Here is a 57671-nt window from a genome sequence, read left to right on the forward strand (position 1 = left end):
CTCAGATCGGGCACAACTGGCCAATATGGCCAAGCAGGCGAAGGCTGTTCTAAAGACCGAGACGCTGGAAGCTGTGGCCGACCGTGGCTACTTCAACAGCCCAGAAATCCTCGCGTGTCACGAAGCAGGCATCACGGTAACCCTGCCCAAACCGCTGACATCAGGTGCCAAGGCAGATGGGCGCTTCGGTAAGCAGGACTTTGCCTATTTGCCAGAGGAGGACGCCTATCGATGCCCGGCTGGGGAGCGATTGCCGTATCGCTATACGAGTGAAGAAGACGGCAAGATGCTGCGGCGCTACTGGACCACAGCCTGTCAAAATTGTGCGCTCAAATCGCAATGCACAACCGGGCCGGAGCGGCGAATTGCGCGGTGGGAGCATGAGCATCTGCTCGAGGCCGTGCAGCAGCGCCTTGATGCAAACCCAGAAGCGATGCGCCAGCGTCGCGAGACAGTCGAGCATCCGTTCGGCACGATGAAGGCCCGCATGGGAGCGACGCACTTCCTGACCAAAACGCTTCCAAAAGTAGCTACCGAGATGGCTCTCTCGGTTCTGGCCTATAATCTGACACGGGTCATGAACATCGTCGGGGTCAAGCCGCTTATCGTCGCGATCGTGGCCTGAGATTCGCCAGGCTCTGGCTGCCAGGCCGGACATCCCTAAGGGCCGTTTTTACACGGCCAAGACCCAAAAGAGACATTTGGGGCGTCTGCCGCTTAAACCAATACGACCGACGCGCAAGCGCGCCGAATGTTCCTACAAACGTCTTAGGTCGACGATTTCGCATCTGGTCGCCCGCGCAAGGAGGACCGTGTTGATGCATTGCAATACTATTTCGCGTTTTTGATTGCGCAGGTAGATCTGGTTGCTGACAATACCCCTATCGGAGTTCGATTTCGACTCGCGCTTCTCTAAAACGGTGACTTCAAGATAAAGCCCATCTCCCGGACGCACAGCGGTCGGCAACCTGAGTTAATCCAGCCGAGTGCCGCAAGAATACGGAGCGAAGGTTCCGTCTTGGTCAACAATAAAATAAGTATCGAGAATGTGTGGGCACTCGATGCTGTTAGTCCCCCGAAAACTGAACGCGCAGCAGCTTGCTCATCGATATGGAAGGGTTGCGGATTGTACTTCGTGGCGAATTCAACGATTTCGTCCTTCGAGACGAAGTAAGGGCCAGCCGTACGTCTGTTGCCAACTTCAATCTCTTCAAAAAACAAGCTGGTCATCGCCGCACCCTTCAAACGGATCAAGCTGAGCTGCCTGTGACGTAACTAACTATAGTTTTCCTGCCGCTCAATGTCAGTGTGTCGGCTTCTGGCCCGTGTCGACATTCTTGCCGCTAGCCCGTCGGTTATCGGCCTGCTAGTTTTTCAGGATTGTTCAGCAAGCGCAGCCCGCATGAGCGAAGCGATATGCGGGGTCACGAACTCCCGCATATCGCTTTGCTCATGCGGTCCACTGGCTACCGATGTCCGCTTGCAACCCGAAACGGACATGTGGAAGCGGCTGGCCGCGCTCGCCCTTGGTTCACTTGGGCGGTGGCGGCAACGCTCCGATCTGGTGAAGAAGCGCAAACCTGTCGGGCACTCCCCAATGCTCCACGAGTTTTCCGCCAGCGAAACGACAGATGTCCATGACGTCGATTGTCACCGATTTTCCTGAGCGTGGATCGAGGCCTGTTGCCGTGCAGCGCGCCCAAACGGTATCCTCGGTTTCTACTGAAGCACTCAGTGTGAGCTTCAGGTCGTTGATGCTCTTGCGAGCATTCTCGATCTGGGATTTCAGAATCTCTGGACCGGGAAGATCGCTGTTCGTCAGATATTGGTGCTCTAGCAGTCGCTCCGCGCAAACTTCGTCTGCCACCGATAGATCACCACGCGAAAAACCACGCTCGATAATTGACCTGAAAACTTCAAGGTTCGATTGCGACAAGACGTTGTCTCCAAATGATTGAATTATTGTCGGCAATCGTAGCACAGTTCCGCGACTTTCCGAGTCGGCTGCTGGCCCGTAGCCGAAACTTCGCTCGGCGTTTGCCACGTCGGCTAATTCGGGTCGAGCAGGACGTCGCCCGGTCGTCCCTTCGCGCGCTTATGATCCACCTACTCAAGGACGCGGTCTGCTCGCTGCAAGATGCTGGCGGGTACCGTGATTCCAACAGCTCTTGCTGCCCGCTGATTTACTATCAACGTTCGCTTTGTCATGATTTCAATTGGCAGCTCGGCGGGCTTTGCCCCCTTCAGAACTTTATCCGCAATGATTGACATTCTGGGAAATGTGTCGATCACGCTGGTACCATAGGCGAACAGCCCGCCCGCGGCTCCCTGGCTACCGGGAAATACGGTCAGCAACCTTCTCTCAGCGGCCATCTCCGCGATGCGCTTTGCATGCGGGAAAACAAGCGGCGCTTCGACGATCACGATCGCCTGCACATCGTGCTTCATGATCTCCGCAAAGGCCTCATCCAATTTTGCTTCGACAGTCGGGCCCCTGACCCTCACGACGAAGGGCTCGAACCCAACGGCAATTGCTGCTGCGCGATTTTCCCTCTCGATCGGGACGAACCCACTCGCATCGGCTCCGGGCAGTGTGTCGTCGCTCAGAATCGCTACCCGCGAGATGCTCGGCAATACCTCCTTGAGGAGTTCGAACTGCTTCGCGGCTTGCTGCGTGTCGAGGCTGGTAATTCCCGTGGCATTGCCGCCCGGACGAATCAAATCACGAGCAAGGCCAAGCGCGATCGGATCAGTAACAATAGTAAACACGATTGGGGTCTTGCTGGTTGCCTTTTGCGCAGCAGCGGTTGCCACCCCGCCGTAGGTCATGATCAGGTCGAGTTCAAGGCGAGCAAGCTCGTCGGCAAAACCGGGATGACGGTCCAACTGCCCCTCAGCCCATCTCGCCTCGAAAGCAATGTCGCGACCTTCGACATATCCCAGATTTGCAAAATCTTTGCGGAGTTGATCAAAGATGACGGCAGCAGTCGCATTCGACATGATTCCAACCCGGAACTGCCGGTTCGGTTGCTGCGCGCTTGCATCTCCGCATGCGACCAAAACAAAGATTGACGCGATTATCCTCCAGCGCAATTTCATGAATGCATCCCTGGCTGATATTCCCTCCACCACCATAGGAATATCGGCCCCCGAGAGCAACTCCATCGGATGAATCTGACCTTCCGTTCTGGCTCCTAGCTAGTTGAAAGTCCACTTAGCCATCGTAAGGTCGGCTCATTGGCGAAGAGCGGACGGTGTTCGGCTCGGCCATCAAGGGCAGCTTTTGACCCGGATGGGACATCGGCCAGCATTGCGGCGGCGAAGCCGCAGACAGCGCTGCCCCATGGAATGCTCTTCATTTTAGCTTCGATTGAGCAGTCGTTGACCTGCTGAAGCCGTAGCAATCAAACGACCAGCGCCGCGTCGTGCTGGTAGAGCCAGCCGATATTGGCGAGCGACCGGTCGCCGCTGTGGGCCATCAGTTCGTCGCGCTTTTGCTGTTCCGGCCCGTCGGGCAAATGAAAGCGCGTGCGATTGGCGGCGCTCGTCTCCTGCAGCCGAGTGGCGCGCGGCTTGCGTACCGTCTCGTAACGCCGAAGCGCGCCCGGCACGTCATCAGGCATCGCATTCAGAAGCGACGCCAATGCCGCGCCGTCCTCGATCGATTGCGCGGCGCCCTGCGCCATCATTGGCAGCATGGGGTGGCAAGCGTCGCCCAGCAGGGTGACGCGACCTTCCGTCCACCGCGGCAGCTCGGCGCGATCGTGCAGAGCCCAAATGAAGGTTTCGGGGAATGCTTCGATGAGGCCGCGTACGATCGGATGCCAGCCCTCGTAGCGCTGAAGCAATTCAGCGACGTCGCCGCGGTCGGTCCAAAACTCGGCGGTCCAGTTGCCGTGTTCGACAACGCAGACCACGTTCATCAACCGGCCGGCGGAAACCCAGTAATGGACGCAGTGACCGCCGGGCCCCATCCAATTGTGCGTGGCGACCTCGATGTCGAGATGAGCGATGCGTCCAGCCGGCACCAGCCCGCGCCACGCCACGCAGCCGGTGAAGCGCGGCTTTTCGGGCCCAAAGATGACGTTGCGTACGCGACTATGAATACCGTCGGCGCCGATCAGTAGATCAGCTTCGGCAGACGTACCGTTGTCGAAGCGCGCCGTCACCCTGTCGCCGCGCTGCGCCAGGCTGAGCAGCCTGTGGCCGACATGCAATCGCGTCGGTGGCAGGGCGTCGGCCAGCAGGTTAGCCAGGTCAGCGCGGTGAAAGTGATAGTATGACGCGCCGAATTGTGCCTCGACCTCGGGACCGAGCGGCGCCCGCTGCAGGGTTCGGCCATCGTCCCAGCGCCGCTGATGCACCGCGAGGGGGCGCACGCCGACGGCGTCCATTGCTGGATTTAGCCCGAGGCGAGCCAACAGCCTGGAAGCGTTGGGGCTGATCTGGATTCCAGCGCCGATCTCGGCGATGCGCGGCGCCTGCTCATAGACATGGACATCTAGCCCGACCTTCAGAAGCTGCAGCGCGGCGGAGAGTCCGCCGATGCCGCCACCGATCACCGCGACCTCGAGGCTCATGCAGGCTTCCGGTCTACCTGTTAGGTCGTTGAGGTTGGTCGAGCGTACCTCGAAAGCGCAGAAGCGTCTACTTCGGCTCTTGGCCCACTTCGGCTCTTGGCCCATCGCGACATATTGCAGCGGCGCGCAATCTGGGTCGCCATCGGCAGCGTAGCGGACATTGGATGGCAGCCCCGGGCTGGGCTGTTCAGTCGCGAATGACCCACCGCTGACATCGCTTAATCGGTGGAAGCGGTGCACGGCGCAGGCTAGACTCAATTCTGAGCCCAGTTACATTGTTGGATTGATCAATGTCGAATGCCGCAGAGCCATTCCTGGCGGGTGCTGGGTGGGCCGGGCTTCCGCGATGATCGGCAGGCTGGCGCCAATTGAAACATGAGGAACTACTATGGCGGAGCACCTGGAAGCGGCAAAGACGGCTGTACTCGGACTGCACCTGCAGAAACACATGACGGACCCGGCATCTCCAGTCGCGGAACACACTGGTTTTGCTGAGATGGTGCAGAAGACAAACCTCTTCGACAAGATCAATCGCGTTCTGAGCGCGGCGCGCGAGAAAGGCATTTTCATTGCTTATGTCAAATTGGATTTATCGCCCGGCGATTTCCGCTACCCGCAGCGGGGCGAGTTCTGCCAGTTCGTTGCCGCTGAGCATGAGGCGGGCGAAGTCCTCCGCCCCGGCACCTGGGGATATGACCTTCACGACGCGTTGGTGTGCCAAGAAGGCGAACCTGTCATCCTGGGACGTCATATTAGTGCTTTTGCCGGCTCGGACCTCGATAATGCGCTTAAGAGCCGTGGAATAACCGATCTGGTTCTAACCGGCGTCGCCACAAACTTTGTCGTCACCAATACGGCATGGTCGGCGATCGACCGAGGCTACAGCTGCCTCGTACTTGAAGATTGCTGCACCTCTGGCAGCGAAGAGATGCATCAGGATGCGATCGATCACCTTCGGCCAATCGCCGACATCTGGCAGTCCCACAGTTTCATCGACGCTTTGACGCGATAGCGTTGAAGCAAGCGTAGCCCGCATGAGCGAAGCGATATGCGGGGTCGCGAACTCCCGCATATCGCTTTGCTGATGCGGGGTACCCGCTGCATCGACGGTCACCAATCGTCGTAGAGCCATTCCCTCGGGATTCGAGGCGGCATTCTTGCGTAGGGCGGCGGAGACGTCCGCTCGGGCTTGCGGACGGTGGGAGTCGGGCGCGGCGGAGGCGCTAACGCCTTCGGCTCGGAGACCTTCGCGAGCGCCCGCTTCGTTTCTTCCTGGCTCGCCTTGAGTTCCTCGATGGCTTTGGCGCTCTCGCGGGCCAGTTGTTGCTGGTCCGCTTTGAGCTGTTCGATATTCCGCTGCACATTTGCGAGGTCGCGCGCGATCGTTTGCAGCAGTTGCGCCTGATCGGGACCGGCTGCGTTAGCTGCCGGCGCGGCGTCCTGCGGCGGGGCGGCCTGAGGCGGTGCAGTCTGAGGCGGTGCGGTCTGAGGCGCGGGCGTCGCCTGGGGCGGAGCGGCGTCCGCCGCGGCGACCTGAACGGCGGGTGGAGCGGGCTGCGCCGCAGGCGGCGGATCAGCAGGCGGCAATGACGGAGTTGAGACGAGTTGCGGCACCCAACGGGCCGCAACCAGCTTGGCGCCCTCACCATAGGACGACTGGTAAGCCAGGGCAGCGACAACGATACATGCAGCCAGCGACAAGCCGACGAGGGCTCGGAGCACCGGCCTTCCGGGCGGAGATTGCGAGCCGGGTCCGGAAGAGGCGGGGCTCGGCCCGGAAGAAGCAGGGTCAGGCCCGATCGCAGGCGGACCAGGTGGCGCCGAAGGCGGCGACGCGGCTTCGCGCTCCATTCTGGCCAGCTGTTCACTCAAACGCGTGAGCTCTTGATCGGCGCGCGTGATCTGCTTGTGGGCTTCCGCCAGTCTTTCGTCGGCGCGCGCGGTCAGGCTGTCGTTCGATTCAACCGGGTTCGGAGTGGGTGTGGAGTTCACTGGCGTTTCCCTTTCCGTCCAATGTCACCCAAGAGTGCCTAGCCGGCCATCCGTTCGGGTCGGTCAGCCCCAGCACTCCCGTCAGTCTTGTCCAAAGAATGGCCAGATGATGATAGCGCGCTTGAAGTCTCTTGATAATGCAGTGGGATACTGGCCCGGGCCTGACCCAGTGCAATCGCATATGGGGGATTGGAGTGATGCAGGCATTGGCGGTGGGCTCCCTCTCCCGCTTGCGGGGGGAGGCGGGGTTGGGGGTGTCTCCGCATTGCGAATCCCACCGTGGACACACCCCCACCCGCCACGCATCTCACGATGCGCGTCGGCCTCCCCGCAAGCGGGAGAGGCGTAGTGAGCCCGGTGATGCGAACCAGCCGCACGTTACGCGACGGGGTCGCGCGCAAGCCCCATCGCCCGCAACGCCGCGGCAAAGGCGGCGAGGCGTTTTTCGCGGTAGGCGGCCTGGTCGACGCCGTCATAGTTCATAAAACCCTGCCCGGTCTTCATGCCGATGCGGCCTTCGCGCATGTTCGCTTCGATGATCTCCGGCGCGGCGTAGCGGCTGTCGCCGAGCGCGTCGACCAGGTAGCGGCTGGCGTGGTGCAGGATGTCGCCGCCGCCCCAATCGATGAATTCGAGCAGGCCGAGCACCGCAAAGCGGAAGCCGAAGCCGTAGATGACAGCCTTGTCGATATCTTCGGCCGACGCCACGCCCTCCTCGACCAGGCGCGCGGCCTCGTTCATCGCCAGCGACTGGATGCGCGGCACGATGAAGCCGGGCCGCGCCGCGCAGACCACCGGCACCTTGCCGATGCCCTCGAGCAGCGCCTTCATCCGCGCCGTCGTCTCTGAAACGGTGAGCTTGCCGGGCGATAGCTCGATCAGCGGCACCAGATAGGCCGGATTGAGCCAGTGCGCATTGAGGAAGCGGCCGGGATGTTCGATTGCACCGGCGAGATCGTCGACCAGGATCGTCGAGGTGGTCGAGGCGATGATCGGCCGCTCGCCGGCGAGCCGCGAGGCCTCGGCCAGCGCCGTCTGCTTCAGGCCGAGGATTTCGGGCATGCCTTCGAAGATGACGTCGCAGCGCGGCAGCGCCGCGGCCGCCTGCTGCCGCGGCACGATCGCGATCCTCTCGGCAATGGTGGCGACGAGCTCCGGCGCCAGCAGATCGATGCGCGAGAGGATCTCCAGCGTCGAGCGGATCTCCGCCCTCGCCTCGGCCGCCAGCGCCTCGAACGCCGCCGCCTCCCGCTGCTTGAAGTCGATCACGACAACCTGGTGGCCGGCGAACGCGAACACGACAGCGATGCCGCGCCCCATGCGGCCGGCGCCGAGACATCCAATGACCGGTCGCATCAAAAGCCCTCGGCGAGAAGATGTTGCAGGCCGGCCCGGTCGAGATCACCGAGGCCGAGCGAAGACAGGCTGCGGCCCGTCACCGCGAATTCCTCGCCCGTGATCGCGGCGCCGATCGCGAGGAACGCCTTGACCAGCGGCGTCTGCACGCCGGCAAGCGCGCCGACCGATGCCAGAAATGACAGGCCGAGGCGCAAATCCTCCAGCATGTAACGATGCTCGACCAGGACGAGGCGCTCGGACCAGTCGCCGGAATCGGTGAGCTGCTCATGGGCGTCGCGCGCATACATCCACGGCTCGCCGTCACGCGAATAATGGTCGGCCAGCGGGAAATGCGGACCGCGATACCCGAGTGCCTCGCGGATCGCGATCCGTTCGGCATCGAGCGCATCGGTGACGCGGCGGATCGCGATCCGTTCGGCATCGAGCGCATCGGTGACGCGGCGGATCGCCGGCTGCGTCCCCTCCTTGTGGATGTCCCATTTGGCAAAGTGCTCGATCGGGCCGGCGTTCATCGTGATCAGCGGCGGATGGATGATTGGGCCGGCGTTCATCAGCGCTCCCGAGAGCGCATCGCCGCACGGCTCGATGGCGTTGGGAAATGCGTTGGCGATCACGCCGAGCGCATGCCTGGCCGACCGCGACGGAAACACGCCGGTCGGCAGCCGCGCACCGCGGCCCGAGATGCGAACCGCATAAGGGCCCTGCTTGCGCGCCAGCCACGGCAAGGTGCCGGTCTCGGCGGTCGCGATCTCGGCGCGATTGCCGGCATCGCGCGCGGCGCGCGCGAAGATGTAGGAGCCGAACGTGCCGGGCGGCAGGAACACGACCTGGCCGTCGCGCAGATGCGGCGCGGCCAGTTCGGCAATCGCCGGCTGCGCGAAGGCCGGCGCCGGACACAGGATCAGGTCGGCGGCGTCGAGCGCCTTCGCGATCGACGCGGTGATGGCTGCGAGCCTGGCCTCACGGCGGCCGGCGCGGTCGATGACGGTGATGGTGCCGCCGGCAGCCCGATGCGCCGCGACGTCATTCGGATTGCGCCGCCACAGCCTGACCTCGTGACCGGCCAATGCGAGATCGCCGGCAGCCGCGAACGAACCATTGCCTCCACCCAACACTGCGATCTTCAAGATGTCCTCCGCTTCAACGATTATGCCGGCTTGGTTTTGCCGCTGGTGTCCTGCCAGGCCGCCCAGGTCGGCCGATCGATCTGGAACAGGTCGCGGGAGCGCGCATACCAGCCGCTGCCGTGCATGCGCGCGATCAGATGCAGCGCCTCGGTGTCGATGTGGCAGCGCTCCTTGTCGAGGATGATCGCGTCATCGAGATGGGCGCGGACCACCCGGCCGATCACCGCGGTCTGCCGCGGCCCCGTCACCAGCGAGGAGAGCACCCGGCATTCGAACGATACCGGCGATTCCGCGATGCGCGGCGGGCGCACCGCCTGCGAGGGCGCGGCCGTGAGGCCGGCGAGTTCGAGCTCGTCGATCTCGGGCGGCGCGTCGATGCAGGTGATGTTCATCGCCTCGGCATTGCGCTCGGCGACGAGATTGACGACGAATTCTCCGGTATCGAGGATGTTCGCGGCGGTGTCCTTGAAGCGCCCCGTGCCCGCCAAGAGTCCGATCGCGACCGTCGGCGGCTCGTGCCCCATCACGTTGAAGAAGCTGAACGGCGCGGCATTGACCACGCCACCAGCGGACAAGGTGGTGATCCAGGCGATCGGCCGCGGCGTCACCGTCGCGGTGAGGATCTTGTAGCGGTTCTGCGCCTCCAGCGTCTCCATGTCGAAGATCATGGCGCGCGCCTAAAGCGCGATGAGTGCATCTTCATCGCGCTTTAGCTCCTTGTTTGAGCATGATCTTTTCGGAAAACCGCATCACACTTTTCCGGATCATGCTCAGACCGCGACCACCGGGTGGCGGATCCGGCCGATGCCGGCGACTTCCGCCTCCACCACGTCGCCCGGCCACAGCCATTCCTGCGGATTGCGGCCGGCGCCGACGCCTTCGGGCGTGCCGGTGGCGATGATGTCGCCCGGCTCGAGGGTGATCGCGGCCGAGATGTCAGCGATCAGATGCGGCACCTTGAACAGCATGTGGCGGGTGTTGGAGCGCTGCTTCTCGACCCCGTTCACCGTCAGCCAGAGGTCGAGCGCGTGCGGATCTGTGATTTCATCCGCGGTGACGATGCACGGCCCGAACGGCGCGTAGGTGTCCTGGCCCTTGGAGTAGATCCACTGGCCGGCGCGGCGATTGTCGCGGGCGCTGACATCGATCATCACGCTGTAGCCGAACACGTGGGCGAGCGCGTCAGCCTCCGCCACCCGCCGCGCGGTGCGCCCGATCACGACGGCAAGCTCGACTTCCCAATCGAGCTGCTGGGTGATCTTGCGGTCGTGATGGATCGCATCATCCGGTCCGATCACGCTGGTCGGCGGCTTCGAGAAGATCACCGGCTGCTTGGGCAGGTCTCTCGCGGTATCGAGCGCGCGCGAGGATTCCGCGACGTGCTCGACATAATTCAGGCCGATGCCAAAGATGTTCTTGCGCGGGCGCGGGATCGGCGCCAGCAGGCGGACATTGGCCAGCGGCAGCGCACTGCCGACTGGCCAGCGCTCCCGGCCCTCTTGCAGGATTGCCTTGAGCGCTGCGGGCGCCTGCGGCCCGAGATCGATGAAATCCAGCATCGATGACGGGAGCAAAACCCCGGCATGCCGGCCGGCCTTCTCGACGTCGACGACGAGATCGTCGACGACGGCGCCAAGACGGGCTGCAGCCTCGACCGTGCTGCGATAGGTGACAAGACGCACGGGGCTCTCCTAGAGCGGGATGAGGTTAGATCGAATGGCGACGGCGGTGCGCTTCCACTCCCCGTTCTTACGGGGAGAGGGTTGGGGTGAGGGGCCGCCGCCGCATAGACGGTGACAGCGGGATTCGCGGAGGCCCCCCTCACCCGGAATGCATCTGGCGATGCATTCCGGCCTCTCCCCGCAAGCGGGGCGAGGCGAAGAAGAGCTCGCTCGATTCGAAGTACGGTCATCGCGTTCCTACGACACGAGCGGCTGGCGGCCGCCGTTGTCGCCGAAGGCTTCCTCGCGATAGAGCCCGAGCGCGTGCATTACCGGCAGGTCGTTGAAGGTGAACAGGCAGGCATCCCCGCTGGCGGAGCCGTTGACGTGCTCGTGCCAGGCCCAGGACGGCACGCAGAAGATGTCGCGCTCCTTCCAGTCGAAGCGCTTGCCGTCGATGATCGAATGGCCGCGGCCCTTGGCGACCTGGTAGATGAAGCTGCCGGTGTGGCGATGCGCGCGGGTGCTCTCGCCGGCGCGCAGCATCTGCATCGAGGCGCCGATGGTCTGCATCACCGGGCCGCCGGTGACCGGATTGACGTAGTTCATGAGCACGCCGTCGTAGGGCGAGCCGTCGGTGGCCTTGGCATAGCGCAGCAAGGCCTCGTAGGTCGGCGCCCACTCGTATTTCAAGAGCGGCGAGTATCCCTTGGACCACTCGCCCCCTGCTGGACGCAGGCCGGGATTGCCCCAGGTCTGCGTCATGTCGTCGACGGGATAGCCGACGCTCTGCTGCAGCTCGGGATGCACCACGTAGAAATTGGCTTCCAGCGCGTTGACCAGGGGAATATCGAGGCCGTCCTGCCAGATGCAGGGCGTACCGTCGCCGGCGACGCCGTGCTCGTGCCAGGTGCCGTTCGGGGTCAGCACGAAATCGTTGGCGCCGAGCGTCATCTTGTGGCCGTCGACGATGGTGTAGGCGCCCTCGCCCTCCATGATGAAACGCAGCGCGGATGCCGAATGGGCGTGGGCCGAGGCGACCTCGCCCGGATGCATGACCTGCAATCCCGAATACAGCCAGCCGACCGCGGCGGCGTGCTCGCGGCGGCCGGGATTGTTCAGATAGATGACGCGACGGCCGGCCTTCTCGGGCGACACCAATTCGACCGAGCGCAGCACATGCGCGCGCAGATCCTCGTAGCGCCACACCACCGGGACCGACGACGATTTGGGCTGCCACGGCTCGATCTTGTTGGCGACCGTCCAGAGCGCGCCGGTCTCCAGCCGCTCCAGCTCATCGTAATAGGCGAGCAGCTCGGGCGTATCCTCGACATTGGCCCGGCCGGCGACGTCTTCGCGATGGTTCTCACGCCTTGTTGCCATCTCGCCCTCCCATCCTGGCGCCTTGTCTTTGCTTGACTTCGACGCTGTTCGATCAGGTGCCTTTCAGGACATCGCGCCCGATGATCAGCTTCTGGACCTCGGTCGCGCCCTCGTAGATCCGCAAAGCACGGATCTCGCGATAGAGCTGCTCGACGATCTCGCCCGAGCGCACGCCGCGGCCGCCGAACATCTGCACCGCGCGGTCGATCACGGTCTGCGCGGTCTCGGTCGCGACCATCTTGGCCATCGCCGCCTCGCGGGTCGTCGATGCCTTCTGCACGTCGCGCCGCCATGCCGCGCGATAGGTCAAGAGCGCGCTGGCATCGACACCCGCAGCCATGTCGCCGAGCGTAGCCTGGGTCAATTGCTGATCGCCGAGCACGCCGCCGAACATCCGCCGGCTCCTGGCATGCGCGGTCGCCTCGTCGAGCGCGCGACGGGCGAAGCCCAGCGCGGCGGCCGCGACCGAGGCGCGGAAGATATCGAGCGTGCGCATCGCGATCTTGAAGCCCTCGCCGGGCGAGCCGAGCAGCCGCGCCGCCGGAATCCGGCAATTCTCGAAGCGCAGCGTCGCCAACGGATGCGGCGCCATCACGTCGATGCGCTCGGCGATCGAAAAGCCGGGATCGTCCGGCAGCACCACGAAGGCGGAAATGCCGCGTGCGCCCGGCGCCTCGCCGGTGCGCGCGAACAGCGTGTAGACATCGGCGATGCCGCCGTTGGAAATCCAGGTCTTCTCGCCGTCGAGGATGTAGTGGTCGCCCTCGCGCCGGGCGCTGCAGGCCATCGCGGCGACGTCGGAACCGGCTTCCTTCTCCGACAAGGCAAAGGCGGCGACCCATTCGCCGCGCCGCGCCTTCGGCAGCACCAGCGCGCGCAGTTCGGGCGAGCCCGCGATCGCCACTGCGCCGGTGCCAAGCCCCTGCATTGCGAAGGCGAAATCGGCAAGCCCGCTGTGCCAGGCCAAGGTCTCGCGGGCGATGCAGATCAAACGGGAATCGATCACCGAATCCATGCGGTCACCGGCGACCGAGGCCTCGAGCAGCCCCGCGGCGCCGAGCTGGCGCACCAGCGCGCGGCAGGTTCCGTCGACATTGCCGCCGTGGGTCTCGCCGAGACCGGCGGCAAACGCGTCGAGCGCGGCGGCATAGTCGCTGTGGCGGGACTCGAAGAAGGGCCACGCGAGATGCTCGCGCGACGGCCCGCGTAAGGGCGAAACCGGGGTCATGTGAATCTCCCGCAAAGGCCGCCCGCCGCCAAGCGGACCGCGCCTCAATAATGTTTCACTGTTAAAATATCTTGTCAAGCGAGCCTGTCGAACCACGGAGCCGCAATGCCCGCACAAAGCCTATGAAACAGGCTCCGAAATGCACGCGAGACGATGCGACGCGTTCCTTCGGCGTGAAACCTCCGACTCCGATTGACATCATTTTTGTTTGATGTCTAAAATTAAATCCGGTCGCGCGGAACATCGTGGAAGGCCCGAGGGAGACGAGCATGGCAGAACGCTCTTTCGCGCGCGAGGTGGAAGACCTCAAGCTCGGCGCCGGCCAGGAATTCCGCGGCGAAGGCATTTTGGCCATCACCAAGGCGCTGCTCGAATGCGGCGTCAGCTATGTCGCCGGCTACCAGGGCGCGCCGATCTCGCATCTGATGGACGTGCTGTCGGACGCGCAGGATATCCTGTCCGATCTCGGCGTGCATTTCGAGACCAGCGCCAGCGAGGCGACCGCGGCGGCGACGCTCGCCGCGTCGGTGATGTATCCGGTGCGCGGCGCGGTGACCTTCAAGGCGCCGGTCGGCATCAATGTCGCCTCAGATGCGCTCGCCAACCTCACCTCCGGCGGCGTGACCGGCGGCGCGCTGATCATCATCGGCGAGGATTACGGCGAAGGCTCCTCGATTATGCAGGAGCGCTCGCATGCCTTTGCGATGAAGTCGCAGCTCTGGCTGGTCGATCCGCGGCCCGACGTCGCCTCGATCGTCAAGGCGGTGCGGGATTCCTTCGACCTCTCTGAAGCCTCGAACACACCCGTGATGCTGGAGGTGCGGATTCGCGCCTGCCATGTCCACGGCCGCTTCGCCAGCCGCGACAATGTCCGCCCGTCGTTTCCGCTGTCCCGCGCGCTGGAGCAGCCGTCGCGGGACACCAACCGCATCGTGCTGCCGCCGGCCTCCTACCTGCACGAGAAGGAGAAGATCGAGAAGCGCTGGCCCGCGGCGGTCGAGTTCATCCGCGCCCGCGGCATGAACGAGACGTTCGCCGGCGACATCGACGATATCGGCATCATCATGCAGGGCGGCATGTACAACGGCGTCATCACTGCGCTGCGCGAGGCCGGGCTTGCCGACGTCTGGGGCGAGACGCGAATTCCGCTCTACGTGATGAACGTGACCTACCCGATCGTCGATGCCGAGGTGATCGAGTTCTGCCGCGGCAAGAAGGCGGTGCTGATGGTCGAGGAGGGCCAGCCCGAATTCATCGAGCAGGCGCTGCACAAGATCCTGCGCAACGCCGACATTCCAGCGAAGCTGCACGGCAAGGACCTGTTGCCGATGGCCGGCGAATACACCGCGCAGGTGATGGGCCAGGGGATCGGCGCCTTCATCCGCCGCTGGCGCGCCGATGTGCTGCCGGATGCCGCGCGCGCGCCGAACATCGACCGGGTCGAGGTCGACGACAAGATCCGCGCGCTCGCCGACGTGGTGCCGCCGCGGCCGCCGGGTTTTTGCACCGGCTGTCCGGAGCGGCCGATCTTTTCCGCGATGAAGCTGGTGGAAAAGGAGCTCGGCCCGCATCATGTCGCCGCCGACATCGGTTGCCATCTGTTTTCGATCCTGCCGCCATTCAACATCGGCGCCACTACGATGGGCTACGGGCTCGGCCCGGCGTCCGCCTCGGCCTTCAACGTGCCGGCCGGCAAACGCCCGATCGCGATGATGGGCGACGGCGGCTTCTGGCACAACGGGCTGACCAGCGGCGTCGGCAACGCCGTGTTCAACCAGCATGACGGCGTCATCGTCGTGGTCGACAACTACTATTCGGCCGCGACCGGCGGCCAGGACATCCCCTCCTCGCGCGCCGACAACCGCTCGCGCTCGACCAAGCACCCGATCGTCGAGGCGGTGAAGGGCGTCGGCGCCAAATGGGTGCGCCAGATCGACCGCACCTACGACGTGACGCGGATGCGCGACACCTTGCGCGAGGCGCTGACCACGGAGGAGAAGGGGCCGAAGATCATCGTCGCCTCTTCCGAGTGCATGCTGAACAAGCAGCGCCGCGTGAAGCCGCTGGCGGCGGCCGCCGCCAAACGCGGCGAGCGCATCGTGCGCGAGCGTTTTGGCGTCGACGAGGACGTCTGCTCCGGCGACCATGCCTGCATCCGCCTGTCCGGCTGCCCGTCGCTGTCGGTGAAGCCGACCAGCGATCCCTTGAAGGACAATCCGGTCGCCGCCGTCGACAATAGCTGCGTCGGCTGCGGCCATTGCGGCGAGGTCGCGGACGCCGCCGTGCTGTGCCCCTCGTTCTACCGCGCCGACATCGTCTCCAACCCGAGCGCGTTCGAAGTCCGGTTCGACCGTCTCTGGCGGCGGATGATCGGCGCGCTGCAGCGCTGGCGCGCAGGGCGGCGGGTGATGTTCGAGCAGGAGGCGGCATGAACGTCTCGGTCGCGCCCATCTCCACTGGCCTCAGCCAGGCCCGTCCGATCAGCGTCGCGGTGCTCGCGATGGGCGGCCAGGGCGGCGGCGTGCTGGTCGATTGGATCGTCGCGCTCGCCGAGCGGCGCGGCTGGTACGCGCAATCGACCTCGGTGCCCGGCGTCGCGCAGCGCACCGGTGCCACGATCTATTACATCGAGATGATCGCGCCCGACGCCAGCAAGCCGGACCGCCACCCCGTGCTGTCGCTGATGCCGGCGCCCGGCAAGGTCGACATCGTGATCGGCGCCGAACTGATGGAGGCCGGCCGCGCCATGCTGCGCGGGCTGGTGTCGCCCGACCGCACGCTCTTGATCGGCTCCTCGCACCGCTCGCTCGCCGTGGTCGAGAAGACCGCGCCCGGCGACGGCACCGCCGACGCCTCGCAGGTCTATGACGCCGCCAATGTCGCCGCCAACCGCTTCATCGCCTTCGACATGGCCGAGATTGCGGATAGCACCGGCAGCGCGGTCTCCGCGGTGCTGTTCGGTGCACTGGCAGGCGCCGCCGCCCTGCCCTTCACCACGGAGGATTTCGAGGCCACGATCCGCGCCGCCGGCGTCGGCGTCGATGCCAGCCTGCGCGCCTTCACCGCCGGCCGTGAGCGCGCCACAGCCGAGCTCAAGCGGGATCCGAAGATCAAGCCCGCGCCGAAGCCGCCGCTCGGCAAGCGGTTTCCAAGACTCGCGCCGATCGGCCATCCGGACTACGACGCGCTGGTTGCGCGGGCGCTGCATCTGCCGGCGGAGCTGCACGGCATCGTCGCGGCCGGCCTGCAGCGTGTGGTCGATTTCCAGGACGTCGCCTATGGCGGCGAGTATCTCAACCGGCTGGAAGCCGTGCCGCGCGATGCGACCGGCCTGCTGCAAGCCTTCGCAAAATATCTCGCGGTCGCGATGGCCTATGACGACGTGATCCGCGTCGCCGATCTCAAGACCCGCGCCGGACGGTTCGGCCGGGTGCGCCGCGAGGTGCGGGCTGCGGACGACCAGGTGCTCGCCATCACCGAATTCTTCCATCCGCGGATCGAGGAGATGGCGGGGTTGCTGCCGCCGCGGCTCGGCGAAAAGCTCGAACGCAGCGAACGGCTTGCCAAGCTGATCGACCGCGGCCGGAAGCTGCGCACCACTTCGCCGGCGTCGTTCCTGCTGCTCTACTGCGTCGCGGGGCTGCGCCGCTTCCGTCGCGGCACGCTGCGGCACGCCCGCGAGATGCGCCATCTCGACGATTGGGCGCAGCGCGTGCGCAAATTCGCGGCGCAGGATGTCGCGCTGGCGACTGCGGTGTGCGAGGCGCGCCGCCTGGTCGGCGGCTATTCGGATACGCATTCACGCGGCGAAACCAAGTTCGACAAGGTGATGCGCGCGGCCGATCGCCTGGCCGGCCGGCAGGACGCCGCCGAATGGGTGCAGCGCCTGACCAAGGTCGCGCTGAAGGACGCCGATGGCGCCGAGCTCGACGGCGCGCTGCGCACCGTCGAAACGCTGTTCGAGGACGCCTGACGATGGATCAATTCGAAGTCGTGGTGTCGAAGGTCGAGGCGCTGACGCCGCGGATCAGCGAATTCGTGCTGGCGCGCGCCAATGGCGCGCCGATGCCGGGCTGGGCCGCCGGCGCCCATATCGACGTTCATCTGCCCGATGTCGGCCGCCGCTCCTATTCGCTGATCGAGACGGCCTCGCCGCGCGCCACCGAACATCCGACCTCCTATCGCATCGCCGTGCTGCAGGAAAGCAAGAGCCAGGGCGGCTCGACCTACATGCACGGGTTGAAGGCCGGCGATCGCCTGACGATCTCGCCGCCGGCGAACAATTTTCCGCTGCATGCCGGCGCCGGCGAGATCGTGCTGGTCGCGGGCGGCATCGGCATCACGCCGCTGCTCACCATGGCCTGCGAGCTCGGCGCCGCAGAGCGGCCGTTCGCGTTCCACTACGCCGGCCGCAGCCGCAGCGAGCTGGCCTTCCTCGGTGAGGTCGAGCGGCTCACCGGCGCCAAGGCCGCGATCCACGCCGATGACGAGGCGGGACGCTTCTTCGATCTCGAAGGGCTGATGACGCGGCTGGCGGCGGACGTGCCGCTGTATCTCTGCGGACCGCTGCCGATGATCGAGGCGGCGATTGTGCTGGCGAAGCGGCTGGACTGGCCGCAGGGCCGGCTGCATTTCGAGATTTTCAGCGCGCCCGAGGAGAAATCCGGCGACAGCAGCTTCGAGGTCGAGCTCAAGAGCAGCGGCCGCGTCTACGCAATTCCCCCGGGCAAGACCATTCTCGACGTGCTGATCGAGGCCGGCGAGGACCCGATGCATGACTGCAAGCGCGGCGATTGTGGCATCTGCCAGACCGCCGTGCTTGAGGGCATCCCGGATCATCGCGATTACATCCTGAGCGACAGCGAGAAGGCGTCGAACAAGGTGATGCAGATCTGTGTTTCGCGCGCGAAGACCGCACGGCTCGTGCTCGACCTGTAATGGAGGAACGCATGTCCCGATATGCCGGCAACTCGGCGGCGATCCGCGCTCTGGTCCGCGACCAGGAAGTCCACCGCGACGTCTATGTCAGCGAGGAAGTGTTCCAGCTCGAAATGGAGCACATGTTCCCGAACAGCTGGGTCTATGTCGGCCACGACAGCCAGGTGCCCAATGCCGGCGACTATTTCGGCACCACGATCGGCACCCAGCCGGTGCTCTTGGTCCGCCACAGCGACGGCACGGTGCGGGTGCTGTTCAACCGCTGCCCGCACAAGGGCACCCGCATCACCTCGGAGACCTGCGGCAATACCGGCAAATTCTTCCGTTGCCCCTACCATGCCTGGAGTTTCAAGACCGACGGCTCGCTGCTCGCGATTCCCCTGAAGAAGGGCTATGAGAACACCGGCTTCGAGCAGAGCGAGGCGGCGCGCGGCATGACGCCGGTGCGCCACGTGCACAACTACCGCGGCTTCGTGTTCGCCAAGATCAATGACGGCGGCCTCGGCTTCGAGGAATTTTTCGGCGACAGCCTGTCGAGCTTCGACAACATGATCGACCGCTCGCCCGTCGGCCAGCTCAAGGTCGCCGGCGGCGCGCTGCGCTACATGCACAATTGCAATTGGAAGATGCTGGTCGAGAACCAGACCGACACCTGCCACCCGATGGTGGCGCACGAGTCGTCGGCCGGCACCGTGGTCGAGGTCTGGAAGAAGGCGCCGCCCGGCACCAAGAAGCCGATGGCGGTCGAGATCATCGCGCCCTTCATGAGCCCCTACGAGTTCTTCGAGAACATGGGGATCCGGATCTGGGACAACGGCCACGGCCACACCGGCGTGCACCATTCGATCCATTCCGACTATTCGGCGGTCCCAGGCTATTTCGAGAAGATGACCGCGGCCTATGGCGAGGAGCGGGCCAAGGCGATCCTCGGCGAGGCCAGGCACAACACGGTGTATTTCCCCAACATCATGATCAAGGGGCCGATCCAGCTGCTGCGGCTGTTCAAGCCGATCGCGGCCAACAAGACGCTGGTGGAGTCATGGACGTTCCAGTTGGTCGACGCGCCCGACATGCTGCTCGAACGCACCCTGATGTACAACCGCCTGATCAACGCGCCGACGTCGATCGTCGGCCATGACGATCTCGAAATGTACGAGCGCGCGCAGGAGGGCCTGCATTCGAACGGCAACGAGTGGGTCAATCTGCAGCGGCTCTACAGCCCCGACGAGGCCGGCCAGACCAATGTCGCTATCAACGGCACCAGCGAGTGGCCGATGCGGCACCAGTTCCGGGCCTGGACAAAGTTCATGACGATGGGGATGTGAGATGACTGTCGTCGCCGACGCCCCGCTGAAGAATGCCGTTCCCACCGATCAGGAACTGATCGATTTCGTCGTGCGCGAGGCGCGGCTGATCGACCAGCAGCGGTTCGACGAATGGCTCGATCTGTACGCCGACGATGCCTTCTACTGGATGCCGCTGGAATGGAACCAGACCGATCCGCGGCTGACCTGCTCGCTGATGTATGAGGACAAGCTCTTGCTGTCGATCCGCGTCGAACGGCTCAAGGGCGCGCGCACCTTCAGCCAGAAGCCGAAGAGCCGCTGCCATCACGTGCTGCAGACGCCGCAAGTGGATTCACGCGATGCCGCCGCCAACAGCTACGTCACCTGGACGCCGATGCATTACATCGAGACCCGTCAGGACGAGCAGACGCTCTATGCGGCCTGGGCCACGCATCATCTGGCCGTCGAGGGTGGCCGGCTGAAGATCAAGCTCAAGCGCGTCGACCTGATCAACTGCGATGCGGCGTTCGGCAACATCCAGCTCTTCATGTGAGGACCACGCGTGGCCAACTACACGGCAATCGTCAGCGGCGGCAACACCGGCATCGGGGCGGCGATCGCGCGCGGCCTGCTCGCCGAGGGTTATGAGGTGATCTCGCTGTCGCGGCGCAAGCCGGACTGGAGCCATCCAAAGCTGTCCTCGCGCGAGGTCGACCTGCTCGATGCGGCGGCGACGCGCCAGGCGGCCGCGGAGATCGCCGCCAAGGTCGCGATCACGCATGTCGTGCACAATGCCGGCGCGATCCGCGCCAACCTGCTGGAGGAGGTCGCGGACGAGGACGTCGGCGCGCTGGCGCAGCTGCATTTCGGCGCCGCCATCGCGCTGGCGCAGGCGGCGCTGCCAAGCATGAAGAAGGCGCGGTTCGGCCGCATCGTGCTGCTGTCGTCGCGCGCCGCGCTCGGCGCCGTCACCCGCACGGTCTATTCGGCGACCAAGGCCGGCATCATCGGCATGGCGCGGACCTGGGCGCTGGAGCTCGCGCCGTTCGGGATCACCGTCAATGTCGTGGCGCCCGGCCCGATCGCGGATACCGAGATGTTCGAGAGCGTGATCTCGCCGGAATCGGAGCGGGCGCGCAAGCTGGCGCAGTCGATCCCGCTCGGCCGGCTCGGCAAGTCCAGCGACGTCGCGCGCGCGGTCAGTTTCTTCAGTTCGCCGGATGCCGACTTCATCACCGGACAGACGCTCTATGTCTGCGGCGGAGCCAGCATCGGGTCGATTTCCATCTAGCCTCGGTGAGAGCACGCGCCATGGACGCCACGGTCAAACGCAAGGTCCGATCCGCGAAGAGCGCACGCCCGGCGCCGCCGGTCGAGCCCGCGCCGGAGTCCGACGGCGCCCATCTCGAGCTGCGGATCTGGCTGCGGCTGCTGGCCTGCGCGACCCGGATCGAGAAGGCGCTGAACGCGCGGCTGCGCAAGGAGTTCAACACCACGCTGGCCCGCTTCGACCTACTGGCGCAGCTTGCGCGCAGGCCGGAGGGCGCCAGCATGTCGGAGGTTTCCGACTTGCTGATGGTCTCGAACGGCGCCATCACCGCGCTGGTGCAGAAGCTGGAAGCCGACGGCATGATCCATCGCGAGGTCGATGCCGAGGATCGCCGCACCTTCCGCCTGCGACTGTCGCAGGACGGCGCCAAGGAATTCGGCCGGATGGCGCGCCGCCACGAGGAGTGGGTGATCGCGCTGATCGGCGAGCTGTCGCACGTCGCGCAATCCGACCTGCTGCAACATCTGACCCTGCTGAAACGCCGCCTCGACAAGCACGCCTGACGTCATTGCGCTCCCCGGCGCATGGCGCAGGCGTGTCTCGCCGGGTCCATCAGGCCCTATTGCCCCGAAATCGGATCGACCGGGGGAAAGCCGAGCGCATTGGCGCCGGCGCGGGCGTAGAACCGTTCCTGGGCGAAGGCATGCTGCCGCGCGACGTGAATGTCACGCAAGCGGCGCTGCAGCGGCGATGCGCTGAACACCACACTGGATCCGCCCAGCGTATAGCAGCCGCTGACGATATCGCTGCAGGTCGCATTGATCCAGGCTGAGCCCTGCAGGCTCTCTGCAAAATCCGCCTTGCCGTCGAGCTCGCCGGCAAGCGCCAGGCGCCAGTAGCTGTCGGCCTGAACCTGCAGCAGCGCCCGCGCCGCGCGCAGCGCCGCATCGAGCCGGCCAAACTCGTGCTGAAAGATGGGCGTGTCCCTGAGATCGGCGGCGGCGAACAGCTGGCGGCGGCCGGCCATGGCGGCGAGATCAGCCATCGCCGCGGTCGCGATGCCCGTGGCAACCGCAGCATGCAAGCTTCCGATGAATGGCGTCACGGCGCTCGCGAACGGCCCCGGCAAACATGACGGCCCGTGAAACAGATCAAAGGTCTCGGCATCGCGGACGGCCACATTGTCGAGGACCACATGATGGCTGCCGCTGCCGGTCAGTCCTGAGGCCTGCCATGTCTCCTCGACGCGCCAGCGCTCGGCGGCAAGCACGACAAAACGCGTCAGCGGGCGTCCGTCCGACATCACCGGCGCACCGTCCTTGTGGATAACGAAATGACCGGCGATCCACCGCGCGTTCTGGCAACCGCTGGCGAACGGCCAGCGTCCCGAGACCCGATAGCCGCCATCGATGACCTCGCCGCGCCCCGCCGGCGTGCCGACGCCGACGGTGAGCGCATCGGGCCCGTCCATGACGATCTGGTCGAATGTCGCGCGCGATACCCGCGTGCGGAACAGTTGCGCCCCGGTGCCGATCATGGCCACCCAGCCGACCGAACTGTCGGCCGCGGATAGCGCCTCGATCAAGGGCAGCACCTCGGGCACGCTCAACTCGAGCCCGCCATGGCTGCGCGGCACCAGGGTCCGGAACAGGCCGAGGGCTCCCAGCCGGTCGGTGATGTCGGCAGGAACGCGCCGGGCGCTCTCGATCTCGCCGGCGCGGGCAGCAAGCTCCGGCGCCAGATCCGCGATGGCAGCGCGCAGCCGCGCGGCCTCATGCTCGATCGGCTGTCGTTCGAAGGGCGCGTCTGCATCTCGATGTGCAAGCTGAACATTGGTCGTCATGCTGATCTCCTGAGTGTCGTTCCGCAACACCTGCCGGAACGGTTGCAGTTCATGGCAATGCGTTTCGACGCCGCCGGCCAAGCTCACTCTGCCGGCAGCAAGAGGGCGGACGCGAAGACGCCATCGGGATCGAAGCGGCGCTTGAGCATGCGGAGCCGGGCGGCGTTGCCGCCAAAAGCCCCCGCCGCCTGTTCGCGATCATTCGGTCCGAGCAGGTTGGCGTAGCCGCCCGGCAGGGCGAACGGGGCGAGGCTCTGCCATAGATCCTGCGCCCAGCGCCGGTGCGCCGCGCCGTCTCCGTCGGGCTTCCAGCCTGCGAGGATCTCGATCATGAGGTGCTCGTTGCGCATGCCGAATGCAGTGGCGGCCGGCACGACCCGCGTCGCGGCGCCGTGGAAGTGATGCCAGAACACCGAGCAATCCGGCGACGGCGCGCGCGCCCTTGCCGCGACGATCAGGTCGGCGGCCTCCGCGGTGAGCGCGGGCAACCAGCGTGTCCGGAGCTCCCAATGGTGGCCGTCCATGGCTTCCACCCAGGCGTCGAACTGGGCGAGCATGTCGGAGTAGGTCGCCGGTCCGACCTGGACGGAGAGCGGCGAGCCGAGAGCCCGCAGACCTTCCATCACACGCTCGCCCTGGCGCCGCTCGCCGTTCCACAACGGCACGACGATGAGGACGGGTTCGCCGTCCGGACCGGACATCATGCCGACCGACACGCCGAGTTCGTCCGGCGTCGCGGGCGCGAATGCGGCGTAGCGGCGCAGCACCTTGCCCGCCTCGTTCCAGTCGTAGATCAGCGATCCCGCAAGCATGTCGGGTGCCGGATGGAGGCGAATCCGCAGCGAGGTGACGACGCCGAAATTGCCGCCGCCGCCGCGCAGCGCCCAGAACAGGTCGGGCTCCGCGTCGGGACCGGCTGTCACGCGCCGTCCGTCCGCCAGCACGATCTCGGCGCCGAGCAGATTGTCCGCCGCGAGGCCGCAACTGCCACTGAGGGGACCGTAGCCGCCGCCCAGGGTCAGGCCGGCCACGCTGACCGTGCCACAATTGCCCAGCGCCGCAACCAGACCATGCGCACCAGCCGCAGCGGCCAGCTTATTGGCCATTGCCCCGCCGGCGACGGTCGCGACCCGTGCTTGCGGATCGACGACGACTTGTCGCATCCGGCTCAGGTCAATGACGAGCCCGTCACGCTGCAACGCGCGTCCCGCCCAGTCGTGTCCGCCGCCGCGCACCGACAACGCCAGCCCGTGCTGACGGGCAATCCGCACCGCTGCCTGCACGTCCACCGCCGACTCGCACACCGCAAACAACGCAGGCTCGTTCTCAACCGCGCCGTTCCATATCTTGCGGGTGCGGGAATAATCATCGTCGCCGCGTGACACGACCCGTCCCTGCATCAAGGCACGCAGTCCGCGCGCGGCGGCCGAGTCCGAACTGGTGTGTAGGTTCATCACGCTCTCCCTTTGTGGTCCGGGCAGTTTGAGCCAGCTGCTTGAAGCTGCGGCTCTGCGGGCAACTGTGCGCAGCAGCACAGCGTTGCGGAGCTGCGCGAGTTGCTGCGCGAAGCAGGCAGGATGAGCGCGATCTGTTACGGGAGAACTTCGCGGATCGGATATCGCGCTACATCCGTAATGTGGTTACTGCGGCGGGCTGCAACCGAACGTCGGCACAAGGCTCCGCGCGATTGACCGAGGCAGAGATGTCGAGCCCGGCGAGCTCAGGCCTCGGTCACCGTTGAGGCGGGAAAGATGCAGACGCTGGCGTGTTCGACCGCCTGGTGTCACAGAGCCTCGCAGACCTTGCGGTCAACAGCCGCGGCAGATGATCAGCTTGCGGTCGATTTCCTCGTCCAGCCGCCGCAGCTCCAATTCGATCGGTGACAATTGACTGCCCTCCGGAATGTCCGCTCGCCGCGGCTGCCGGTGACCGACCGGAGCCTGGCGCAGCAGGCTGGCGTATTGCTCCGGGGCGTCATGACGGACGCTGGTCGGACTGCGGCCAGCGGCGACACCGGGCATCGAGCTGAACAGAAACGAGACGGCGACAACGCCGAGACCAAGTCGTTTGGACATCATCATTCTCCTATCGCGATCGTGTCGAGATCGTTCTCGGGTGGAACGACCAGGAGCGACGGGATAGGAGGCGCGCGCTACGCGATGACTTCGGACGCAGCAAATCGCGCTACGGGTGCAACGATGCGATGGCCTGGGCGCTATCGCACCGATGCGATCCGCGGGATTCTTCCGCCGGCCGGCGGTGCCGCGAGACACCGCGCCAATGCCGCGGCAAGTTCGGCCGACAGCAGCGGTTGATGAACCAGCTCCGTCACTCCCGAGGCCGCCAGCAGCGGCGCAGCGAGGTCGTGCGTCGAGGGGCTGGTGAGAATGATCGGAAGATCGGGCGCGGCCGCGTGCAGCGACGCCGCGAGAAGCAGCGAAGATCCGCCCGGCACGTGGCACACCAACGCCAGGTCGAAACGACCCCGCTCGGTGCGGCAGGCCTCCTCGGCCTCAGTGAGGCCGGTGAAGCCGACCGGCTCGTAGCCGAGTGCGGCCAGAACTTCCTCGTAACGCATCAGGCGCTTCCGATCGGGCTGCAGCACCAGAACGGTTTCGCCGGAGCCGCGCAGCGCGAGATCCGGCGCGCGCGGCGCCGATATCGGCTCGGCCGGTCCGCCCGCCGGCAGCCAGACTTCGAAGCGCGCACCGGCGCCGGGCGCGCTGTCGACGCCGATCGCACCGCCATGCTGCTCGACGATCTCGCGGACGGTCGCCAGCCCAAGACCATGACCGTCGGCGCGGCTCGTGAAGAACGGTTCGAAGATCCGCTCGAGCGTCGCCGCATCCATGCCGGGTCCGGGATCGGACACCGAAATGACGGTGAAGCGGCCGGGCGCCAGTTCGGTCCGCCGGATCCGCAACGGCTGCAGGATTTCGCGCGTGCCGATGCTGAGCTCGATCAAGCCCGGCTCCTGCATTGCCTGCGCAGCGTTGTTGCAGAGATTGAGGATCACCTGCTGCAATTGCGCCGGTTCACCCCACACCGTCGCCGTTTCCTCGATCTCGGTGATCACGAACTTGACATGCGACGGCAACGATGCGCCGAGCAGCGCCGCGGTTTCCGCGGCCAGCGCCTCGATCGAGATGCGCTCTCGCCTGACCTTGCCGCGGCGGCCGAAGGTCAGGATCTGTCCAATGAGCTCGCGCGCCCTTTCGCCGGCGCGGCGGATTTCCGCAAGGTTCGCCGCGGAGCGGCTGCCCGCCTTGACGTCGGCGTCGGCCATCTCGGCATAGCCGAGGATGGCACCGACAATATTGTTGAAGTTGTGCGCGATGCCGCTCGCGAACGTCCCGATCGTCTCCATCCGCCGGGCTTGTTGCAGGGTCGCCTGAAGCCGCTCTTTTTCCTGCTCGAGCCGCACCCGGTCGACGGCGTTGCGGATGGCGTCGAACGCCATGCGGAACAGCGCGAACTCGGCCCATTGGGTCAGCGCGTCGGCGCGCACCGCGTCGAAGCCGAGCACCGCCGCACGCGGCTGTCCCGCCGGCGCCGTGATGCACAGCCAGCCGCGAACACCGGCCGACGCGAGCAGATTCGCCGTGTCGTACGGATGCGACGGCTTGACCTTCGGGATGTAAATGATGTCGGCGCCGTCGCGATCGATCCGCGGCACCAGGTCGAACACGCGCTCCGGCCACCCTTCCGCGAACCCGACGCCTTCGCGCGACCATCGATACGTGCTGGCGGCAGCGCCGGCGCGGCTGGCAAAATAGGCCCGGTCGGCGCCGATGTAGCCGGCAAGCTGCTCGAGCGCCCGCTCGACATCGCCGGCGATCTCGTCATGGCGCGAGTCGATGAAGCGCATCGAGATGTCGGCGATAATGTGCTCGAACGCCGCGCGACGGCGCAGCGCGATCGCCCGCGCGCGCAACAACATTCCGAAATACACCAGGCCACCGAGCAGCAACAGCGACGTGGCGTACTGCAACAGGCGGTTCTGTCGAGCCGCGGATCGCGCAGCAAGCTGACGCTTGGTGATCAGCGCATGCAGATTGTCCTGCTCGCGGACGCTGGAATCCTCGACCAGCGTTCGCAGCATGGCATCGACCTCGGGAAGCAGTCTGTACAGCAGCTGACCGTGCGCAATGATGGCGCGGATCGAATCGATTTCCCCGGTCGGGGTCTGCAGCCGCGCAAGATCCTGGAGCCGCGCCTTGACGTCCTGCGCGGTGGCATCGGACGTGTTGAGCGTCAGATGCAGCATGGCGGCCGCGAGCGCGGAGGTACCCGCCACCAGCGACTTGTCTTCCGACGCCGCAAGGCGCTCGCCGAACAGACTGAAATAGGCAAGGGAATTCTGCAGCAGCGCGTTCTTGCTCTTGAACTGCTCGACCAGCACTTCCTGCCGCTGTGCGCGGACGGCCAGCACATCGATCGCCGCGGCCTCCTCCCGATCCGAGCCGGCCGCCTCGCGCAACCGTGTCAGCGCGCTGTCATAGGCATCGACCATCCGCACCAGGCCGTCATAGTTCCGCGACAGACCGGCGCGCGATGTCAGCACTTCGCGGGTGATGCCGCGTTCGGACCGGCCGAACTCGGCGAGCGCCTGCGACTGGCGGTCATAGCGGACCGAATTCATGTTGAGTCCGCTCAGCAGAAGCCAGGTCAGCAGCACAAGCAGGAACGATACGCCGACCGCCGCGGGCGCGACTTTCATGGCGCGGCTCCAACCGGTACGCCGCGAAATTCCCCGGTCAGACTCTGCAGGTAGGCGACCAGCGCCTTCACCTGCGCATCGGTCAGCCTGGCGTTCAGTTGCGCGAGCGCCATCTTGCGAACAGCATCGTCGAGCGTCGGCGCGCTGCCGTCGTGGAAGTAGGGCGGCGTTGTTGCGACGTTGCGCAGGCTGGGCACGCGCAGGATGGCCGGCTCCGGCGAAGCCAGCGGATGAAAAATGCCGTGGCGCTGATACAGATTGCCGCCGACATTGACCCCTTGATGGCAGGAGACGCAACCGAGCGACTTGAACAGACGGTAACCGTCCAATTCATCGTCCGACAGCGCGGCGGCATCTCCGGTGAGCCAGCGGTCGAACTTGCTGCCGGGCGTGACCAGCGTCCGCGAAAAGCTCGCCATGGCATCGACGATGCTGGCGGCATCGGGGCGACGGCCATAGGCCGCGGCGAAGCTGGCGCGCATCTCAGAATCGCTATCGAGTTTCATCGTGACCTCGGCGAGACTGCTGCCCATGATGCGCGGGCTTTCCAGCAGCGCCTTGATGTCGTCCTCAATGGTGCGAACCTTGCCCTCCCAACCGAAGCGAAAGTTCAGCGTCGAATTGAACACGGTGAGCGTGTTGAACCGCTGCTGCCCGCCATCGACGCCATAGTCGAACCGCGCTGCGCTCGCCCCGTTCGCGCCGAGGTCGTGGCACGACGAGCAGCTCTGGGAATTGTCATGCGACAACCGGGCATCGTTGAACAGGCGCTCACCGAGCTTGACCTTGAGCGGGTCGATGGCGGGAGGAGCGGGGATCGGCGTGATCGGCTCCTGCGCGCCGTTCGAGACCGGCGCCGGTGCCGGCATTTGGGACGGCGCCGGAGAAGTCAGCAGACATCCCAAGGTCAGCGCGCACATTGCGAGCACGCGGCGCCGGCGCATCAATTCACGAAGAATTCTGTTCAGGGAGAGCGACAAGTCCCCGAAATAGACGCCAGGTAACAATTCCGCAATGTGCAATCACGGGGCGCATTGTTCCCCTCTTTCAAGAATACTTGATCCATGAAGATCGCCGTCCCGCCGAGGTGGGCAACGCACCCGATCTAGGCGTGCAGAGTCAGCCCGGCCAGGCTCGCCCTGAGCCTGCGCGCAATGGACCCGGTCACCGCGTGATAGAAGCCTGGTCCCGCGACCAGGAAATACAAAGCGTCAACAATCACCGGACTGCCTCACCACGCGCTCGATGTCCGATTGACCGCAGATGCCCATATCCCGCAAGGTCCGATCATCGTACTCGGCGAGCGCCGCCACCGCGGTCTGGACAGCCCACTCGCGGCGCCAATACCGCCAGATCGCCGCGACCGTCCCGCCAATGGAACTCAGCCAGCTCCAGCGACGCTGCGGACGTGCGTCGGCCGACACGGCCCACTCCAATCCGGAGGTGACGCTGCTTTCCAGGGGCTGAGCGCTGGCTTGCTCAATGGCTGGTTGCTGCTGAACACGAACCGATCGCGGCGGTGCGGACGCAGGCGCCGGCGGGACGGGAAATTCCGCGCCCGGATAGATGGAGGCGCCATACATCGCGCATCCCTCGATGAAAAGCGCCAGCGCCGCCAACCACCAGCCGACGGCCGAGCGATCCGGTTGCTCGACCGGCGCCACCGCATGCGTGCTATGCGCGCTGTGCGGCGGCAGACGGCCGGGAGCGCGGTCAACAGAACGGATGGCACGGATGATTCCACCGGCCTGCGGTAACCGCGCGACATGATCGACATTCGGAAGAGAGTTCTGCTTCGACATGGAATTGTTCCTGCACGATGTTTGCAGGAGCAGATTGGGGTCGCGCTGTTACGCCGGTGTCACCACCACGCACAAAACGGTTACGGTTGCAGTGCGGCGTCACAGAAACGCTCACACCCCGAACGGGAATCGCGCGCGGCCGCACGACCGCCGCGAACCAACGCGGAGCAAAGCAACAATCAGGTCGACGCGGCTGAAGTTAGAACGGTTCTACCGGGACGGCGAAGACGTAGCCGATCCCCCGCTCGGTCCGGATGACGCGGGGCGCGCTCGGATCGGTCTCCAGCTTGCGGCGCAGCCGCAACACCTGAACGTCGATGCTGCGGTCGAAGATATCTTCGTGAATGCGGGTTGCCTGCAGCAGATGTTCGCGAGTCAGCGGGCGCTGTGGCGCTTCGAGAAACGCCAGCAGCAAGGCGTATTCGCCCTTGCTCAGCGCAACCGGAACATCGTTGGCATCGATCAGCCTGCGGCCGCGGCGTTCGAGCTTCCAGCCGTTGAAACGATAGCCGCCGCGTTCGGGATCACGGGCGCGCGCAGCCCGTCCCATTTCCTGGCGCCGCAACACCGCCCGCACCCGCGCCAGCAGCTCTCGGAGGCTGAACGGCTTGATGATGTAATCGTCGGCACCGAGCTCGAGGCCGACGATGCGATCGATTTCGTCGGGCCGATGCCCGGTGGTGATGATGACCGGAACATCGGACTGCGCGCGGATTTCCCGCAGCAGATCGAGCCCGTCGTCCTGGCCGAGACGAAGATCGAGAATGATCAGGCTGGGCTGGGTTCCCTCGAGATGACGATGCAGCTCCGCCCGATTGGACGCGGCCCTGGTCGGCACGCTGTGCTCTTCCAGATATCTGATCACCATCTGCCGTAACGTGGGATCGTCATCGACGACAATGATCTGACCGACATCTGCCAACATAACTGATCTCTTGAAGTTCGGACGTGACTACCTGGGGCTCGAATCTGTAAGCCTTTGACTCTTCCGGTCTGGGACCAAAACGGCCCGTCAGTTGCCGGCTATTCCCAGTAGAATTCACATGCCCGAACTGCACGTTGATCTTTACTGGATCGCGGTGCGAAGCACTGTGGAGTTGTCGCTCTCAACTAAGTCATTGTTCAGTCGTATTCGACAGACTCTCCTATACGTGATGAGTTGTGATCCAGGCAATGACCGCCCGCTCAATTTTTGCGCGCAGGTTTCTCGGAACAGTTGCTTCGTCCCGCACGCATGTGGGCATCGCCCTTCCTGAGCATTGAGACGATTCGGGCAATTGGATCGGCAAAGTCCGCGCGCGATCGAACAGCGCAGCGGTGCAGGCCGTCAGGCAGTTGGACAGCCGCGCATCAGGATGGCGGCAGCTACATCGCGGCGAGTTCGTCATCGCCCATTCGCCCGATCGGACGCCACGGCATTTGCGCGCCGAGTTGATGCCCGTTCGGATCGATGCCGGTGCGCATGGTTGCGATGAACTGCGCCAGCGACCAATCCTTGACCACAGCGAGATCGGGTCCGAGCGGCGGCAACTGGCCGGGCACGCCACCGGCCAGATTCTGGCCGTGGCATTCGCGGCAATCTTGATAGGACAGAAGGTACTCGCCGTATTGCGCGGTCGGCCCCGTCGGTGGGGCAACGATTTCGGCGGTCGTCACCGGCTTGGCGTCCGGCAGCAATCCCGCGCCGAGCATCGTGGTGCCGAGCCAGTTGAAGCGGTCGAGTGGCCCCGGCGTCGGCGCGCCGGCGGCCGCGAGGCTGCGGAGATAGGCAATCACGGCGAAGGTGTCCTCGTCGCTCAACCGGCTGGCGTTGGTGAAGGACATGATCACGAGCCAGCGTCCGTCGGCGTCGACGCCGTTGCGAATGGCGCGAAAAATCTCGGCGTCGGACCAGTGCTGCAATGCCCCGGCAGGGGTCAGATTGGCCGCGACGAACGAGCCGATGTCGATGGGAATATCCTTCGCGAGGTCACCCCCGCCGGTCAGCGGACCCGTCGTGGTGTGACATCCGCTGCAAAAGCTGTCGGCCACCGCCTTGCCGCGCGCAACGCGCTCCGCCGTCGCTGCGACCTTGAGATCCGGCAGCGGGGCGGAACGCGTATGCTGCCTGACCAGGCCTGTGGCGGTGAGCGCGCCGACCGCCGATACCGCGATCGTCAGCGCGAACGCAAGCCCTGCTCCGCCCCATCTCAGGATGCGCGACGTGAGCCGCAAGGCAGCAAGGCCCGACAAGGCCAGCAGCACGGCAACGACGAGCGTGGCAATCAGGCCGACAACACTCTGCATGTCATGTCTCAGTGGATTGTGGGAAGCGGGCCGGCGCACGAGAGACGAGCGCCGCGGAAAATTTGCGGGGCGTGCCGATTGGCGAACAGCATGGCTAAGGGCGCGGCATTACCGGGCTGTTTCAGCACAGAAACGAAGCGTTACGGCTGTAACACGCGTGACTGCCGGAAGAGCTTCGCGTCACGGCAACGTCATCGATTGTTGCCGCCGTAACCATTTCCCTGCCGCGCAGAAGCCTTCGCGTAATGCGAATGTCGGCAGATGTCCCTGATTAGTCGAGCGGCCGCCAGACGCGGCGGCCATGCCCGCAAAACGACCATCAGAGGACCGATCACATGAAAATACTCGTCGCTTCAGTGCCTGCACCGGGTCACGTCAATCCGATGCTGGCGATCACCCGCATCTTGAAAGCCGACGGCCACGAGGTCGCATTCCACACCGGCGCCAGCTTTGAGGCGCGTGTGGCCGCGAGCGGCGCCAGGTTCTTGCCGCTGCCGGCCGATGCCGACTTCGACCCCGGCAATCCGTTCGAACGCGCGCCAGAGCTCAAGACCGTGCCGCCCGGGTTCAAATGGTTGCGCATCGCCCTGGAGCGATTCTTCATCGACAACATCGCCGCGCAACACCACGGCGTGCAGGACGTACTAAAGAAATTTCCGGCCGACGTCATCCTCGGCGACGACATGTTTTTCGGCCTGCTGCCGATGCTGCTCGGCCCGCGGCTGAAGCGGCCGCCGATCGCACTCTGCGGCACGTCGCTGCTGCACTGGCCGCGCGAAGACGGCGCGCCGAACTTCCTCGGCCTGCCGCCGGCGACGACCATCGAGGAGCGCGACGAATATCTGGCGCTTGCCCGGGATTACGACGAGGCGGTCGATCGGCCCGCGGGACGTCACCTGAACAAGGCGCTAAAGGCGCTCGGCGTCGGGCCGCTTGCGATGCCGCTGTTCGATTCCAGCGTCGGACTTGCCGATGCCTACATGCAATTGTCGGTGCCGGGCTTCGAGTTTCCGCGCGAGATTCCGCCGTCAGTGCATTTCGTCGGCACGCCCCCGATCATTCCCGGTCAGGTCGACCTGCCGCCCTGGGCGCACGAACTCGACGGGTCGCGCAAGGTCGTGCTGGTGACGCAAGGCACAGTGGCCAACCACAATCTCGACCTGCTGATCACGCCGACCCTGGCCGCGCTCGCCAACGAACGCGACGTGCTGGTGGTCGCGACGACGGGAGGCCGGCCGACCGACGACATCTCCGGCCCCGTTCCCGCCAACGCACGCCTCTCGAGCTATCTGCCGTTTGAATGGCTGCTGCCGAAGGTCGACGTGCTCGTCACCAACGGCGGCTATGGCAGCGTCAACCAGGCCATGAGCTTCGGCATTCCGCTGGTCGGCGCGGGGCTCACCGAAGACAAGGCCGACGTCAATGCGCGGATCGCATGGTCCGGCGTCGGCATCAATCTCGCGGACAACGCGCCGACAAAGCAGGCGCTGCGCAACGCCGTTCGCACCGTGCTCGATCAGCCGAACTACCGCCAGCGCGCCGCGCAAATGAAGGACGAGTACGCCGCGATCGACACCCCGTCCGAGATCCTGCGGATCGTCGGCCAGCTGGTCGCGGATCAGAGCACATCGTTGCGATCTGCGCCGATGGCGGCGGGCAAGGCGCGACGCGCCGCGCGCCAGCACTGATCTGACCAGCGGCCCGATGCGAAGGAGGACGTCGCGCCTCCTTCGCGCGCAGAGCAACTGAAAGCAAAGAAACCATCACGCCATGCGAATTCAGCCGACCTCCTTCGCCTTCACGCTGCTGCTCGGCTTTCTTGCCGCCGTGCCCTATTCAGGCATCGACATCAACCTGCCGGCGCTGGCGGCGACCGGCGCCACGCTCGGTGCGAGCCCGTCCGATGTCGGCCTCACCATGAGCGCCTTCATGCTCAGTCTTGCGGTGGCGCCGCTCCTCTACGGACCGATCTCGGACCGGATCGGCCGCAAGCCGGTGGTCATGGCCGGAGTGGCCTTGTTCGCGATCGCGAGCCTCGCCTGCGCGGCGGCGGACTCGCTCTGGATGCTGCTGATCTGCCGCTTCGTCCAGGGGGGCGGCGCCGCCAGCACGACGATGACCTTTGCGATCATCCGCGACCTGTTCGACGAAACCATTGCGCGCGCAAAGATCGCCAGCGTCGTGATTGCCGTCAATGTGGTCACGGTGGTTGCGCCCAGCGCGGGCGCCGCGCTGCTCGCGGTCGGCAGCTGGCGGCTGATCTATCTCACTCAGGCCGCGGCTGGTAGCGTGCTGCTGCTGGCCGTGCTGCTTGGGTTTGCCGAAACGGCGAAGATCGCCGCCGCCGGCCGGCTGCGGCCTTCGGCCGTCATCGCGGACTATCGTCGCGTGCTGACCAATCCGGCTGCGCTGGCCTTCATCCTGGTCGGCGCCGCCGGCGGCGCCACCGTGTTCGCCTATGTCACGGGGTCGTCGCTGTTCTTCATCGGTGTCGTCGGGCTGCGGCCGGACCAGTATGGCCTGATCTTCAGCGCCTGCTCGGCGGCGGTAATGTGCGGCGCATTCATCGACAGCCGGCTCGGCCGGCGCGGAATAGCGCCCACCACGGTGCTGACGATCGGGCTCGTGCTGCTGTTCACCGTCGCCAGCGCGTTGCTCGCGATGACGCTCGCGCACTGGACGCCGCCCGCGCTGCTTGCGGCGCTACTGATGGCGGTGGCGCTCGCCTTTGGGCTGAGCATGCCGAATATCATGAATGCGACGATGCAGCCGTTGCCCGACATCGCCGGCGCGGTTGGCGCCGCTGCCGGAAGCATTCAGATGACATCCGGCGCGATCGCGAGCGGCCTCGTCGCGACGCTGTTCGACGGGCGCTCGGCGCTTTCGATGACCGCCGTCATGGCCGCAGCATCACTGCTTGCCCTGCTGCTCTATCTGCTGTTTGCCCGGCCCGCCGTGCGGCGCTTGCACCCTGCGCCGGCGCTGACGCCCGCCCAGTGACGAGGTCGGCAGCTGGCCCGTTGAGTTTGCAAGTCAAGTCGGGGCAGACAATTCCGTTGGACAGGCGTTGTGCCGCTTGCCTGCCCATCGGCTAAGGCAACATTCCGCCACGCACCGCGATCACCCCTGCGTCCGGTTCTGCTCGTACAGCACCCGCACGCGGATCGTGCCCTGAATGGCCTTGAGCTCCGTGAGGAGCTCTTCGCCTTCGCCGCCGACAACGTCGGTTTCGAGCACAACGTAGCCGATTTCCGGATCGGTCTGCAGGTATTGCGCCAGGATGTTGATCCCGTGCCGGGAGACTGCGTCGTTGACTTGACGCATCACACCCGGAACGTTCCGATGCACATGGATGATGCGGGTGCCGGAGGGCCGCGCCGGCAGCTGTACCTGCGGAAAATTGACCGCGCCGAAGGTCGAGCCGACATCGGAGTAATCGATCAGCTTGCGCGCAACCTCCCCGCCGATACGATCCTGCGCTTCCTCCGTCGAACCGCCGACATGCGGCGTGAGGATCACGTTGGACAGGCCCTGCAACGGCGAGGCGAAGCGGTCCTTGTTCGACGCCGGCTCGACCGGAAACACGTCGACCGCGGCGCCTGCCAGCCTGCCCTCGCGCAGGGCGCTTGCCAGCGCATCGAGATCGACCACGGTGCCGCGCGAATTGTTGATCAGATAGGCCTCGGGCTTCATCAGCCGGAGCTGGGCCGCGCCAATCATGTTGGCGGTGGCGGGCGTCTCCGGCACATGCAGCGAAACGACGTCGCTGGCCGCGAGCAAATCGTCCAGCGTCTCGACCGGCTCGGTATTGCCGTGTCGCAATCGGTCGGTGTGATCGAAATAGATCACGCGCATGCCCATGGCTTCCGCGAGATTCGATAGCTGCGAGCCGATGTTGCCATAGCCGACGATGCCCAGCGTCTTGCCGCGCACCTCGCGGCTGCCCTCGGCGGACTTGTCCCAGCCGCCGGCATGCGCGGAGATCGACCGGGGAAATATCCGGCGAAACAGCATCACGATCTCGGCGATGGTCAGCTCGGCCACGCTGCGGGTGTTGGAATACGGCGCGTTGAAGACCGGAATCCCCAGGCGTCGCGCGGCATCGAGATCGACCTGGTTGGTGCCGACCGAAAAGCAGCCGACCACCATCAGCCGGTCGGCCGCCTCCAGGATCTCCGCGGTCAACTGCGTCCGCGAGCGGATCCCCAACATGTGGACGCCGGAAAGCGCCTGCTTGAGCTCGCCGGCACCCAGCGCCTTCGGAAGCCGTTGCAGCTCGGTGTAACCATTGCCTTCGAACATGCGTGCTGCCGAGTCGTTGACGCCCTCCAGCAGCAGGACGCGGATCTTGGTTTTGGGGAGAGACAACATCGTCGAGTTTCGCCTTCGTCGTTCCTAAGTCGAAACCTTGATATCACCGGGAACCAGTCCTCGAAAAGCCGAGACTCGTCCGGATTCATCAGGCCCGACGCATGATAGCGGATAAGATAACCCCGCAGCAGGCATCTTTTCCGATCAGTTTGACGACGGATAGCGTTGAGAGCTTCGCCCCTAGCGGCCGGATGAGCTGCCCGACCTGTTTGGCTCGCTGGTTTCAGCCGATCACGGACATCTCCTTCGACACGATACCAAGGCCTCAAGCCGGTGGAACTGGCGTCGGGGCCGGACGCAGCGCAATGTTGCGTTCGATCTCGATGCGTTGCTCCTCGACATTCGGCGGCAGGCACAGCTTGCGGCCGAGCGCGTCTTCCGGCTCGTCGACGGCAAGCAGCGTCGGCGTCGAGATCGCGCAGATGTGGCCGTCAGGATCCCGGAAATAGAACAGCTTGCTGTAGATCGCGTCCTGGACGTTGGAGATATCGAGCCCAGCACGTTTGAGGCGCCCGTGCTCGTGGGCCAGCGCCGCCTCGTTCTCCACCTCGAGGGAAAAATGATGCGACAGTCCGGTGCCGAGACGCCCCGCCGTGTAACCCGGCAGGCCGAAGAAGGTCAGCACCGAGCCCGGCGACAGCGCGTCGTCGCACGCATAGTAATAGTGTGTTCCGCCTTTTTCGTCCAAATAGTCGGTCTTCTTGATCAATCGCAACCCGACCGTCTCGACGAAAAACTTCTCCGTCCGTTCCGCGTTCGACGAAATCGATGTGATGTGGTGGAAGCCGCGCAGCGCGAAATCCTCAGTGACGACCGGCACGGGCTGTGGCCAGGTCTCGGCCGCCGTTAACACCTCATCGCGCCCGCCGATCAGGTTCGCCTTGGGCTGAGGCCGGAAGCCGGATCCAAGCACAGCTTCGTCGTGGCCGAAGCCGGGTTCGGTGGTGGCGATTTCGATGATCGCGCCGTCGGGGTCGCGCAGGTACACCGCATGGAAGTAGTTGCGATTATACGGTCCCGTGACGTGCAGTCCGAGATCGGTCAGCCGCCGCTTCCACTTCAGCAGGCCGTTCCGCGTCGGAACGTGCAGCGCGAGATGATGATTGGTTCCGGCGCCCCAGCGTCCCTTCGGGTCACCGACCCGCGGGTTCGCGACACCCGCCGCAGTCGCAGCCGGATCGACAAAGCCGGTTTCCGGCATCGCGTAGAAGATCGGATTCCATTCGATATAGCTGATGGTGTGCCGGCGCTTCGGCTCGCCCTTGAATGCGTGGAAGCCGAAGGTGATGACCGGCAACCTCGGATCGAGATGGTGGACGGTCCGCTTCACCACCGGCAGGCCGAGAATCTCCGCATAGAAATGCTCGATGCGTCCGAGATTGCTGGCCACGAAGACCTGGTTGTTGACGCCACTGATGATCATATTGTTCATCGCCAGCTCTCCCGCGTTCCGGTCGCCATCGGTGCGTTGCTGGCGAACTATTGCAGCGATCGCGATGTGAGTGGAAGACGGCGGCCGCGGCACGCAGCGTTCAAGCCGTTGAACGCCGACGATCGCGGTTCAAACGCAGCCTTTGGCATCACATCGGGGTCGCATCCGCGGGGTCAAAAGCGGTCAGGCGCGGCATTTCACGCGCGAAAAAGTCCACCAGCGACCTCACCGCGGGAAGCACGCCCCGCTTGTACGGGATGAGAGCCGAGATTCGCGCATCGGCCGCCATCCAGCGCGGCAGAATTTGCCTTAGCTTTCCGGAGGCCACCTCATCCCGGCAAATGTACCCGGGTAGCGCAACGATCCCCAGATTGGCGCAGGCAGCCTCCTTGAGCGCCACCATGTTGTTGCTCTGAAGACGCGGCGTGATCTGAACAATGCATCGACGGTCGTTCGGTCCGGTCAGCGTCCAATTGGATGGACCGCTTTTGGCAATCGCGAGCGTGTCATGCTGCGCGATCTCCTCCGGGGTAGCGGGCACACCTCGCGCGCTCAGATAATCCTCGCCCGCAAACAGGTACCAGGGCGCACGCGCGATCGTTCGCTGTACCAGCGACGAATTCTGCAGGGAGGTATTGTGCCCTCTCAGAGCCAGGTCAAACCCGTCGGCCACGATATCGACGAGGGCATCCGTGGTGTTGACGACGATGCGGACCTGCGGATGCATCCTCAAGAAGCCTGGGATCAATTCCTTCAACGCAAACTGCGCGATCTCGACTGCGGTCGTCATTCGAATCACGCCACTGGGTTCGGTCGCACGCTGACGAACCGCCTCTTCGGCGACTTCCGCGGCCTGCAACAGGGTCTGCGCGTAGTGGTAGAACTGCGTGCCGACCTCGGTGACGGCGAAACGGTGCGACGTCCTGGTCAGGAGAGTTACGCCCAGGGCGTCTTCGAGCGCCCTGATGCGATGACTCAACGTCGACTTCGGAAAACCGAGCGACTTGCTCGCAGCGGTGTATCCGCCTTTGTCGACGACCTGGACAAAATAGAACACGTCCTTGAGATCGAGCATGATGCTACCGTGGTCCGATAACTTCGCGACATCAGCCGGCCTGGCGCGGCGGCAGCCAAGGCACCGTCACGCGTGATACAGGTACTGTGCGCAAATGCCTTGCGCTGCTCATCGGTCATAGCCTGGCAATCAAGTCCATGTGTGCTCCTCATGCGTGACAATCGTGCCCGACGTGACGCGTCAGGCTCCTTGTGCGACAAGCAGAACTAACGTCAGCAGCACCAACGGATACTCAAGCCGCATAAACGCGCGGTGCCGAAACAGCGTGACGAGCACGCCGGCCAAAATGGTGGCGGCGATCGCGCAACCGATCAGACGGAGCGGCTGGATCAGCAGCGCCGCCGCTGCAATCCATTCCAGCGCTCCGACCAGGATGCGCAGGCGATCCGAATATCCCCACGCCCGAAATTCCTCGCGGATGAAATCCGGCGCCGCGAGGTTGAGGCTTCCTGCCCAGGCCAGAACGACGGCGAGCAGGACGGGGAGAATGTCCGCCATGGCCATCAGCTCTTGGCCCTCGGGAACGCAGCGATCATGTCGAGCTCGACGCGCGCGCCGGGTGTCGACAGCTGATTGATGCAGATCGTGGTGCTCGCGGGCGTCCACGTACCAAAATATTCCTTGAGCACGGCCACCATGCCGTCCTGGTCGCGAATATCGGTCAGATATTTCGTGACCTTCACGACATCGGTCCAGGCCAGGCCCTCGTGGTCGAGGATCGACTTGATCGTTTCCATGGCGCGGCGGGTCTGATCGACGATCGAGTTGGGATGATCGTGCTCGGCAAGCTGATGCGGATGCTTGTGATAGAGCGGCGATGGCGTCGCGCCCGAGATGAACAGCAGGCCGCAGGGGCTCTCGACGCGGATCGCCGGCGCATACGGCATGTCGACCTTACGCTCCGGAATGGTCTGGATCTCCTTGACGTCCGGGTTCGAGGGCGACGTCGCGAAAGCCGATCGTCTCGTGGCGGGCGTGTTCATGGGCGTTTCTCCAGGCTTTGTCTGAGTTGCTGATTGGCGTCCGGTCGAACGCCGCTCGGGCAACGCCTGTACCGCAATCGAATAAATTATGCAATCGCTTGCACAAATATGGCGCACACCACCGCCCCACAATTTCTGCACTAACCCGCTGAATTCGCGACTAAAGCCGAACTTTTCTGATATTTTTCAATCTTCGCGCTCTCGAGATCGGACTGATTGAGACGTATTTTCGCACTTGATTGTGCAAACGTTTGCGCTTATGGCTCCGTTAACAGGAGAGTGGAGCCACGCTCGTCAAACGGGGACGGAATATGCTTGCGAACGAGCAAAGTCCCGATCGGGGACCTGACGCGATGGCGGCGACGCCGGCGGCAGAGACCACGGCGCCGTTGCTGCGCCTGATCGACATCAGCAAGTCGTTTCCTGGCGTGCATGCGCTCAGGGGCGTCTCGCTCGAGATTCATGCGGGAGAGGTGCATGTCATTCTCGGGCAGAACGGCGCCGGCAAGTCGTCGCTGATCAAGGTGCTCTGCGGCGCCTATCTCGCCGATGGCGGCGCGGTCGAACACGAGGGGCGCCGCGTCGCGATCCACGGTCCGGCCGACGCCAATGCGATCGGCGTCGGCGTCATCTTCCAGGAATTCTCGCTCGCGCCGTATCTCGACATCGCGCAGAACATATTCTTGGGCCGCGAGCGCGCCTTCGCGAAAGCCGGCGTCATCGACAAGGTGGCCATGCACGCGGCGGCCCGCGACGTGCTGGCGCAACTGGGCCTGCACTACGACACGCGGGCGTTCGCCGCCGATCTCGGCGTCGCGCAGCAGCAGATGGTCGAGATCGCCAAGGCGCTGTCGCAAAATTCACGCATCCTGGTGATGGACGAACCGACCGCAGCGATCTCCGAGCGCGAATCGGAGCGGCTGTTCGAGGTGATCGCCCGGCTGAAGCAGCGCGGCGTCGCGATCGTCTACATCTCGCATCGCATGAAGGAGGTGGTCGCGCTCGGCGACCGCATCACCGTGATGCGCGATGGCGCCGTGGTCGCATCCTATCGCCGGGACGAGGTGTCGCCCGATGTGATGGTGGGCGCGATGATCGGCCGCTCCCTCGCGGGACTGAAGCGCCGTGAGCCAGTTCCGGCGGGCGCGCCGGTGCTGACCGTGAGCAATTTGCAGACCGCCAGGCTCGCCGACATTTCGCTGGAGGTCCACGCCGGCGAGGTTGTGGGGCTGGCAGGGCTGGTCGGATCGGGCCGCACCGAGGTGGTGCGCGCGATCTTCGGCGCCGATCCGCTGCGCACTGGGACGATCAGGCTGAACGGCGCGGATTTTGCGCAACGCCCGGACCGCAGTACCCGCGCCGGGCTTGCGCTGTTGCCCGAGGATCGCAAGCGCGAAGGTCTCGCGCTGCCGCTCGCGGTCGGCGAGAACGCGACCGCCGCGGCGCTGTGGCGGCTGTTTCGCCGCGGCTGGTTCGCGCCCGCCGCGGCGGACAAAGTGTGCCGCGACCTGATCGCGCGGCTGAACATCGCAACGCCCGGGCCGGCGCAGATCGTGCGCAATCTCAGCGGCGGCAATCAGCAGAAGGTCGTGCTCGGCAAATGGCTCGCAGCCGGCTCGCGGCTGTTCATGCTGGACGAGCCGACGCGCGGCGTCGACATCGGCGCCAAGACCGAGATCTACCGGCTGATCGACGATCTGGTGCAGGACGGCGCCGCCGTGCTGGTGATCAGCTCGGAGCTGCCGGAGCTCATCCACCTCTGCGATCGCGCCTACGTCATGCGCGATTACCGGATCGTCGGCCATCTCGGCCGCGACGCGCTTTCGGAGAAAGCCATTCTCGACCTGGCGGTGCAGCAATGACCGATCAAACCGTCCATGCGACAACGGTCGCGCCCGCTGCGCTGCTGCGCCGGATCCCGGGCGTCACCTTCATTCTCGTCGGCATGATCGTGCTGTTCGCCGTCGGCAATCCGCGCTTCCTGTCGGCCGTCAACCTCACCAATATCGGCCTGCAGGCCTCGCTGCTGCTGATGCTGGCGCTGCCGATGACCCTGATCATCCTCACCGCCGGGCTCGATCTTTCGGTCGGCGCGCTGCTCGGCCTGTGCGGCGTCGTGATCGCGGCGCTGCTCGTGGCGGGATGGAGCCTGCCGGCGGCCGTGGCGGCCGCGATGCTGGTCGGGCTCGTCGCCGGCGCCGTGAACGGGTTTCTGGTCGGCTATCTCGGCCTGCCCGCCTTCGTGGTGACGCTCGGAACCATGGGACTGTGCGAGGGGCTGTCGCTGGTCATCACCAACGGCGATCCGATCGGCGGCTTCACACCGGTGCTCGAGGCCTTCTATCGATCCACGCTATTCGCGGTGCCGACCCCGGTGCTGGTCGCAGCAACGCTCTATGGCTTGCTCTCCCTGCTGCTCTATCGCACCCGCTTCGGCAACTATGTCTTCGCGATCGGCGGCAACAAGGATGCGCTGCATCTCGCCGGCATCAATGCCAACCTCGTCCATATGGGCGTCTATCTGCTCTGCAGCCTCACGGTGGCGCTATCGGCGCTGTTGCTGCTCGGGCGGACCAATTCGGCGCATCCGTCGGTCGCCGTCGGCATGGAGTTCGAGGCGATTGCCGCGGTGGTGCTCGGCGGAACGTCGTTCGAGAAGGGCCAGGGCTGGCTGTTCGGCACCGTGCTCGGCGTGCTGGCGATTTCCGTGCTGCGCAACGGCCTCAACGTTCTCTCGGTCGAGCCCTCGCTCCAGGTCGTCTGCGTCGGCCTCTTGCTGATCGCGGCCCTGCTGATCGATCGCAATCGCAAACAGGCCTCACGGGACATCGCATGACGACAATGGATACCCCTGCCCCTGCATCCGCACGATCGCAGCCGCTTGCTCCCGGCACGCTCGCCATTGTGGTGCGGCTCGGCCTGATCGCCTGCATCGGCGTGCTGCTGTCGAGCCTCAGCCCGGGTTTCGCCACCACGGACAATCTGCTCAACATTCTGCGCCAGGCCAGCCTGCTCTTCCTGGTCGCCTCCGGCTTGACGCTTGTGATCATCGGCGGCGGGCTCGACCTCTCGATCGGCGCGAACCTCACGCTGTGCGCCTGTCTCTCCGCGGCTGCGATCAAGTCCACCGGCCAGCCGGCCGCCGGCATTGTCGTCGCCCTCGGTTGCGGCGCGCTGGTCGGGCTGACCAATGGCGTGCTGATCAACCGGGTGAAGATTCCGCCGTTCCTCGCCACGTTCGGCATGCTGTGGGTGGCGCAGGGGATCGCCTACTGGTTCATGGCCGGACAGGTCGTCTACGGCTTCTCGCCGGCGTTCCGCTTCTTCGGCAGCGGCTTCTGGCTCGGCATCCCGCTGCCGATCTGGGTCATGCTGGTCACCGGCGCATGCGGCGTGATCTTCCTGTCGCGCACCACCATCGGGCGCGAGGTCTATCTGATGGGCGCCAATGAAGCGGCGGCGGTGCTGTCGGGAATTCCAGTCGCCCGGCGCAGAACACTGCTCTACGTGGTGAGCGGCCTGATGGCGGGCCTCGCGGCGCTGATCTATGTGGCACGGCTCAATGCGGCCGAGCCCGGCATCGGCGAGCCGCTGTTGCTGCCCGCGATCGCGGCGGTGCTGGTCGGCGGCACCTCGCTATTCGGCGGCAGCGGCAGCCTCGTCGGAACGCTGCTCGGCGCGATCATTCTCACTTTGATCGTCAACGCGCTCAATCTGCTCAATGTGAGCGCCAGCTGGCACCCGTTCGTGACCGGCGTGATCGTGGTCGTCGCCGTTCTGGCGGATGCCGCGGTCAATCGCGGGGCGCGACGATGAAAGTTTCACGATCCGACTGCAGCGAATCTCATTGCACCCCTTGGCCATCTCGATCGGGAGTTCTCATGAAGACCAGACATCTCAGACGAATTGGATTGATCTCCGTAGTCGCTTGTGGACTTGCTGCTTCGCCCGCTTTCGCGGCCGGCGAAGTCATCGCGGCCTTCACCAAGAACCAGGTCGATCCGCATTTCGAGGGCGTCCGCGCCGGTGTCGAGCAGATGGCGAAGAAAATGGGCGCGACGGTTCGCCAGTACGTGCCGACCAAGCCCAACAATATCACCGAAGGCATGTCGCAGCTCGAGGATGTCGGCGTCACCAAGCCGAACCTCGTGCTGTTCATGCCGATCGACCCGAAGGCGCAGTTGCCGACCATCAAGCGGCTGATCGAATCCGGCACGCCGGTTCTCAACTACAACGACAAGGCCGGCGATGCGCCCTACCTCGCCTTCGTCGGCCAGGACGACTACAAGCTCGGCTACGACATCGCCAAAACGCTGTTCGACCATCTCGGCGGCAAGGGCAATGTCGTGATCCTCGAAGGCATCAAGGGCTCCAACACCGGCGATGAGCGCAAGCGCGGCTTCGACGCGGCGCTGAAGGAGTATCCCAACATCAAGCTGCTGGCGTCGCAGCCGGCCAACTTCCAGCGCCTGCTCGGGCTGCAGGTCATGGAGAACCTGATCCAGCAGTTCAGCGACATCAACGGCGTGATCGCCGCCGCAGATGCATCGGCGCTTGGCGCGGCCGAAGCGTTGAAGTCCGCCGGGCGCGGCAACGTGCCCGTGGTGTCGATCAACGGCGTTCCGGAGGCCGTGGAAGCGGTCAAGAACGGCAGCTTGCTCGCGATCGCCGAGTTCAACGGCTTCAAGATCGGCTGCGTGGCGACCGAGATCGGCCTGAAAGCCATTCGTGGCGAGGTCGTGCCGAAGCGGGTCGTGATTCCCGGCGCCGTCATCACCAAGGCCAACCACACCGAGTGGCTGGTGCCTTACCAGCAGCGGACTTGCCCCGCCGCCGCAGAGTATGTCGGACAGTGATCGGATGCCCGATGGCTTGCGCAGCTCGCCGGAGGTTTGCCCGGCGGAGCTGCGTTTGCTATCTGCTTGCATCCGGATCACGCAGCAGGCGAGCGCAAGGACTTTTAGCCATTGACGGGCCCCTCGAAAGGTAAGCGTCCGACGCTGAAGGATGTGGCGGCCCATGTCGGCGTCCACTTCTCGACGGTGTCGCGCGCGCTGGACCCCGCAACTGCGCATCGCATCACCGATGAGGTGCGGGCACGGATCCACGCCGCCGTCGCCGAGCTCAACTATCGCCACAACGTCGCGGCCGCCACGCTGCGTACCCATTCCAGCAAGACGATCGGCATCATCGTTCCTGATATCACCAACAGCCTGTTCGGTCCCATCATCAAGGGCATCGACAGCATCTCGTCGGAGCACGGCTATGTCGCGCTGATCGGCGACACCGACAACAATCCGGAGAAGGAAGAAAAGCTGATCAGCACCTTCCTCGCCCGCGGCATCGAGGGGCTGATCGTCGCCAGCGCCTTGCGCGAGGACGAGGTGGTCTCCGCGGTCGCCCATGACGGCACGCCGATCGTCACCGTCAACAGCCATGTCGACGACGATTCCGTATCGTCGGTGAGCTACAACGTGCGCCCGAGCATCGGCGCGCTCGTGAAACATCTGTTCGAACTCGGCCACCGGCGCATCGCATTCATTTCCGGGCCATCATCCTGGTCGACGGCGGAGGAGCGGCTGGCCGCCTATCGCTACTGGATCGATCGGGTCAAGGCCGTGGCCTCGGACGATCTCGTGGCCTACAGCAACGAATATCGCGAAGAAGAGGGCGCGCGTTGCGCCGAGGAACTGCTGCGCTCCGGCGTTCCCTTCACCGCACTGATGGCCGCCAATGACCTGCTCGCGTTCGGCGCCTTGAAGACCTTGCAGCGACACGGCCTGGAATGTCCGCGCGACATTTCGGTGACCGGCTTCAACGATATTCCGATGGCCGAACGGTGGTCACCGCCGCTGACGACGGTGAAGGTCGATCCGTTGCGCGCGGGCAAGGCCGCCGCCGAGATCCTGTTCGCCGACATCAAGATCGCGCCGGAGGAGCGGCAGCCGAAGCATGTGCTGCTGCCGGCGTCGATGGTGGTGCGCGGATCCACCGCGGCGCCCTCGTCCCGGACGCCAAGAGGCAAGCAATCCTGAATGGACGTGGCCACTCGGAATAGCGTCGGACATCAGCCTTTGTCGCCGGCTCGAAAATATCCCTGCGAAGGTTCAAATCCTGGACGCAGACGCTCCTACAGACGTCCTCCGCCCGCAATGTCCGCGAAGTAGGTGTCGGCGTTCGAGACGTGCCGAGGGCGTTTCGCGGTGCCGGCCCGTCCTGCAAGAATTGACCAGAAGTCCATAGTACGTGTCCGTAAATCCACGCGCCGGATTTCCGCATTGACGGGCAACGCGCCTGTGCGCCAATGGCGGAGAGAAGCCCGTGACAGAACGTCCGGTTCTGCGACGGACGAAATATCAAGCGCAACACAGATTCAATCCTCAGGAACATGGCGACACACCTTTCGCGCAAGCTCGAGGTCGGGCCGTCAGGTCGCGGCGGAAGGAAAGCGGTATGGAACAGTCCCCCCGGGTCGGCGACAGGATCACCGACGAGTCAGCTTCGCCAGATGACGGCGCTGTCCGCGACTGGATCGGACCGGGTGCCTTCAAGCATTGGGCCCGGCTGCAAAGCTGGATCGAGGAATTCTACCCCGGCGTCTTCGCGCCGGAATGGCTCTATGGCGGCAAGAAGCGCGGCTGGTCCCTGCGCTACAAGAAGACAAAGGCGTTCTGCACCCTGCTGCCGGAATACAAGCGGTTTTCGGCCGTGGTGGTCCTGGGAGGAGCGGAACGAAAACAATTTGAGGAGCGGCGTTATGCATGGCGCTCGCAGCTGGTCAAGCTTTACGATGAAGCGAAAACATACCCGGACGGAAAATTCCTGACAGTTGCGATCTCCTCCGCGGATGATCGGCATGATGTGACCAAGCTTTTGACGATGAAGCGGCCGCCACCGTTGCGCGGTTGAATGTTGCGGAACCCCTCAGTTTCGCGGCCAAGTCGGCGACGCCGGACTTTCGGAAGCGCAAGACGAAGCTATCCAGTAGCTACAGTTCGCAGGGCAGCGGTGAATGCGGCTCCGCTCGCGCCCGAGCCGAGCGTCGTGGCTGCATTCCCCGTTGCTATAGAAACTATTCATGCCGGCTATTGGAAAGCCGCGCTCCGTGCTGCGATCAATGCGCACCACTTTCGCGGACTTCATGAGTGACGTTGATCGGCTCACCGCTCACTCCCAACGCGCTCAAGAGGCATTCATGGCTTTCACATTGAACATCAATGGCTCAGCTCATGAGGTCGACGTTGACGGCGACATCCCGTTGCTGTGGGTGCTGCGCGACGTGCTCGGCATGACCGGGACCAAGTTCGGTTGCGGCCAAGCGCTGTGCGGCGCATGCACCGTGCATGTCGACGGCCAACCGGTCCGCTCCTGCCAGACGTCGGTCGATAGCGTCGGCGGCAGCGTCGTCACCACGATCGAGGCAATCGGCCGCACGCCGCAAGGCGCGGCCTTGCAGAAGGCGTGGCTGGATCTGGAGGTCGTGCAATGCGGCTACTGCCAGTCCGGCCAGATCATGTCGGCGGCGGCATTGCTGAAGGACACTCCGAAGCCGAGCGACGCGGATATCGACTCGGCAATGTCGGGAAACGTCTGCCGTTGCGGCACCTATCAGCGTATCCGGGCCGCGATCAAGCAAGCAGCGGGAGTTTGAGTCATGGATAGGCCGCTTCTAACGAACCGAATCGAAGGCGAAACGGCGATGTCGCGGCGCACCTTGCTTCAGGGCGCAGGCTTGCTGCTCGGCTTTACCCTGACCGGCGCAAGCACGGAGCCCGTGTTCGCGGCGCCGGCTTCGCAGGTCATCGAAAACGAGATCACGGGTACTTTCGCCCCGAACGGATTTATACGGATCAATCCGACCGGCGCCGTGACCCTGATCATGCCGATGGTTGAGATGGGACAGGGAGTTTACACGTCGCTCTCGATGCTCCTCGCTGAAGAGCTGGAAGTGCAGCTTGACCAGATTCAAGTTCAGCACGCGCCACCAAATCATGCGCTCTACGTCAACTCGATTATCGGCATTCAAAATACGGGTGGCTCTGCCTCTATCCGCGCCTTCTGGACGCCATTGCGGCAGGCAGGCGCAGTGGGCCGAAACCTGCTGATTGCGGCCGCCGCCAGGCGGTGGAGTGTCGATCCGGCGACTTGCCGCGCCAGGAACGGCGTTGTGTCGGACGCGACGGGCTCGAAGCATCTGAGCTACGGCGAACTTGCGGAGGCCGCGGCGAACTTGCCGGTGCCGCCTGCGGCAAGCGTCAAGTTGAAGGGTCCGAAGGATTTCACACTGATCGGCACGCGCGCCAAGCGCGTGGATTCCTCGATCAAGGTCGATGGGCGCGCCCTCTACGGCATCGACGCACGGCTGCCGAGTATGAAGGTCGCGGCGATTGCCATTTCGCCCGTACTCGGCGGCAACGCGAAAACAGTGAACGAGAGGGCCGCGCTGGCGGTCAAGGGCGTCCGGCAGGTGGTCAACATCGGCGAAGCTATAGCCGTGGTAGCTGATCACATGGGGGCGGCGAAGAAGGGGCTCGAGGCCGCCGCGGCCACGTGGGACGACGGACCGAACGGCAAGGTCAACAATGGCGGCATCGTCAGGCAATTGGAGGACGAATCCAAGAAGCCGGGCGTCGTTGCCCGCAACGACGGCGATGCGGAGAAAGCGCTCGCGGGAGCGGCGCAACGGCTCGATGCCGTGTACCAGGCACCCTTCCTGGCCCATGCGGCGATGGAGCCGATGAACTGCACCGTTCATCTGCAAAGAGATCGCTGCGACATCTGGGTCGGGACACAGGCGCCAACGATCACGCAGGCTTTGGTGGCCGAGCTGACCGGCCTGCCAAGGGATGCGATCAAGATTCACAATCATCTGATCGGCGGCGGCTTCGGCCGGAGGCTGGAAGCTGACGGTACGGTGCTGGCCGTCAAGATCGCCAGGCACGTCGACGGCCCGGTGAAAGTGATCTGGAGCCGCGAGGAAGACATCCAGCACGATATGTATCGGCCGTACTATCTCGATCGGCTGTCGGCCGGACTTGATGCGGCCGGCAAGCCGGTCGCCTGGACACATCGGATCGCCGGGTCCTCAATCTTCGCTCGTTATTATCCTCCCTATATCAAGGATGGATTGGACCCCGATGCCGTGGAAGCGGCGGCCGAGCCGCCCTATGCACTGCCCAACATTCACGTCGACTATGTTCAAGTCGAGCCCCGTGGTGTCCGGACGTCCTGGTGGCGCGGCGTCGGACCGACTCACAATGTCTTTGTGGTCGAAAGCTTCATGGATGAGCTTGCGCATGCCGCGGAGCAGGATCCCGTTGCCTATCGCAAGGGATTGCTCGGCCACAACCCGCGCGCGCTTGCTGTTCTGTCGCTTGCTGCGGAAAAGGCGCAGTGGGGATCACCACTTCCCGCGCGGCATGGCCGCGGGATTTCGGTGCAATTCGCGTACGGAAGTTACGTCTCGCAGGTCGCCGAGGTCGAAGTGGCAGATGACGGCTCCGTCAAGGTCAAGCGGATCGTCTGTGCGCTTGATTGCGGCATGTACGTCAATCCCGATACGATCGAAGCTCAGGTTCAGGGTGGAACGCTTTTCGGGCTGACCGCGGCGCTTCATGGCTCGATCACGTTCAAGGATGGGCGGGTCGAGCAGAGCAATTTCGATACCTATCTGCCGATGCGCATCGACGAAGTTCCGGTGGTCGAGACGCACTTGATCAGGAACGCCGAAGCTCCAGGCGGCGTTGGTGAGGCTCCGACGGCCATCGTCAGTGCTGCAGTGACCAATGCGATCTTCGCCGCGACCGGGAAGCGCGTGCGCAGCCTGCCGATCGATACGGCTTCGCTGAAGTCGTCGTCCTAGTCCCTGCCCGTCATCCCGCGTCGCGGCTTGCCCATCGCATGCCGCGGTCTTCGATGGCGGCGTCGAAGACCTTGGTGTCAGCTGCCGCGACCTGAAGGCGGTTCAGGATCGATCTGCAAGAGTTTCACTTCCATACCGCGGCATTCTGATCATGATTGCGCTATTGGGTTCGGGAGGACGGTCGGCCAGCGGCAGGAGCCAGCGTGACGACGCCCTCGCTAATCCCTAGAGAACGGGCCTAGGGGCACTATCGGCGCCGGTCGCCAGGCAATCCGGTCGCCAGGCAATAAAGGGCCACTCATGCACACGAAGGCGGTTTCAGCGCAGGCTCTCGTCGGGCAGAACATGTTGCTGCCCACGGGTTCCACCGTCAAATTGTCTACAACAGACCTCGACAACCTCATGCAGGCGCTCGACATCGATGTCATCGCGCTGACCGAGATCCTGGTGCCGCACGGCCATCGAGTCGAATTTGGCACGATTGACGCACCGGGGATCCACTACAACTTGAGTGGCGTCGGACGCATATCGATCAACGGCGGACCAACGATGCCGTTGAGCCCTCATCTGCTCATCATCGTGCCGCCAAACACTCCGTTCACGATCGAGGTTGACGGTGGAAGTGGCCCGCCGAAGCTCATTTCGAAAGAATGCTGGACTCGTCAAGACGGCATCCTCCGCGTCGCAGTGCCGAACGAGCAGCCCGAAATCGTTCAGATTTGCGGCTTTTTCAACGCATCCTTTGGTCAGTCTGTGAGGCTGTTCGGAGAACTCGGCGTACCGGTGATCGAGCAGTTCGAGCCGGCGGACAAGATCGATCTGAAGCTTCGCGAGGCTATGGACGAGCTGATGCAGCAAGAGGTCGGCGTTGGAGCCATGACAGCGTCCCTGCTCAAGCAGATCGTCGTCTCATTGGTGCGACGGTCCGTCAAATCATCCCAGCGCTGGACTGAGCGATTCTCAATACTTGCCGACAGGCAAGTGACCCGTGCTTTTGCGGATATGGTGGCGCGGCCAGGAGCTGCCCATTCTGTTCAAAGCCTGGCACACAGTGCGGGGTTGAGTCGTTCGGCGTTCATGGCGCGATTCTCGGACATCTTCGGACAATCCCCGATGGTCATCTTGCGAGCCTTGAGGATGCGCCAGGCTGCAATCGATTTGACGACAACGACGATGTCGATCGACGTCGTTGCCCATAATGCGGGGTACGAGAGCCGTTCAAGTTTCGTGCGGGCTTTTCGAAAGGCGTACGGACGAGATCCGAGCGACTATCGGCGGATGGCCAGGGATGGCGAAGCCCGAAAGGACATTTGAGGGCGAGATCCTGACAACGAGATTGACATCGCTGCCACCGGCTTGCGCCGGAGCGCGCTAACTTCGCTTCAGATCCTCGACCAGCATCGCTGTAGCGTGGCGCGCAAGCGCCTGGGTCGGGGCGTTGGTATTGCCGCTGGTGATGTTCGGCATGATCGAGGCGTCGATCACCCGAAGTCCGTCAACCCCGCGGACCCTGAGCCTTGCGTCGACCACCGCTCGCTCATCCCGACCCATCCGGCACGTTCCGACAGGGTGCCACATCGTCGTCACGACACGCTTCACCCATTCGCCGATCTCCGCGTCCGACTGGATGTGCGGGCCGGGATCCATCTCTTCCTCGATCACCGACGCCAGCGACTCCTGGGCCATGACTTCGCGGATCGCCCGCACCGATTCTACCGCGGCCCTCAGGTCTTCCTCCTCGCCAATGAAGTTCGGGTTGATGAGGGGCATCGACGTCGGGTCGCTATCGGCCAGCCGCACCCAGCCACGGCTCTTGGGCTGCAGCACCACGAGTTCGAAGGTGACGCCCGAGCGGTCGCCGGTCGGGCCGAGTTGCTCGTTCAAGACGATAGGAGCGTGATAGCATTGGATGGTGGGGTCGGCGGCGAAGTCTGACGGATTCCAGTGAGTAACAGTCTCGATGCCGTTGCCTGACGCCGGGCCGTCCTTGGTGACGAGATACCGCAGGCCCGCCTTAATGGTGCCGAGTCCCTGCGCGGCTGCCTGATAGCCGAGATCGCCCTTCACATAGGCGCGAACCGGGACCATCGGGTGGTCGTGGAGGTTTTCGCCCACTCCCGGAGAATCGACGATCACCGCGATGCCGTGTCGCCGCAGCTGCTCGGCCGGTCCAATGCCCGAGTGCATGAGAATCTTCGGGCTATGGACGGCCCCGGCCGACAACACCACCTCGGCGGCCATGATCCTCCCGAGGCCGTTGTCCTTCAGTTCGATGCCGACAGCCCGCTTGTCCTCGACAACAATCCGAACGACGGTCTTGCCGGTTAGAAGTGTGACGCGGCCCGAGGCGAGGTGCGGACGCAGATAAGCGTCGACTGCGCTGCACCGGCGTTGATTTCCGACTGTCGACTGCACGGGCGAGACGCCGATCTGGCTCTCGCCGTTATAGTCGGGATTATAGGGGATCCCATATTCCTGGAAGGCCTTGAGGCAATATTGGTTCAGCTCGTTGATGCCCTTGGGCAGCTGGACCGCCAGACCACCGTTGATGCCGTGATATTCGTCGTGGAAGGTGTCGTTGCGTTCCTGCGCCATGAAGACGGGAAGCAGGTCTTCATACGACCATTTGCCGGTGTCGCCGACCGCATCCTGCCACGCGGCGAAGTCGCGTATCTGGCCGCGAACGTAGCACATCGCGTTGATCGAGGAGCCGCCGCCGAGCACTTTGCCTGAGCGATATGCTCTCTTCTTGCCGTGCTGGGGAATCGTCTCGTATTTCCAGACATGCCGGTCGTGGACCAAGATATTGGCGAAGCCGGCGGGGATGTGGATGAACGGATCGCGATCCATGTCGCCCGCTTCGATCAGCGCGATCGACGCATCGGTGTGTTCGGCGAGGTAACTCGCAACGACGCAGCCGGCCGCGCCCGCGCCAACAATGACGATGTCGTACCTCTCCTGGGACATCTGCATCTTTCTCTTTCGCACCATTTTTAGCCCAAGCAGATGGAACGCCGTCGCCGCCTTCAAGCCGCTGTGCGCCTGTCCAATGCCGAACGCGTCGCGAGTTGCTCCTCAGGCGCGTTCAGGACTGTCGTCGTGAGCAGGACAGCGGCGGCGAGAACCCAGTAGTACCAGGCGTCGAGCCCGGCGAATTCGAAGGCAAACGGGGCGACGACAAACACCACGCCGACGGCGCGATCGACCCAAAGGTGAAGCCAGTAGGGAATGATGCGGACGAGCCCGGTGGGATGGTCGGTCAGGGCGGCCAAGAGCAGCGCAGCCGCACCGGCAATGACCGAAAGCCACATTGCGGCCGGCTTGCTCTGGCCGAGCTCCAGCACGAACGGCGCTGCGATCAAGACGATCGCGACAGGATAGTCGATCAGGTAAGCGTGAATAGACTTGGTGACGAAGCGAAACGACATCGGTGACTCCTACTTGTTTGGACTTGTCTGGTTGCTTGAGCGGCTCCTTACGCGGAGAGCGCATCCACCCAAGAGGATCATCGGGGCGATTACGCCGTCCCGCGCCGGCAGGCACTCCATGCAACCGTCACAGGTCAGCCCGGTTGGACGAACAGTAAGCAGGCACGCCAACCATTAGAAATGCCCGGTCGTTATCGTTTCCATTCCACTCGCCCAGCGCCAGGGAAGCGGGTTAGTGTGGCGTCGGCCACAGCAATCATGCGCTCGCGGGGCATTCGGACCAGTCCGCTGCCGGGTTTGACGCGCGTTGATCTTCACGCGCCATTTCGATGGCATCGATTCCATAGCCACCGGTCATTGGACCGTCGAGTTTCGCGGTCGTACTTTGTGCTCACCTGCAAGGGAAATACACACCACACACACAAGGAGGTGGACCATGAAGGCAATCGTCGTAACGGATCAGGCTGCGGGAACGGCCGGGATGACGCTCGTGGAGCGGCGCGAGCCGCAGGCGGCGATCAACGACGTCGTCGTTCAGGTTCATGCGTCGGGATTTGTCCCGACCGAGCTGGCGTGGCCCTCGACCTGGACCGATCGCCTCGATCGTGACCGAACACCGTCGATCCCCGGCCATGAGCTGGCTGGAGTGGTGACCACCCTCGGCTATGGCACGACGGGGCTGTCGGTGGGACAGCGGGTATTCGGCCTCGCGGACTGGTATCGCGACGGCACGCTGGCCGAGTATGTGGCAATCGAGGCGCGCAACCTCGCGCCGCTGCCGGGTGACGTCGACTTTACGGTGGGCGCGAGCCTGCCGATCTCGGGCCTGACTGCATGGCAGGGATTGTTCGAGCACGGCCGCGTTCAGGCGGGGCAGAGCGTCCTCGTGCACGGTGCGGCCGGCGCAGTCGGGTCGATGGTGACGCAACTCGCACGAGAGGCTGGCGCCTACATCATCGGCACCGGACGCGCCGCCGATCGGCAGAAGGCGCTCGACTTCGGCGCGAAGGAGTTTGTCGATCTCGAGACCGACGCCCTCGAAGACGTCGGCGGAATAGATCTGGTGTTCGACGTCATCGGCGGCGACATCGGGAAGCGTTCCGCGCGCCTGATTCGAGCCGGAGGACGGCTGGTGTCCATCGTCGGGCCGGCTGAGGCACCGCCCGCCGACGTCCTCGCGGTCGATTTCGTCGTCGAGTCCAATCGTGCCCAGCTGAGTGAGATCGTCCAGCGGGTAAAGGACGGACGGCTGCGGACGAACATCGGCAACATCGCAACCCTCGACGAGGCCGTCGCTGCTTTCAACCCGAGCAGGCGGATCAGCGGGAAGACAATCATCCGCGTTCGTCCCTGAACGCGCGTTCGATGCCGGCCCGCACGCCTCCTGTCAGCCGCCCGCGGCAAGCCAGGAAACCGCCCACGGCACCCGGCACGAGATTTCGAACGCGCACCATCGCTGCGGTACTTCGAGCAAAGAGAGCGAAAGAACACGTTCTCTCAACCCATCCCTTTGCGCACAGGAACCACCATGACTAACGGAATAGCCATGACCAACGCTGTCATCGAATGCATCCTCGGCCGCAGCGCCGCCAAGTACTACGACCCTGCCGCCACCCTGAGCGACGACCTCATCCGCGAGCTCGTGCGAATCGGCACCACCGCGCCGACATCCTTCCACCTGCAGAACTGGCGCTTCATTGCGGTACGCTCGCCTGAAGCCAAGGCCCGGTTGCGTCCGATCGCTTGGGATCAGCCCGCGATCACCGAGGCAGCCGTTACATTCATCGTCTGCGGCCAGCTGGCCGATTCCAGCGTGGTACCGGAGCGCCTGGCACCCCTGGTGGAAGCCGGCATCATGCCGGCAAAGATGGTGCCGGAATGGGAAATTCCCGCACGCGATCTCTACATGGAGTACCCGCAGCGCCAGCGCGACGAGGCAGTCCGCACCGGCACGTTCGGCGCGGCCGCGATCATCTATGCGGCCCGCTCGATCGGACTTGGTTCGACGCCGATGATCGGTTTCGATGCCGACAAGGTGCACCGGGAGTTCGGACTGGCCAAGGATGAAGTACCGGTCATGCTGTTGTCCGTAGGGGCTCTGCGTTCGGGAAACTGGGCACAAAAGCCGCGCCGTCCGGTGGCTGACGTGTTGGATCTCGTTTGACTATCTGTGAACCCAGCATTTTACGGAGCTTATGATGCCAAGAACTGCGGCTTTAAAGCCGGAACGGGTGCCGGCCGATTCGAAACCGACCCTCGATATGTTCACCAAGAACATCGGGTTCACTCCAAACATGATGTCGACCTTCGCGGCAAGCCCGATCGCGTTCAACTCATGGGCCACCCTCCTCGGCTCGCTCAGCAAGGCGCTCGACGTGAAAACGCGCGACAGCATCGGCCTCGCCGTCTCCGAAGTGAATGGCTGCGACTACTGCCTGACGGTTCACAGCTTCACGGCCGAGCATATGGCAAAGCTGCCGGCGAATGAAATCATTCTCGCGCGGATGGGCCATGCCAGCGATCCCAAGCGGGATGCCGCCATCCAGTTTGCACGCAAGGTGATCGTGACCCGCGGCAAGGTCAGTGATGCCGATCTGAAGGCCGTCCGCGATGCGGGCTACACGGATGCCAATGTCATGGAGATCGTCGCGCTGGTTGCGATGTACTCCCTGACGAACTTTTTCAATAATGTGTTCGATCCGGAGAGGGACTTTCCTGATGTTGCGCCGGCTGGCTCGATCTAGGCTCGATCCAGGCGCATCCACCATTTCCAAGGCTGCTTGCAGCCTTCGCCTTCCGCTGATGCTCATGGTCGAACCGGCGAGACTGTCATGTATGGCCGGGAGCCTGCCTCGCGGAGGCAGGCTCGAACGGCGAACGGGCGATCGGCCTGTTCAGTAATGATCCAATAGGCTGACGATTCGACCCGATCTCATCGCGCTTTAGCGACGCAGGACGGGATATCCATTCACATAAATCCAGTCCGTGGCCTGGGCCGGCACGTGGCAGCCCTGGCAATCGGAATGGTAGTCCGTCGAGGTGGTCTTGAGCGGCTTGTCGGCGTCGAACCACGACCATCCCCACCCGTCGCCCCACAACGGGTTGCCGGGGTGCGTTCCCTTGCTGTCTTTCACCATGACGAACCAGCCCTGGAGCTTGTCGGCGTGGCTCACCGTGCCCGTGGTCATCTCGTTCGTCGAAGTCGCGAAGACCTCTTTCACCAGAACGGCGCCGTCCGGGAAGTGGCCCGTCTTCCGATAGGCGTCGATCGCCCCCGGGGATGCGTAGACGGCGTGCATTTCCTTCGCGCCCTGGCCGCTGTCGGCGGCAATCGCCCAACTGCCGAGCGCTTGGTAGATGGTTCGGTAGTCCGCCAGCACGCGCAGGTGCCCGGCGGCGTCCACCACGTTCACGGTCGGGCCGGCCGGAGTAGCTCCGCTGATCTGCGCGAGCGCTGCCACGGTGCCGGCGACCAGCGAGACGGCGACAGCCAGGCCGGCAGTCCTCGATAATTTCATGGGGGATCTCCTGTGCTGCTCGCACGCGGCATGGTGACTCGGCGCAATGGCCTCGATCACTGTTTCATTCGCTGTGGAGCCGACCGCGTGTGCCCGGCGGATCCAGGCAGTCCCAAAGATCGGACGCAGCCGGCGAAATTAAAAATTCCCTTTGGACATGCATTCGATAGGTGTGAGGTATCGTCGTCCAAAAGCGCCGTGCGTCGGCGTCCCATCCGTCCGCGATCAGCCGTCGAGGAGTGCGCCGTACTCGGGGTGCCGCGCGGCATAGGAGGACATGAACGGGCACTTTGCGATGACTCGTTTCCCGTCGCGTCGCAACGCTTCGAAAACGCCATGCGCTAGCCTCGATCCGTACCCCAGGCCGGATCGCTCTTGCGGCACCTCGGTGTGAAGCAGGACGACGCGTCCGTCTTCGATCTTGTAGTAGGCGACTGCGAGCAAGCTGTCGCCGAGGGGCATTTCAAACCGGCTCATTGCCGGATTGTCCCGGATGGCGCTTTCCACCTTCGGCCTCCCTCACCTGGATGCCGAAGCGACCCGGCGCAGCGACGCCAGGATTTGCGCCGGCTCCTCCCGTATTGTGAAGTCGGGCTCGACGAACGCGCTGCGGATCCGGCCTTCTGCGCCGATCACGTAGGTCGCGGGAATGGGCAACATCCACGTCGATGACCCGTGCCGGGCGCCGAAGTCGAACCCTAGCCTGGAATAGTGAGCCTTGGTCTCGTCGGGCACCCGGAACAGCACGCCATACAACATGGCAACGCCATAGTCGACGTCCGAGAGCACCTTCAGCTCCAGGCCCAGGCTTCGCTTGAGCTGCCGCGGAAAGTCCCTCGTCTCGGGGGTCACGACCGCGAGGGTCGCGCCGATGCTCTCGAACTCATCCTTCGCGGCCTGGAGGGCGCAGAGCTCAGCGGTGCAGAACGGACACCAGCCGCCTCGAAAGAAACTCAGGACGAGGGGTCCGTTGCGGCGCAGCTGCTCGGAGGAGTGGAGACGGCCGTCGGCGTCCGGCAGCAGGAAATCCGGCGCGTGGTCTCCGACCTTCAACGCGTGCGATGCCACGCCTGTATCGCGGAGCCAGCCCACGAGGTGGTTGTATGACTCCCAGTCCGCGGCACTGAACGTCGTCAGCAGCTCGGTGCGGATCCGGGCGAGTGTCTTGTCGGTCTGGCTTAGCATCGGTAGGGAGTTGTCAAGCTGAGGCTCGATAGGCTGGAAACGGTCGACCGGCGGCGTGCGTGTGGTGGTCATGCGGGCGCCCTTGCCACCCCGGAGGCCGTCGCACGCGACACCCCCCGGTCGACTTCGAACGACCAGTCGCGAAGGCGCGCGACCTTGACGAAAGCGTCAAGCGCCGGCGAGTAGCGGCGCCCCTGCACGGCCAGTAGCCGCACCTCCCGCGACACCGGGGAGCCTTCGAGTGGAATGGTCTTGAGCGTTGGAAGGCGAGGCATGTGCTCGGGCGCCAGTATCACGCCGAAGCCGGCGGCGGCCATGTGCTGAAGGTGCAGGTCGTGACCG

General features: G+C 64.5%; 53 protein-coding genes (1 of these 53 running past the window's edge). 23 read left to right on the forward strand and 30 right to left on the reverse strand.

All coding sequences use genetic code 11. The features are described 5' to 3' along the window. On the forward strand, positions 1-625 hold a 625-nt coding region (locus tag CI41S_RS38495; protein WP_139864239.1), incomplete at its 5' end, for a transposase. 287 nt (positions 626-912) lie between these two features. On the opposite strand, the gene CI41S_RS38500 is transcribed toward CI41S_RS38495, so the two are convergent. The 4 genes from CI41S_RS38500 to CI41S_RS38515 form a co-directional block, all read right to left on the reverse strand. Next, positions 913-1230, reverse strand: coding sequence for a MaoC/PaaZ C-terminal domain-containing protein (locus CI41S_RS38500; RefSeq protein WP_244626824.1), 318 nt, complete (start codon positions 1228-1230; stop codon positions 913-915). A gap of 301 nt (positions 1231-1531) precedes the next feature. After that, entirely contained in the window at positions 1532-1936 is a 405-nt protein-coding gene (locus CI41S_RS38505) for an ester cyclase (protein WP_172628363.1), read from the reverse strand. Between the two features lie 170 nt (positions 1937-2106). Next, entirely contained in the window at positions 2107-3165 is a 1059-nt protein-coding gene (locus tag CI41S_RS38510) for an ABC transporter substrate-binding protein (RefSeq protein ID WP_139864241.1), read from the reverse strand. Positions 3166-3404: 239 nt separating this feature from the next. After that, complete coding sequence (locus tag CI41S_RS38515; RefSeq protein ID WP_139864242.1) at positions 3405-4580, reverse strand: FAD-dependent monooxygenase; 1176 nt, start codon at positions 4578-4580, stop codon at positions 3405-3407. 388 nt (positions 4581-4968) lie between these two features. On the opposite strand from CI41S_RS38515, the gene CI41S_RS38520 reads away from it, so the two are divergent. After that, on the forward strand, positions 4969-5592 hold the full coding sequence (locus tag CI41S_RS38520) for a cysteine hydrolase family protein (RefSeq protein WP_139864243.1): 624 nt from the start codon (positions 4969-4971) through the stop codon (positions 5590-5592). A 98-nt stretch (positions 5593-5690) separates the two neighbouring features. Here CI41S_RS38520 and CI41S_RS43930 read toward each other — a convergent pair whose 3' ends face one another. From CI41S_RS43930 to CI41S_RS38555, 7 genes are all read right to left on the reverse strand, one after another. After that, entirely contained in the window at positions 5691-6572 is an 882-nt protein-coding gene (locus CI41S_RS43930) for a hypothetical protein (RefSeq protein ID WP_172628364.1), read from the reverse strand. Positions 6573-6950: 378 nt separating this feature from the next. After that, positions 6951-7928, reverse strand: a complete 978-nt coding sequence (locus CI41S_RS38530) for a 3-hydroxybutyryl-CoA dehydrogenase (RefSeq protein WP_139864244.1) — start codon at positions 7926-7928, stop codon at positions 6951-6953. Continuing rightward, positions 7928-9058 carry an NAD/NADP-dependent octopine/nopaline dehydrogenase family protein gene (locus CI41S_RS38535; RefSeq protein ID WP_139864245.1) on the reverse strand — a complete coding sequence of 377 codons (1131 nt, stop codon included), beginning with the start codon at positions 9056-9058 and terminating at the stop codon, positions 7928-7930. The genes CI41S_RS38530 and CI41S_RS38535 overlap by 1 nt, the downstream gene beginning before the upstream one ends. 20 nt (positions 9059-9078) lie before the next feature. Beyond that, positions 9079-9726 carry a flavin reductase family protein gene (locus CI41S_RS38540; RefSeq protein WP_139864246.1) on the reverse strand — a complete coding sequence of 216 codons (648 nt, stop codon included), beginning with the start codon at positions 9724-9726 and terminating at the stop codon, positions 9079-9081. Positions 9727-9828: 102 nt separating this feature from the next. Continuing rightward, on the reverse strand, positions 9829-10740 hold the full coding sequence (locus CI41S_RS38545; protein WP_139864247.1) for a fumarylacetoacetate hydrolase family protein: 912 nt from the start codon (positions 10738-10740) through the stop codon (positions 9829-9831). 237 nt (positions 10741-10977) lie between these two features. After that, the gene (locus CI41S_RS38550) at positions 10978-12102 is read right to left on the reverse strand and encodes a cupin domain-containing protein (RefSeq protein WP_139864248.1); all 1125 of its coding nucleotides are present in this window, start codon (positions 12100-12102) and stop codon (positions 10978-10980) included. A gap of 52 nt (positions 12103-12154) precedes the next feature. Then, a complete protein-coding gene (locus CI41S_RS38555; protein WP_139864249.1) occupies positions 12155-13330 on the reverse strand; it encodes an acyl-CoA dehydrogenase family protein in 1176 nt (391 codons plus the stop codon). A gap of 269 nt (positions 13331-13599) precedes the next feature. Here CI41S_RS38555 and CI41S_RS38560 point away from each other — a divergent pair, with 269 nt between their 5' ends. From CI41S_RS38560 to CI41S_RS38590, 7 genes are read left to right on the forward strand one after another with little or no spacing between them, the layout of a single operon-like run. After that, positions 13600-15762 carry a thiamine pyrophosphate-dependent enzyme gene (locus CI41S_RS38560; RefSeq protein ID WP_139864250.1) on the forward strand — a complete coding sequence of 721 codons (2163 nt, stop codon included), beginning with the start codon at positions 13600-13602 and terminating at the stop codon, positions 15760-15762. Continuing rightward, positions 15759-17303, forward strand: coding sequence for an indolepyruvate oxidoreductase subunit beta family protein (locus tag CI41S_RS38565; RefSeq protein WP_139864251.1), 1545 nt, complete (start codon positions 15759-15761; stop codon positions 17301-17303). Before CI41S_RS38560 ends, CI41S_RS38565 begins: the two co-directional genes overlap by 4 nt. Positions 17304-17305: 2 nt before the next feature. Next, on the forward strand, positions 17306-18268 hold the full coding sequence (locus tag CI41S_RS38570) for a PDR/VanB family oxidoreductase (protein WP_139864252.1): 963 nt from the start codon (positions 17306-17308) through the stop codon (positions 18266-18268). An 11-nt stretch (positions 18269-18279) separates the two neighbouring features. Continuing rightward, positions 18280-19593 (forward strand): aromatic ring-hydroxylating dioxygenase subunit alpha, encoded by a 1314-nt coding sequence (locus CI41S_RS38575; protein WP_139864253.1) that lies wholly within the window; start codon positions 18280-18282, stop codon positions 19591-19593. Between the two features lies 1 nt (position 19594). After that, positions 19595-20107, forward strand: coding sequence for an aromatic-ring-hydroxylating dioxygenase subunit beta (locus tag CI41S_RS38580; RefSeq protein WP_139864254.1), 513 nt, complete (start codon positions 19595-19597; stop codon positions 20105-20107). A 9-nt stretch (positions 20108-20116) separates the two neighbouring features. Beyond that, positions 20117-20845: an SDR family NAD(P)-dependent oxidoreductase gene (locus CI41S_RS38585; RefSeq protein WP_139864255.1), complete on the forward strand. Its 729-nt coding sequence runs from the start codon at positions 20117-20119 to the stop codon at positions 20843-20845. Between the two features lie 20 nt (positions 20846-20865). Continuing rightward, positions 20866-21387 carry a MarR family winged helix-turn-helix transcriptional regulator gene (locus CI41S_RS38590; protein ID WP_139864256.1) on the forward strand — a complete coding sequence of 174 codons (522 nt, stop codon included), beginning with the start codon at positions 20866-20868 and terminating at the stop codon, positions 21385-21387. 56 nt (positions 21388-21443) lie between these two features. On the opposite strand, the gene CI41S_RS38595 is transcribed toward CI41S_RS38590, so the two are convergent. From CI41S_RS38595 to CI41S_RS38630, 8 genes are all read right to left on the reverse strand, one after another. Then, positions 21444-22667, reverse strand: a complete 1224-nt coding sequence (locus CI41S_RS38595) for an acyl-CoA dehydrogenase family protein (RefSeq protein WP_139864257.1) — start codon at positions 22665-22667, stop codon at positions 21444-21446. A gap of 83 nt (positions 22668-22750) precedes the next feature. Beyond that, positions 22751-24121: an FAD-binding oxidoreductase gene (locus tag CI41S_RS38600; RefSeq protein WP_139864715.1), complete on the reverse strand. Its 1371-nt coding sequence runs from the start codon at positions 24119-24121 to the stop codon at positions 22751-22753. 354 nt (positions 24122-24475) lie between these two features. Continuing rightward, positions 24476-24742 carry a hypothetical protein gene (locus tag CI41S_RS38605; protein WP_139864258.1) on the reverse strand — a complete coding sequence of 89 codons (267 nt, stop codon included), beginning with the start codon at positions 24740-24742 and terminating at the stop codon, positions 24476-24478. Between the two features lie 140 nt (positions 24743-24882). Further along, positions 24883-27387, reverse strand: coding sequence for a two-component system VirA-like sensor kinase (locus CI41S_RS38610; protein WP_139864259.1), 2505 nt, complete (start codon positions 27385-27387; stop codon positions 24883-24885). Continuing rightward, the gene (locus CI41S_RS38615) at positions 27384-28256 is read right to left on the reverse strand and encodes a cytochrome-c peroxidase (RefSeq protein ID WP_244622414.1); all 873 of its coding nucleotides are present in this window, start codon (positions 28254-28256) and stop codon (positions 27384-27386) included. The genes CI41S_RS38610 and CI41S_RS38615 overlap by 4 nt, the downstream gene beginning before the upstream one ends. A 342-nt stretch (positions 28257-28598) precedes the next feature. Continuing rightward, entirely contained in the window at positions 28599-29189 is a 591-nt protein-coding gene (locus CI41S_RS38620; RefSeq protein WP_139864260.1) for a DUF1127 domain-containing protein, read from the reverse strand. Between the two features lie 199 nt (positions 29190-29388). After that, positions 29389-30114, reverse strand: a complete 726-nt coding sequence (locus CI41S_RS38625; protein ID WP_139485383.1) for a response regulator — start codon at positions 30112-30114, stop codon at positions 29389-29391. A 440-nt stretch (positions 30115-30554) separates the two neighbouring features. After that, a complete protein-coding gene (locus CI41S_RS38630; RefSeq protein WP_139864261.1) occupies positions 30555-31475 on the reverse strand; it encodes a c-type cytochrome in 921 nt (306 codons plus the stop codon). A gap of 335 nt (positions 31476-31810) precedes the next feature. Here CI41S_RS38630 and CI41S_RS38635 point away from each other — a divergent pair, with 335 nt between their 5' ends. After that, positions 31811-33163, forward strand: a complete 1353-nt coding sequence (locus CI41S_RS38635) for a glycosyltransferase (RefSeq protein ID WP_139864262.1) — start codon at positions 31811-31813, stop codon at positions 33161-33163. 82 nt (positions 33164-33245) lie between these two features. After that, positions 33246-34475 carry an MFS transporter gene (locus CI41S_RS38640; RefSeq protein WP_139864263.1) on the forward strand — a complete coding sequence of 410 codons (1230 nt, stop codon included), beginning with the start codon at positions 33246-33248 and terminating at the stop codon, positions 34473-34475. A gap of 120 nt (positions 34476-34595) precedes the next feature. Here CI41S_RS38640 and serA read toward each other — a convergent pair whose 3' ends face one another. From serA to CI41S_RS38665, 5 genes are all read right to left on the reverse strand, one after another. Then, a complete protein-coding gene (gene serA, locus CI41S_RS38645) occupies positions 34596-35846 on the reverse strand; it encodes a phosphoglycerate dehydrogenase (RefSeq protein WP_139864264.1) in 1251 nt (416 codons plus the stop codon). Positions 35847-36111: 265 nt separating this feature from the next. Further along, on the reverse strand, positions 36112-37278 hold the full coding sequence (locus tag CI41S_RS38650; RefSeq protein WP_139864265.1) for a VOC family protein: 1167 nt from the start codon (positions 37276-37278) through the stop codon (positions 36112-36114). Positions 37279-37426: 148 nt separating this feature from the next. Then, positions 37427-38353 carry a LysR substrate-binding domain-containing protein gene (locus CI41S_RS38655; protein WP_139864266.1) on the reverse strand — a complete coding sequence of 309 codons (927 nt, stop codon included), beginning with the start codon at positions 38351-38353 and terminating at the stop codon, positions 37427-37429. A 180-nt stretch (positions 38354-38533) separates the two neighbouring features. After that, the gene (locus CI41S_RS38660; RefSeq protein WP_172628365.1) at positions 38534-38851 is read right to left on the reverse strand and encodes a DoxX family protein; all 318 of its coding nucleotides are present in this window, start codon (positions 38849-38851) and stop codon (positions 38534-38536) included. Between the two features lie 5 nt (positions 38852-38856). Further along, positions 38857-39336 (reverse strand): RidA family protein, encoded by a 480-nt coding sequence (locus CI41S_RS38665; RefSeq protein ID WP_139864268.1) that lies wholly within the window; start codon positions 39334-39336, stop codon positions 38857-38859. A gap of 311 nt (positions 39337-39647) precedes the next feature. Here CI41S_RS38665 and CI41S_RS38670 point away from each other — a divergent pair, with 311 nt between their 5' ends. From CI41S_RS38670 to CI41S_RS38710, 9 genes are all read left to right on the forward strand, one after another. Further along, positions 39648-41198: a sugar ABC transporter ATP-binding protein gene (locus CI41S_RS38670; RefSeq protein WP_430650069.1), complete on the forward strand. Its 1551-nt coding sequence runs from the start codon at positions 39648-39650 to the stop codon at positions 41196-41198. After that, entirely contained in the window at positions 41195-42172 is a 978-nt protein-coding gene (locus CI41S_RS38675) for an ABC transporter permease (protein ID WP_139864269.1), read from the forward strand. The genes CI41S_RS38670 and CI41S_RS38675 overlap by 4 nt, the downstream gene beginning before the upstream one ends. After that, positions 42169-43152, forward strand: a complete 984-nt coding sequence (locus tag CI41S_RS38680) for an ABC transporter permease (protein ID WP_139864270.1) — start codon at positions 42169-42171, stop codon at positions 43150-43152. The genes CI41S_RS38675 and CI41S_RS38680 overlap by 4 nt, the downstream gene beginning before the upstream one ends. A 65-nt stretch (positions 43153-43217) precedes the next feature. Beyond that, complete coding sequence (locus tag CI41S_RS38685) at positions 43218-44192, forward strand: sugar ABC transporter substrate-binding protein (protein ID WP_139864271.1); 975 nt, start codon at positions 43218-43220, stop codon at positions 44190-44192. A gap of 111 nt (positions 44193-44303) precedes the next feature. Then, the gene (locus tag CI41S_RS38690) at positions 44304-45371 is read left to right on the forward strand and encodes a LacI family DNA-binding transcriptional regulator (RefSeq protein WP_139864272.1); all 1068 of its coding nucleotides are present in this window, start codon (positions 44304-44306) and stop codon (positions 45369-45371) included. Between the two features lie 418 nt (positions 45372-45789). Next, positions 45790-46245, forward strand: coding sequence for a DUF3788 domain-containing protein (locus CI41S_RS38695; RefSeq protein ID WP_139864717.1), 456 nt, complete (start codon positions 45790-45792; stop codon positions 46243-46245). A 286-nt stretch (positions 46246-46531) separates the two neighbouring features. Beyond that, a complete protein-coding gene (locus tag CI41S_RS38700; RefSeq protein WP_139485488.1) occupies positions 46532-46987 on the forward strand; it encodes a (2Fe-2S)-binding protein in 456 nt (151 codons plus the stop codon). Positions 46988-46990: 3 nt separating this feature from the next. Continuing rightward, positions 46991-49198 (forward strand): xanthine dehydrogenase family protein molybdopterin-binding subunit, encoded by a 2208-nt coding sequence (locus CI41S_RS38705; RefSeq protein WP_139864273.1) that lies wholly within the window; start codon positions 46991-46993, stop codon positions 49196-49198. Positions 49199-49498: 300 nt separating this feature from the next. After that, entirely contained in the window at positions 49499-50512 is a 1014-nt protein-coding gene (locus CI41S_RS38710; RefSeq protein ID WP_139864274.1) for a helix-turn-helix domain-containing protein, read from the forward strand. A 57-nt stretch (positions 50513-50569) separates the two neighbouring features. Here the strand turns inward: CI41S_RS38710 and CI41S_RS38715 are convergent, their stop codons facing one another. Together CI41S_RS38715 and CI41S_RS38720 are read right to left on the reverse strand one after the other, a co-directional pair. After that, a complete protein-coding gene (locus CI41S_RS38715; protein WP_244626825.1) occupies positions 50570-52228 on the reverse strand; it encodes a GMC family oxidoreductase in 1659 nt (552 codons plus the stop codon). Continuing rightward, positions 52225-52626: an SPW repeat domain-containing protein gene (locus CI41S_RS38720; protein ID WP_139864275.1), complete on the reverse strand. Its 402-nt coding sequence runs from the start codon at positions 52624-52626 to the stop codon at positions 52225-52227. Before CI41S_RS38720 ends, CI41S_RS38715 begins: the two co-directional genes overlap by 4 nt. Before the next feature lie 436 nt (positions 52627-53062). On the opposite strand from CI41S_RS38720, the gene CI41S_RS38725 reads away from it, so the two are divergent. The 3 genes from CI41S_RS38725 to CI41S_RS38735 all read left to right on the forward strand — a co-directional run bounded on the left by CI41S_RS38725 (position 53063) and on the right by CI41S_RS38735 (position 55370). Further along, entirely contained in the window at positions 53063-53980 is a 918-nt protein-coding gene (locus CI41S_RS38725; protein ID WP_139864276.1) for an NADP-dependent oxidoreductase, read from the forward strand. Between the two features lie 192 nt (positions 53981-54172). After that, positions 54173-54790: a nitroreductase family protein gene (locus tag CI41S_RS38730; protein ID WP_210241805.1), complete on the forward strand. Its 618-nt coding sequence runs from the start codon at positions 54173-54175 to the stop codon at positions 54788-54790. 34 nt (positions 54791-54824) lie between these two features. Then, positions 54825-55370 (forward strand): carboxymuconolactone decarboxylase family protein, encoded by a 546-nt coding sequence (locus CI41S_RS38735; RefSeq protein ID WP_139864277.1) that lies wholly within the window; start codon positions 54825-54827, stop codon positions 55368-55370. A gap of 198 nt (positions 55371-55568) precedes the next feature. On the opposite strand, the gene CI41S_RS38740 is transcribed toward CI41S_RS38735, so the two are convergent. The 4 genes from CI41S_RS38740 to CI41S_RS38755 form a co-directional block, all read right to left on the reverse strand. Continuing rightward, a complete protein-coding gene (locus CI41S_RS38740; protein WP_139864278.1) occupies positions 55569-56144 on the reverse strand; it encodes a cytochrome P460 family protein in 576 nt (191 codons plus the stop codon). A gap of 225 nt (positions 56145-56369) precedes the next feature. After that, positions 56370-56651, reverse strand: a complete 282-nt coding sequence (locus CI41S_RS38745; protein ID WP_244626826.1) for a GNAT family N-acetyltransferase — start codon at positions 56649-56651, stop codon at positions 56370-56372. A 12-nt stretch (positions 56652-56663) separates the two neighbouring features. Next, positions 56664-57401 carry a peroxiredoxin-like family protein gene (locus CI41S_RS38750; RefSeq protein ID WP_139864279.1) on the reverse strand — a complete coding sequence of 246 codons (738 nt, stop codon included), beginning with the start codon at positions 57399-57401 and terminating at the stop codon, positions 56664-56666. Continuing rightward, on the reverse strand, positions 57398-57671 hold the 3' end of the coding sequence (locus CI41S_RS38755; RefSeq protein ID WP_244626827.1) for a LysR family transcriptional regulator. 728 nt of this gene lie beyond the right edge of the window; the window shows 274 of its 1002 coding nt (coding positions 729-1002); the start codon falls outside the window, past its right edge; its stop codon occupies positions 57398-57400. Before CI41S_RS38755 ends, CI41S_RS38750 begins: the two co-directional genes overlap by 4 nt.

The sequence above is a fragment of the Bradyrhizobium ivorense genome, assembly GCF_900696085.1.
Taxonomy (GTDB): Bacteria; Pseudomonadota; Alphaproteobacteria; order Rhizobiales; family Xanthobacteraceae; genus Bradyrhizobium; species Bradyrhizobium ivorense.

Bases quoted from the DNA above. Each gene is read 5' to 3' on its own strand.
- CI41S_RS38500 (WP_244626824.1), bottom strand. From the start codon at position 1,230: ATGACCAGCTTGTTTTTTGAAGAGATTGAAGTTGGCAACAGACGTACG.
- CI41S_RS38510 (WP_139864241.1), bottom strand. From the start codon at position 3,165: ATGGAGTTGCTCTCGGGGGCCGATATTCCTATGGTGGTGGAGGGAATA.
- CI41S_RS38515 (WP_139864242.1), bottom strand. From the start codon at position 4,580: ATGAGCCTCGAGGTCGCGGTGATCGGTGGCGGCATCGGCGGACTCTCC.
- CI41S_RS38520 (WP_139864243.1), top strand. From the start codon at position 4,969: ATGGCGGAGCACCTGGAAGCGGCAAAGACGGCTGTACTCGGACTGCAC.
- CI41S_RS38530 (WP_139864244.1), bottom strand. From the start codon at position 7,928: ATGCGACCGGTCATTGGATGTCTCGGCGCCGGCCGCATGGGGCGCGGC.
- CI41S_RS38540 (WP_139864246.1), bottom strand. From the start codon at position 9,726: ATGATCTTCGACATGGAGACGCTGGAGGCGCAGAACCGCTACAAGATC.
- CI41S_RS38550 (WP_139864248.1), bottom strand. From the start codon at position 12,102: ATGGCAACAAGGCGTGAGAACCATCGCGAAGACGTCGCCGGCCGGGCC.
- CI41S_RS38555 (WP_139864249.1), bottom strand. From the start codon at position 13,330: ATGACCCCGGTTTCGCCCTTACGCGGGCCGTCGCGCGAGCATCTCGCG.
- CI41S_RS38560 (WP_139864250.1), top strand. From the start codon at position 13,600: ATGGCAGAACGCTCTTTCGCGCGCGAGGTGGAAGACCTCAAGCTCGGC.
- CI41S_RS38565 (WP_139864251.1), top strand. From the start codon at position 15,759: ATGAACGTCTCGGTCGCGCCCATCTCCACTGGCCTCAGCCAGGCCCGT.
- CI41S_RS38570 (WP_139864252.1), top strand. From the start codon at position 17,306: ATGGATCAATTCGAAGTCGTGGTGTCGAAGGTCGAGGCGCTGACGCCG.
- CI41S_RS38575 (WP_139864253.1), top strand. From the start codon at position 18,280: ATGTCCCGATATGCCGGCAACTCGGCGGCGATCCGCGCTCTGGTCCGC.
- CI41S_RS38580 (WP_139864254.1), top strand. From the start codon at position 19,595: ATGACTGTCGTCGCCGACGCCCCGCTGAAGAATGCCGTTCCCACCGAT.
- CI41S_RS38590 (WP_139864256.1), top strand. From the start codon at position 20,866: ATGGACGCCACGGTCAAACGCAAGGTCCGATCCGCGAAGAGCGCACGC.
- CI41S_RS38595 (WP_139864257.1), bottom strand. From the start codon at position 22,667: ATGACGACCAATGTTCAGCTTGCACATCGAGATGCAGACGCGCCCTTC.
- CI41S_RS38600 (WP_139864715.1), bottom strand. From the start codon at position 24,121: ATGAACCTACACACCAGTTCGGACTCGGCCGCCGCGCGCGGACTGCGT.
- CI41S_RS38605 (WP_139864258.1), bottom strand. From the start codon at position 24,742: ATGTCCAAACGACTTGGTCTCGGCGTTGTCGCCGTCTCGTTTCTGTTC.
- CI41S_RS38610 (WP_139864259.1), bottom strand. From the start codon at position 27,387: ATGAAAGTCGCGCCCGCGGCGGTCGGCGTATCGTTCCTGCTTGTGCTG.
- CI41S_RS38615 (WP_244622414.1), bottom strand. From the start codon at position 28,256: ATGCCGGCACCGGCGCCGGTCTCGAACGGCGCGCAGGAGCCGATCACG.
- CI41S_RS38620 (WP_139864260.1), bottom strand. From the start codon at position 29,189: ATGTCGAAGCAGAACTCTCTTCCGAATGTCGATCATGTCGCGCGGTTA.
- CI41S_RS38625 (WP_139485383.1), bottom strand. From the start codon at position 30,114: ATGTTGGCAGATGTCGGTCAGATCATTGTCGTCGATGACGATCCCACG.
- CI41S_RS38630 (WP_139864261.1), bottom strand. From the start codon at position 31,475: ATGCAGAGTGTTGTCGGCCTGATTGCCACGCTCGTCGTTGCCGTGCTG.
- CI41S_RS38635 (WP_139864262.1), top strand. From the start codon at position 31,811: ATGAAAATACTCGTCGCTTCAGTGCCTGCACCGGGTCACGTCAATCCG.
- CI41S_RS38640 (WP_139864263.1), top strand. From the start codon at position 33,246: ATGCGAATTCAGCCGACCTCCTTCGCCTTCACGCTGCTGCTCGGCTTT.
- serA (WP_139864264.1), bottom strand. From the start codon at position 35,846: ATGTTGTCTCTCCCCAAAACCAAGATCCGCGTCCTGCTGCTGGAGGGC.
- CI41S_RS38650 (WP_139864265.1), bottom strand. From the start codon at position 37,278: ATGAACAATATGATCATCAGTGGCGTCAACAACCAGGTCTTCGTGGCC.
- CI41S_RS38655 (WP_139864266.1), bottom strand. From the start codon at position 38,353: ATGCTCGATCTCAAGGACGTGTTCTATTTTGTCCAGGTCGTCGACAAA.
- CI41S_RS38660 (WP_172628365.1), bottom strand. From the start codon at position 38,851: ATGGCGGACATTCTCCCCGTCCTGCTCGCCGTCGTTCTGGCCTGGGCA.
- CI41S_RS38665 (WP_139864268.1), bottom strand. From the start codon at position 39,336: ATGAACACGCCCGCCACGAGACGATCGGCTTTCGCGACGTCGCCCTCG.
- CI41S_RS38670 (WP_430650069.1), top strand. From the start codon at position 39,648: ATGCTTGCGAACGAGCAAAGTCCCGATCGGGGACCTGACGCGATGGCG.
- CI41S_RS38675 (WP_139864269.1), top strand. From the start codon at position 41,195: ATGACCGATCAAACCGTCCATGCGACAACGGTCGCGCCCGCTGCGCTG.
- CI41S_RS38680 (WP_139864270.1), top strand. From the start codon at position 42,169: ATGACGACAATGGATACCCCTGCCCCTGCATCCGCACGATCGCAGCCG.
- CI41S_RS38685 (WP_139864271.1), top strand. From the start codon at position 43,218: ATGAAGACCAGACATCTCAGACGAATTGGATTGATCTCCGTAGTCGCT.
- CI41S_RS38695 (WP_139864717.1), top strand. From the start codon at position 45,790: ATGGAACAGTCCCCCCGGGTCGGCGACAGGATCACCGACGAGTCAGCT.
- CI41S_RS38700 (WP_139485488.1), top strand. From the start codon at position 46,532: ATGGCTTTCACATTGAACATCAATGGCTCAGCTCATGAGGTCGACGTT.
- CI41S_RS38705 (WP_139864273.1), top strand. From the start codon at position 46,991: ATGGATAGGCCGCTTCTAACGAACCGAATCGAAGGCGAAACGGCGATG.
- CI41S_RS38710 (WP_139864274.1), top strand. From the start codon at position 49,499: ATGCACACGAAGGCGGTTTCAGCGCAGGCTCTCGTCGGGCAGAACATG.
- CI41S_RS38720 (WP_139864275.1), bottom strand. From the start codon at position 52,626: ATGTCGTTTCGCTTCGTCACCAAGTCTATTCACGCTTACCTGATCGAC.
- CI41S_RS38725 (WP_139864276.1), top strand. From the start codon at position 53,063: ATGAAGGCAATCGTCGTAACGGATCAGGCTGCGGGAACGGCCGGGATG.
- CI41S_RS38730 (WP_210241805.1), top strand. From the start codon at position 54,173: ATGACCAACGCTGTCATCGAATGCATCCTCGGCCGCAGCGCCGCCAAG.
- CI41S_RS38735 (WP_139864277.1), top strand. From the start codon at position 54,825: ATGCCAAGAACTGCGGCTTTAAAGCCGGAACGGGTGCCGGCCGATTCG.
- CI41S_RS38740 (WP_139864278.1), bottom strand. From the start codon at position 56,144: ATGAAATTATCGAGGACTGCCGGCCTGGCTGTCGCCGTCTCGCTGGTC.
- CI41S_RS38750 (WP_139864279.1), bottom strand. From the start codon at position 57,401: ATGACCACCACACGCACGCCGCCGGTCGACCGTTTCCAGCCTATCGAG.